The organism is Occallatibacter sp., from assembly GCF_036502485.1.
Taxonomy (GTDB): Bacteria; Acidobacteriota; Terriglobia; order Terriglobales; family Acidobacteriaceae; genus Telmatobacter.
The window spans coordinates 1-46,095 of the sequence record NZ_DASXYM010000149.1; the positions used below are offsets into that span (position 1 = coordinate 1).

At 61.4% G+C, this 46,095-nt stretch carries 39 protein-coding genes; 18 read left to right on the forward strand and 21 right to left on the reverse strand.

Annotated elements, in window-relative coordinates:
- The coding region (locus VGL22_RS18885) for a hypothetical protein (RefSeq protein ID WP_465268507.1) at positions 1-375 on the forward strand (375 nt) is incomplete at its 5' end.
- A gap of 171 nt (positions 376-546) precedes the next feature.
- Here the strand turns inward: VGL22_RS18885 and VGL22_RS18890 are convergent.
- Complete coding sequence (locus tag VGL22_RS18890; protein WP_465268508.1) at positions 547-3,024, reverse strand: ABC transporter permease; 2,478 nt, start codon at positions 3,022-3,024, stop codon at positions 547-549.
- Positions 3,025-3,321: 297 nt separating this feature from the next.
- Between VGL22_RS18890 and VGL22_RS18895 the strand changes: the two genes are divergently transcribed.
- The 8 genes from VGL22_RS18895 (at position 3,322) to VGL22_RS18930 (ending at position 11,410) form a co-directional block, all read left to right on the forward strand.
- Positions 3,322-3,717 (forward strand): hypothetical protein, encoded by a 396-nt coding sequence (locus tag VGL22_RS18895; RefSeq protein ID WP_465268509.1) that lies wholly within the window; start codon positions 3,322-3,324, stop codon positions 3,715-3,717.
- The gene (locus tag VGL22_RS18900; protein ID WP_465268510.1) at positions 3,714-6,026 is read left to right on the forward strand and encodes a glycoside hydrolase family 5 protein; all 2,313 of its coding nucleotides are present in this window, start codon (positions 3,714-3,716) and stop codon (positions 6,024-6,026) included. Before VGL22_RS18895 ends, VGL22_RS18900 begins: the two co-directional genes overlap by 4 nt.
- Positions 6,027-6,176: 150 nt before the next feature.
- On the forward strand, positions 6,177-6,731 hold the full coding sequence (locus VGL22_RS18905) for a shikimate kinase (protein ID WP_465268511.1): 555 nt from the start codon (positions 6,177-6,179) through the stop codon (positions 6,729-6,731).
- 210 nt (positions 6,732-6,941) lie between these two features.
- Positions 6,942-7,889, forward strand: coding sequence for a heme o synthase (cyoE, locus tag VGL22_RS18910; RefSeq protein WP_465268512.1), 948 nt, complete (start codon positions 6,942-6,944; stop codon positions 7,887-7,889).
- Between the two features lie 3 nt (positions 7,890-7,892).
- Positions 7,893-8,456: a DUF420 domain-containing protein gene (locus tag VGL22_RS18915; RefSeq protein WP_465268513.1), complete on the forward strand. Its 564-nt coding sequence runs from the start codon at positions 7,893-7,895 to the stop codon at positions 8,454-8,456.
- 4 nt (positions 8,457-8,460) lie between these two features.
- A complete protein-coding gene (locus VGL22_RS18920) occupies positions 8,461-8,739 on the forward strand; it encodes a phage holin family protein (protein WP_465268514.1) in 279 nt (92 codons plus the stop codon).
- A gap of 127 nt (positions 8,740-8,866) precedes the next feature.
- On the forward strand, positions 8,867-10,108 hold the full coding sequence (locus tag VGL22_RS18925) for an acyltransferase family protein (protein ID WP_465268515.1): 1,242 nt from the start codon (positions 8,867-8,869) through the stop codon (positions 10,106-10,108).
- Positions 10,109-10,297: 189 nt separating this feature from the next.
- Positions 10,298-11,410: a carboxypeptidase-like regulatory domain-containing protein gene (locus tag VGL22_RS18930; protein ID WP_465268516.1), complete on the forward strand. Its 1,113-nt coding sequence runs from the start codon at positions 10,298-10,300 to the stop codon at positions 11,408-11,410.
- Between the two features lies 1 nt (position 11,411).
- Here VGL22_RS18930 and VGL22_RS18935 read toward each other — a convergent pair whose 3' ends face one another.
- The gene (locus tag VGL22_RS18935) at positions 11,412-12,020 is read right to left on the reverse strand and encodes a DUF2231 domain-containing protein (RefSeq protein WP_465268517.1); all 609 of its coding nucleotides are present in this window, start codon (positions 12,018-12,020) and stop codon (positions 11,412-11,414) included.
- Positions 12,021-12,193: 173 nt separating this feature from the next.
- On the opposite strand from VGL22_RS18935, the gene VGL22_RS18940 reads away from it, so the two are divergent.
- Complete coding sequence (locus VGL22_RS18940) at positions 12,194-13,141, forward strand: SIR2 family protein (RefSeq protein WP_465268518.1); 948 nt, start codon at positions 12,194-12,196, stop codon at positions 13,139-13,141.
- A gap of 9 nt (positions 13,142-13,150) precedes the next feature.
- Positions 13,151-13,684, forward strand: coding sequence for an LPS assembly lipoprotein LptE (gene lptE / locus VGL22_RS18945; RefSeq protein WP_465268519.1), 534 nt, complete (start codon positions 13,151-13,153; stop codon positions 13,682-13,684).
- Between the two features lie 34 nt (positions 13,685-13,718).
- Here the strand turns inward: lptE and VGL22_RS18950 are convergent, their stop codons facing one another.
- The 4 genes from VGL22_RS18950 to VGL22_RS18965 all read right to left on the reverse strand — a co-directional run bounded on the left by VGL22_RS18950 (position 13,719) and on the right by VGL22_RS18965 (position 18,626).
- Entirely contained in the window at positions 13,719-16,115 is a 2,397-nt protein-coding gene (locus tag VGL22_RS18950) for an ABC transporter permease (RefSeq protein WP_465268520.1), read from the reverse strand.
- 76 nt (positions 16,116-16,191) lie between these two features.
- Positions 16,192-16,839 (reverse strand): Crp/Fnr family transcriptional regulator, encoded by a 648-nt coding sequence (locus VGL22_RS18955; RefSeq protein WP_465268521.1) that lies wholly within the window; start codon positions 16,837-16,839, stop codon positions 16,192-16,194.
- A 200-nt stretch (positions 16,840-17,039) separates the two neighbouring features.
- Positions 17,040-17,651: a Crp/Fnr family transcriptional regulator gene (locus VGL22_RS18960; RefSeq protein ID WP_465268522.1), complete on the reverse strand. Its 612-nt coding sequence runs from the start codon at positions 17,649-17,651 to the stop codon at positions 17,040-17,042.
- Positions 17,652-17,726: 75 nt separating this feature from the next.
- The gene (locus VGL22_RS18965; RefSeq protein ID WP_465268523.1) at positions 17,727-18,626 is read right to left on the reverse strand and encodes a universal stress protein; all 900 of its coding nucleotides are present in this window, start codon (positions 18,624-18,626) and stop codon (positions 17,727-17,729) included.
- Between the two features lie 177 nt (positions 18,627-18,803).
- Here VGL22_RS18965 and VGL22_RS18970 point away from each other — a divergent pair, with 177 nt between their 5' ends.
- Positions 18,804-19,718 (forward strand): glycoside hydrolase family 3 C-terminal domain-containing protein, encoded by a 915-nt coding sequence (locus VGL22_RS18970; protein ID WP_465268524.1) that lies wholly within the window; start codon positions 18,804-18,806, stop codon positions 19,716-19,718.
- A 407-nt stretch (positions 19,719-20,125) separates the two neighbouring features.
- On the opposite strand, the gene VGL22_RS18975 is transcribed toward VGL22_RS18970, so the two are convergent.
- Entirely contained in the window at positions 20,126-20,965 is an 840-nt protein-coding gene (locus tag VGL22_RS18975; RefSeq protein WP_465268525.1) for a class I SAM-dependent methyltransferase, read from the reverse strand.
- A gap of 52 nt (positions 20,966-21,017) precedes the next feature.
- On the opposite strand from VGL22_RS18975, the gene VGL22_RS18980 reads away from it, so the two are divergent.
- The gene (locus VGL22_RS18980) at positions 21,018-21,437 is read left to right on the forward strand and encodes an EamA family transporter (protein ID WP_465268526.1); all 420 of its coding nucleotides are present in this window, start codon (positions 21,018-21,020) and stop codon (positions 21,435-21,437) included.
- Between the two features lie 47 nt (positions 21,438-21,484).
- Here the strand turns inward: VGL22_RS18980 and phoU are convergent, their stop codons facing one another.
- Complete coding sequence (gene phoU / locus VGL22_RS18985; protein WP_465268527.1) at positions 21,485-22,156, reverse strand: phosphate signaling complex protein PhoU; 672 nt, start codon at positions 22,154-22,156, stop codon at positions 21,485-21,487.
- A gap of 133 nt (positions 22,157-22,289) precedes the next feature.
- On the opposite strand from phoU, the gene VGL22_RS18990 reads away from it, so the two are divergent.
- Entirely contained in the window at positions 22,290-22,910 is a 621-nt protein-coding gene (locus VGL22_RS18990) for a flavin reductase family protein (RefSeq protein ID WP_465268528.1), read from the forward strand.
- A gap of 4 nt (positions 22,911-22,914) precedes the next feature.
- Here the strand turns inward: VGL22_RS18990 and VGL22_RS18995 are convergent, their stop codons facing one another.
- From VGL22_RS18995 to VGL22_RS19050, 12 genes are all read right to left on the reverse strand, one after another.
- The gene (locus tag VGL22_RS18995) at positions 22,915-26,337 is read right to left on the reverse strand and encodes a GumC family protein (protein WP_465268529.1); all 3,423 of its coding nucleotides are present in this window, start codon (positions 26,335-26,337) and stop codon (positions 22,915-22,917) included.
- Entirely contained in the window at positions 26,334-27,353 is a 1,020-nt protein-coding gene (locus VGL22_RS19000; protein WP_465268530.1) for a polysaccharide biosynthesis/export family protein, read from the reverse strand. The genes VGL22_RS18995 and VGL22_RS19000 overlap by 4 nt, the downstream gene beginning before the upstream one ends.
- Before the next feature lie 234 nt (positions 27,354-27,587).
- On the reverse strand, positions 27,588-29,420 hold the full coding sequence (locus tag VGL22_RS19005) for a hypothetical protein (RefSeq protein WP_465268531.1): 1,833 nt from the start codon (positions 29,418-29,420) through the stop codon (positions 27,588-27,590).
- A 35-nt stretch (positions 29,421-29,455) separates the two neighbouring features.
- Positions 29,456-30,655, reverse strand: a complete 1,200-nt coding sequence (locus VGL22_RS19010; protein ID WP_465268532.1) for a glycosyltransferase family 4 protein — start codon at positions 30,653-30,655, stop codon at positions 29,456-29,458.
- Positions 30,656-30,732: 77 nt separating this feature from the next.
- The gene (locus VGL22_RS19015) at positions 30,733-32,316 is read right to left on the reverse strand and encodes a lipopolysaccharide biosynthesis protein (protein ID WP_465268533.1); all 1,584 of its coding nucleotides are present in this window, start codon (positions 32,314-32,316) and stop codon (positions 30,733-30,735) included.
- 25 nt (positions 32,317-32,341) lie between these two features.
- Positions 32,342-33,727 carry an O-antigen ligase family protein gene (locus VGL22_RS19020; protein ID WP_465268534.1) on the reverse strand — a complete coding sequence of 462 codons (1,386 nt, stop codon included), beginning with the start codon at positions 33,725-33,727 and terminating at the stop codon, positions 32,342-32,344.
- Between the two features lie 27 nt (positions 33,728-33,754).
- Positions 33,755-34,675, reverse strand: coding sequence for a hypothetical protein (locus VGL22_RS19025; RefSeq protein ID WP_465268535.1), 921 nt, complete (start codon positions 34,673-34,675; stop codon positions 33,755-33,757).
- A 35-nt stretch (positions 34,676-34,710) separates the two neighbouring features.
- A complete protein-coding gene (locus VGL22_RS19030; protein ID WP_465268536.1) occupies positions 34,711-36,456 on the reverse strand; it encodes a ChbG/HpnK family deacetylase in 1,746 nt (581 codons plus the stop codon).
- A gap of 5 nt (positions 36,457-36,461) precedes the next feature.
- Positions 36,462-37,421: a glycosyltransferase family 2 protein gene (locus VGL22_RS19035; RefSeq protein ID WP_465268537.1), complete on the reverse strand. Its 960-nt coding sequence runs from the start codon at positions 37,419-37,421 to the stop codon at positions 36,462-36,464.
- Between the two features lie 2 nt (positions 37,422-37,423).
- Positions 37,424-39,151 (reverse strand): DegT/DnrJ/EryC1/StrS family aminotransferase, encoded by a 1,728-nt coding sequence (locus tag VGL22_RS19040; protein ID WP_465268538.1) that lies wholly within the window; start codon positions 39,149-39,151, stop codon positions 37,424-37,426.
- A complete protein-coding gene (locus tag VGL22_RS19045; protein ID WP_465268539.1) occupies positions 39,148-40,146 on the reverse strand; it encodes a Gfo/Idh/MocA family protein in 999 nt (332 codons plus the stop codon). Before VGL22_RS19045 ends, VGL22_RS19040 begins: the two co-directional genes overlap by 4 nt.
- A gap of 121 nt (positions 40,147-40,267) precedes the next feature.
- Positions 40,268-41,422, reverse strand: a complete 1,155-nt coding sequence (locus VGL22_RS19050) for a sugar transferase (protein WP_465268540.1) — start codon at positions 41,420-41,422, stop codon at positions 40,268-40,270.
- A 464-nt stretch (positions 41,423-41,886) separates the two neighbouring features.
- Here VGL22_RS19050 and VGL22_RS19055 point away from each other — a divergent pair, with 464 nt between their 5' ends.
- From VGL22_RS19055 to VGL22_RS19070, 4 genes are all read left to right on the forward strand, one after another.
- Entirely contained in the window at positions 41,887-42,462 is a 576-nt protein-coding gene (locus VGL22_RS19055; protein ID WP_465268541.1) for a YceI family protein, read from the forward strand.
- Between the two features lie 80 nt (positions 42,463-42,542).
- On the forward strand, positions 42,543-43,094 hold the full coding sequence (locus VGL22_RS19060) for a MarR family winged helix-turn-helix transcriptional regulator (protein ID WP_465268542.1): 552 nt from the start codon (positions 42,543-42,545) through the stop codon (positions 43,092-43,094).
- Between the two features lie 167 nt (positions 43,095-43,261).
- The gene (locus VGL22_RS19065) at positions 43,262-43,582 is read left to right on the forward strand and encodes a PilZ domain-containing protein (RefSeq protein WP_465268545.1); all 321 of its coding nucleotides are present in this window, start codon (positions 43,262-43,264) and stop codon (positions 43,580-43,582) included.
- A 30-nt stretch (positions 43,583-43,612) separates the two neighbouring features.
- Positions 43,613-44,359, forward strand: a complete 747-nt coding sequence (locus tag VGL22_RS19070; RefSeq protein WP_465268543.1) for a response regulator transcription factor — start codon at positions 43,613-43,615, stop codon at positions 44,357-44,359.
- A 52-nt stretch (positions 44,360-44,411) separates the two neighbouring features.
- Here the strand turns inward: VGL22_RS19070 and VGL22_RS19075 are convergent, their stop codons facing one another.
- The gene (locus tag VGL22_RS19075; protein ID WP_465268544.1) at positions 44,412-45,578 is read right to left on the reverse strand and encodes a hypothetical protein; all 1,167 of its coding nucleotides are present in this window, start codon (positions 45,576-45,578) and stop codon (positions 44,412-44,414) included.
- Between the last annotated feature and the right edge of the window lie 517 nt (positions 45,579-46,095).

The following is a 46,095-nucleotide window of genomic DNA, read 5'->3' on the forward strand; positions in this document are numbered from 1 at the left end:
GTAACCGTGCTCGCGCTGCCTTCCGCATGTACGGCGGGGCACTTTACCGTCACCGTGCTCGGCGCCGCGGGGACCTCAACGGCTGCTGCTTTCCTGGGAGCCACCACTGATCCCACGGGCAACTCGAACGAAGGGGGAGCTCTGAGCTGCGTCATCACCGCGAATAACGGCGCCCCCGTCTCGTGCAGCTCCCCTTCAACGTCCAGCCTGCCTGCCGGAAACTATGTGAACTTCGTGGTGGAACAGTTCACCCATTCGTCGGACTTTTCCGGCGCCCGCGCCTTCATGAGCTTCATCTGCGAGAATCCGGCCGCTTCTTCGGCCGCAGTGCGAGCTGCAAGCCAGTCCGTCAGGAGGACCGACCTCATACCGTAACCAGACACGCTGTCGCCCCCTCGTTTGAGCGGGCGGCAGCGATGCCTGCTTCACTGCGCTCAGCAGGGGCCGGTCGGGATGAGAGCACCTCGAGGTCGCTGCCTCGCGGGTTGGTTGAAGCGGCGCCGGCAGGGAATCTGCCGGTACCCCTATCTCGTTCTCTGAAGCCCCTTACTCCGACCGCAGCGCCGTCACCGGGTTCACCACCGATGCGTTCCGCGAGGGGAGATAACACGCCACCCACGCGACAGCCAGAATGCACGCTGTCGCGGCGGCATACGTCCCAGGATCCACGGGGCTCACCTTGAACAGGATCGACGACATCAGCCGCAGCGCAGCGGCCGAGATCACCAGGCCCGCGGCGACGCCGATCCCCGCAAGCAGCAGCCCCTGCCGCACAAACATGGCGGTAAGCTGCTCCCGCTGCGCGCCCAGCGCCATGCGAATACCGATCTCCCGCGTCCGCTGCGAGACCGCGTACGAGATCACGCCATAGATGCCCACAATGCCGAGGAGCAGCGCCATTCCGCCGGCCACGCACAAGATCACCAGCGTGAATGAAGTCCTCGCCATCGATTTGCGATACAGCTCGCTCACCGTCGTCGTTCCTGCCAGCGGCAGGTCGCCATTAATGGACCACACCGCCCGCTGCACTTCGCTCAGAAAGGCAGCCGATCCCGCACGCGGCGAACGAATCACAAAGGTCACGCCCCGCCGAATCATCTCCTTGTCTCCGTTCATATTGTTCTGGAACAGAGGCCAATAGATGGCCGACACCGCCGGCTTGTCCACGCCGTCATCGTAGATCGGCTTGACCACGCCGATAATCTCCCGCCATTCTTCCGTGTCGCTCTCGCGTACCCGCTTGCCCAGCGCAGATGGGGCGCTGCCCCAATACTCCTTCGCGAAATTCTCGCTGATGATGGCGACGTTGCGTTTGCCGAACTCGTCGTCCCAGGTCATATCCCGGCCTGCCGCCAGCGGCGACCCAATGGTCGAGAAGAACCCCGGGCCGATAAACCGGAATCGCCGCAGAGGCGGCAGTTCGCCTTGCTTATACGTGTGATCCTGCGCGGCCACCGGATTGAAGTTCTCGTTCCCATCCATGGGGACGCCCGTCGAGACCGCGACCGATTGCACTCCCGGCAGCTCCGCAATCTTGTTCTGGATCGACTGCTCCATGCGCAGCACGCGCTGACCCTCGGCGTTGGGAATCTGCGTGTCGGGAATGTAGATGTGAAACGACAGCAGGCTCTGCGGATCGCTGAACCCCGGCGATACCTGCACCAGCGCGCGGAAGGTCCGGATCATCAGGCCCGAACAGATCAGCAGCACCAGCGCCAGCGCCACCTGCACCACAACCAGCGTCTTGCGCGCGCGATGCCGTTCCCGGCTGGCGCTCAGCGCGCGGCCGCCTTCGCGCAGTCCTGTGCTGAGGTGCAGTCCGGAATACTTCAGCACCGGGATGATGCCGATCACCACCGTCACAAACAGCGCCAGCCCCACCGTAAACAGCAGCACATCGACACCGATGCCGATGTCGTGAAGGCGCGGCAGACCTGCCGGCGCAGCGGCCACCAGGATCCGCAGCCCCCCATACGCCAGGCCCAGGCCAGCCACGCTCCCCATCACGCTCAGCACCAGGCTTTCAAACAGCAGCCCCACGGTGATGTGTTTACGGCTGGCGCCCAGAGCGGAGCGAATCGACAGCTCCTGCCTGCGGCCTTCCGCCCGCACCAGCAGCAGGTTAGCTACATTCGCACACGCCACCAGCAGCACCACAACAATGGAACCCATCAGCACCCACAGCACGTTTCCCACGTCGCCGATAACCACCTTCTTCAGCGGCTTCAGCAGCGGCTGGAAATGCGCGGATTCAAACACAGCCTCGCTGAACCCCGGCGGCGAAGGGAAGCTATGCAGGGAGATGGGAATCATGCGCCCCACATCGGCGCTGGCCTGTTCAAGGGTGACCCCCGGCTTGAGCCGTGCCACACCGTTGAAACTGAAATCGCCCAGCATTGTCTTGCTGCGATCGAGCTGGATCGGCACATACAGCGCAGCTTCGTAGTCATCCAGAAATTGAAAATCGCGCGGCAGCACGCCGATAATCTCATGGGCGCTGCCATCGATTGTCATGCTCTGCCCAATCACGCCCTTCGATCCGCCAAACCGCCCCTGCCAATACGCATAGGACAGAATCACGGTCCGGGCGGCGTTCGGTTGATCGTCCTGCCTCGAGAACAGCCGCCCCAGCACAGGCTTGGCGCCGAAGATGGGCAGTGTCCCGTCCGAAACATCCATGCCCTCCACGTGCTCGGGCTGCCCGATTCCAGTCACACTCAGTGAGTCGCCGCGGTAGCAGCCGATGTCCTGGAACGTGGTGCTCTGCTCGCGATAAGTGAAGTACATGAATGCGCCCAGGTTCACTTCCGGCAGGTTCACCCCCGGCGCGGTATGCCACACCCCGATCAGCTGCTCCGGGTGGGGATAGCTCAGGGGCTTCAGCAGCACGCCGTTCACTACGCTGAACACCACCGTATTGGCGCCAATGCCGATCGCCAGCGTTACCAGGGTGATGGCCGTAAACAGAGGAGCCCGCCCCAGACGGCGGAAGACCTGCTTGAATTGATCGTCGAAAAACGCCACGGCGAACCTCCTCTGGTTTTTTGAGCTGGAATCGACCCTGGGCTCCGCTCAACCGGAGCGGGTGAACAGGTATACGCAGCCGGGGCTCCTCTGGTTCGCGCCCGCTGCTCCGCGCAGTGCAGGCCGCTCTCCGACGTGATGCGCAATACATACCGGGCCGCACTCTCGAGAGCCTAATAGGACGTTCTTGCGATAGCATGCTTGCAACTCCGAATCATCAACAGGACACCGGCTCTACAGAAGTGTCTGCCTTGCGAAATCTTCAGGACCAGTGAACGCCAATTTCAGGAATTGACCGTGAAAAAGACCCTTGGACTTCTCTCTCTGCGACTCGCCGGCGCATTTGCCCTTTTCGTCACCGCGTGCGGCGGCAGCGGCAGCAGCAGCACGCCGCCTCCCAGCAATCCAGTGGCGCCCACCGTCACGGTGACCCCCTCCGCGGGCAGCTTCACCACTGCGCAAACGGCCTCTGTCAAAGTGGCTGTCAGCGGAACCAAAGGTACGGCCACCGGCACCGTGACGCTCACCAGCGGCAGCTATTCCTCCAGCGCGACGGCGCTCAGCGCGGGCAGCGCCACGATCCAGGTGGCCGCCGGCGTATTGGCCGCGGGGACCGACACCCTCACCGCAAGCTACGCGCCGGACTCCTCTGCATCGAGCAGTTACACCAGAGTCCCGGCGCCGCCAGTGTGACCGTCACCAAGGCTACGCCGACCGTTACCGTGACCCCTTCCGCCGCCAGCATCACGCCCGCCGGCAGCCTCACCGTAACCGTGAAGGTGAGTGGAGGCAGCGGCGCGCCCACGGCAACCGGCAAAGTCACCCTGACCACCGGCACGTACACATCCGCAGACACGGCGCTCGCCTCGGGTAGCGCCACGATCACGGTTCCAGCCGGATCGCTTTCTCCTGGCAATAACACGCTGGCAGCCACCTATATCCCTGACGCCGCCGGCTCTGCGATTTACGGCGGCGGCGCGGGAACCGCATCCGTGGCGGTCGCCACCATCACGCCAACGTTGAAGCTGACCCCGGCCGCTCCCAGCATCGACACCGAAACCGCGCTCGCGGTGACGGTCGCCGTCGATGGCGGCGCCGGGAACCCCACGCCCACCGGGTCTGTCGCGCTGACCGTCGGCGCCTACACGCCGGCTCCGGCAACGCTCTCCGCCGGCAAAGCGGTCATCACAGTGCCGGCCGGCACTCTCTCCGCTGGTACTCATACGCTCAGCGCAACCTATACGCCCGACGGGGCAAGCACCTCGAGCTATGTTGCCGCCACCCTGACCGCCGACGTCATCGTCTCAAAAGCCATTCCTGCGATTACGGTCACGCCGGCTTCATTCTCTGTGCGCAGCGACCAGGACCTCAAGGTTACGGTCGCCGTTGCAGGGCCCGCAGGCGCCCCCGGCCCAACCGGCTCCGTCATCCTGAACCAGGGCAAGTATCATTCCGCCTCAACGGTGCTCGCCGCCGGCAGCGCCACGGTCACGATACCCGCAGGGACGCTGGCCGCGGGTACCATCACTCTCTCCGCCGACTACACCGTCGATTCAGCCAGCGCCCCCATTTACACGTCGGCCACCGGCAGTTCGGCCGCCCTCACCGTGGTCGCGGTGGCCGTCATCACTGTGAATCAGGGCGTAAGCGGTCCAAAGATCACCGACAAACTACTGGGCATGAACGTGGCCGACTGGTACGACCCGACCGATCCCGCCATCATCCCGGCCTTCCAGGCGGCAGGCATCAAGTCCATCCGCTGGCCGGGCGGCTCGTGGTCTGACGATTACCACTGGAAGACCAACTCCATGTGCACCGGCACGCCCCTGGCGCCCGGCGGCTGGGCACATCCCAACGGCGTTTACCAGAACATCATCAACGACCTCGAAATCCCTGGCGGCTTCGATGTCGCCCTCACCGCCAACTATGGGACGGACTCTACCTGCACCAAGGGCGGCGATCCGACCGAAGCCGCCGACTGGCACACCTACGCAGAAGCCCACGGCGGCAAGGTCAGCCACATGACTGTGGGCAATGAGAACTATGGGAGTTGGGAGACGGACCTTCACGCCAAGCCCAATGATCCAACCACCTATGCCGACGCTGCCGCCAACGGCTATTACCCCGGCATCAAGGCAGTCGACAAGAACGTGCTGGTCGGGGTAGTCGCTAACCCGGGCAATAATCCCGATTGGGACACCATCGTGCTCTCCAAGGCGAAATACGATTTCGTCGAGTTCCATTACTATCCGCAGGGGCCTGGGCAGGAAAGCGACACCTACCTCACCGAAAAGGCGGCGCAGGACCTGACGGCGCAGATTGAGAAGCTCAAGGCGGAGTTGAAGACCGCGGCAAAACCGGACACACCAATTTATGTGGGCGAGATCGGGTCGGTTTACACCAATCCCGGCAAACAAAGCTGGTCTATCACCCAGGGGCTCTACGCCGGGCAGGCGCTGGGCGAAATGATGAATGAAGGGGTCTCTCGCCTGACCTGGTGGATCGGGTTCGGGAACTGCAATGGCGGCAGCGGAAACTTAGATCCGTCTCTCTACGGGTGGCAGACGTTCGGCGCCTACAACGTGTTTTCCGACGGCGCCAACGACGGCGCCTGTCCCAACGCCGGGCCCGATGGAAGCATGTCCCCCACCGCCCGCGCTTTCCAGTTGTTCAGCAATGTGATTGTGGAAGGCGAGAGCGTGCTGCCCGCCACGGTGGGCGCCGGCAATCCCACGGTGCGCGCCTATGCAGCCACGCATAGCGGCGGCACCGCACTTGTGCTCTTCAACCTGGATGGAAGCGCCAGCGCCCAGGTGAACGTCAAACTATCCACGCAATCCTCCAGCACCGGCGTGAAGGTGATCACCTACAGCAAGGCGATCTACGACACCTCCAGGAACAACAAGTGGGATCCCCCCACGACCACGGACATGGGCGCGCAAAGTCTGCCTCTCAGCCTCACGCTCGCCCCGTGGAGCATGAACGTGGTCCTCATCAAGTAACCGCCCCATCGGGAGGGGGACGCGCACCGCGTTTCCCCTCTGCGATCAACACGCGCTCACCCTCCGGGAGCAAAGCTTCCCGCGTCGCGCGGGCCCGGAGGGACATGCAGACGATATTCTGTGGCCATGACTGGACCTGATTCTGTGGCCATGACTGGACCTGCGGGAACGAAGGGCGTGTTCGCGGCGCCGGTGCGGCGCATTGTGCTCACGGGGTTCATGGGATCGGGAAAAAGCACGGTAGGGCCGCTCGTCGCAGCGCGGCTGGGATGGCGTTTTCTGGATGCGGACGATGTGATCGTGGCCGCGGCGCACATGCCCATCAGCCAGTTCTTTGCCGAGCACGGCGAGCCTGCGTTCCGCGAGACTGAACGGCAGACCATCGCCCGGCTGGCCGGCGAGGATGGGTTGGTACTGGCCCTGGGCGGAGGAGCGATCGAGGATGCTGGCACCCGCAGACTGCTGCTGACGCTGGAATGCACCCTGCTCGTCCACCTGGAGGTGGCGCTTGAGACCACCCTCACCCGCTGCGGCAGCGCCGACCCCACCCGGCCAGTGCTGGCGGATCGGGCTAACCTGGCAACCCGTTATGAGCGACGCCTGCCCCTCTACCGCGAGGCGCATCTATCGATAGCCGCGGACAGCCTGACGCCCGACGAGGTAGCGGCTGCCATCGTAAAGGCCGTAAGCGGCCTGGCTTCATAGTCGGCCTTTTGCCCCGCGGCTTCGGATCGCCTCACAAGCAGTTCAGGACCCGGCTTGTTATGATGAAGGAAGCTGCGCGACAGCGCAGACGGCCCCGAACGGCATGGGGCACTTCCCACCGAGGTATTTCTTCTCGCCAGAATGGCGCCCCAGACAGCAATCCCGGTCAATATGGGCCCCGCTCCGAGTGGCCCGGCGGCGGCTGGCTCGATGCCGAGCGCGCAGGAACACCACCATCTCGCGGTCCCGCAGCCGGGCGTAACGGCGCGACTGATCTCGGATCTGCGCGAGTTCTTCAAGGTCCGGGTAACCGGGCTGGTAGTGGTTACGGGCTGGGCGGGGTTCTACCTGGGGTCGATGCAGTCAGGCATTTCGACGCTGCAGCGTGGACTGCTCGACACCCTCATCGGGATCGGGCTGGTCTCCGCCGGAGCGGGCGCTCTGAACCAGTGCCTGGAGCGGCGCACGGACGCGAAGATGAAGCGCACCGCGGATCGGCCGCTGGCCGCGGGCCGGTATCCACTGGCCCTGGGAGTGGCAGCCGGACTGGGCGCGCTGGCGCTGGGCGGCGGCTGGCTGCTGCTGCATACCAACCTGCTTACGGTGGCCCTGGCGCTCCTGACGGCCTTCACCTACGTGGCGGTGTATACCCCGCTGAAACGCGTGACAACCCTGGCGACCTTCATTGGCGCATTTCCCGGCGCCATGGGGCCCATGCTGGGCTGGACGGCGGCGCGCGGGCGCATCGAGTGGCCGGCCGCGGCGCTTTTTGCAATTCTGTTTGTGTGGCAGTTCCCGCACTTCATGGCTATCGCCTGGATGTACCGGGATGACTACGCCAAGGCCGGGATCAAAATGCTGCCGGTGGTGCAGCCGGACGGATGGTCGACGTTCATCGAAGCGCTGTTCTACGCCGTGCTGATGATTCCGGTGAGCCTGGCGCCGTGGCGTCTGGGCGTAGCCGGCTTGACGTACGCCGTGGTTGCCGGCGCGCTGGGAGTGCTTTATCTCGCCTACACCATTCGGTTCGGTGGCATCCTGCGCACCACGGACGCGGCTCGTAGCCGCATGCTGGCGCGGGATCTGCTGAAGGTAAGCGTGATTTATCTGCCGCTGCTTATGACCACCCTGATGCTGTGCGCAATCGGAAAGCACTAGATCATGACCACCATTGCACAGACCTCGAAGCGTCCCGGAGCCGCGACCGGCGGCGTCCTGGCGATCATCGCCGTAAGCCTGGCAGCCACGCTGTTCCTGTTCTGGCTGATTTATGTGCATCCAGCCGCCGACCAGGGCGGCACGCGCATGGCTTTTCTTCCGGCCATGAATGCCGTGCTGAACGGCGCCAGCGCCACCGCGCTGCTCATCGGGTTCCTGTTCATCCGGTCACGCAAGATCGACGCGCATCGGCGATCGATGATCACGGCGTTTGGATTTTCCACGCTGTTCCTGATCGGGTACATCGCGCACCACGCGCTGCATGGAGATGTGCGCTACCCCCTGCACGCAGCCTATCGCGGACCTTACCTCTCGTTGCTGACCAGCCACATTGTGTTATCCGCGCTGGCGCTGCCCATGATCCTGATCACGTTTTTTCTGTCGCTGACGCGGCGCTTCCCGCAGCACCGCAAGCTGGCGCGGTGGACGTTTCCGATCTGGCTGTACGTGTCGGTCACCGGCGTGATCACCTACGTCATGCTGCGCCTCGCCATGAGCGGGAGTTAGCAGAATGCCAATGGTGGAGCGCGCGCCAATCAAGTCGAGCCAGATGACCGATGGGACCCCTGAACTGCTGCGCTGGGGCGGGTCGACTGTGGGTGCCGGCGTGCTGGCCCTTCTGCTGTTGGTGACATTGTTCGGGGGCGTGACGCGCACGGGCGCCCACTCCACCCCCGGATGGCTGGCGCTCCTTGTCGCGCTGATGTGCATTCCGTTCGGAGGGCTCTTGCTGCTGCTGGGAATTGCCAAGTGGCTGCGCAACCGCTCTCTTCCGCGCGACAAGCGCTGACAGGTGAGCTGCGCAGTCGCGCAGCGGCACGCGCCTTTCATTCGCCCTTGTCCCACCTGAGGTTCCTCGCATATGGTAGTTGCCACGCGCGCATCCGCCCACATGCCGCGTTGAGGAGTCCCCCAGGATGTCTGTTGCCGGCGCCCAACCCGCAGGCGTGCTGCAAGCCAGCCGCATCAATTCCACAGTCTCTGCGCCCCCGCTGGTCCGCAACATCGCCGTGGATGCCTACCGCGGACTGGTCATGCTGCTGATGATGGGCGAAGTCCTGCGTTTCGCCGCAATCGCGCGCGCCTTTCCGGCCAGCACCTTCTGGAGCATCCTCGCCTGGAACCAGACCCACGTGGAGTGGGCCGGCATGAGCCTCCATGACACCATTCAGCCGGGCTTCACCTTCCTCGCCGGCGTTGCTCTTCCCTACTCCATCCGCAGCCGCATGCGCAAAGGCGAAAGCTTCCCGCACATGCTCTTCCACACCATCCTGCGCAGCTTCATTCTTATCGCGCTGGGCATCTTCCTCCGGTCCACCGCGGGCCCCACCACCTACTTCACGTTTGAAGACACGCTCACCCAGATCGGCCTCGGTTATACCTTCGCGTTTCTTCTCGCATTCGCAAAGCCGCGCTGGCAGTGGATCGCCACCGGAGCCATTCTCTTCGCCTATTGGCTCGCGTGGTCGCTCTATCCGGCGCCCGGCGCAAACTTCAACTGGGCCGCTGCGGGCGTCTCCCCTGAATGGCATGAGCACCTCTACTCCGGCTTTGCAGCGCACTGGAACAAGAACAGCAACCTCGGCCAGGCCTTCGACGTGTGGTTCCTCAATCTGTTTCCGCGCACCAGTCCCTTCCGCTTCAACGAGGGCGGCTATCTTACCCTCAGCTTCATCCCCACCCTTGGAACCATGCTGCTCGGCCTCATCGCCGGCCGCTGGTTCACTGAGGCGGCTCCCAGGATCCCGCTGCGCAAATTCCTCATCGCCGCGGCCTCCATGATCGCCCTCGGGTGCCTCTTCCACTTCACCGGGATCTGCCCCATCGTCAAGCGCATCTGGACACCTTCCTGGACGCTCTTCTCCGGCGGGGTCTGCTTCCTCTTCCTCGCCGCGTTCTCGTGGATCATCGATGTGAAGGGTAATCGCCGCATCGCCCTTCCGCTCGTGGTCGTCGGCATGAACTCCATCGCCGCATATCTCATGGCACACCTCTGGGAAGAGTTCATCCAGAACACCTTCCGCATCCACCTTGGGCCGCCCGTGCTCAACCTCTTCGGCACCGCCTTCGAACCGCTATTCCTGGGCGCGCTCACACTTCTCGCGTATTGGCTCCTCCTCTTCTGGATGTACCGGCGAAAGATATTCCTCCGCATCTGACCGTGCAGCAGAACATCCGGCAAACCGTCACGCGCGATGCCCCTGGCTCCGCAAATGTTGCCTTCTAGCCGCCGCAGCGTGGCGTGCGGGCGCGCAGAATGAAGCAAACTTCATCCACACTCGCAGATACCTTGACCAATACATCCCGTCCAAGCTCTGAGCCATCCTTCCCTATGGAGGTCTTATCGCTTGCGGATCAACGCCCGACAGATTCACTGGGCCATTCTTATTGGATTGGTACTTCTTTTCGCTTCGCCTCAGCGCAGCTTCGCACAGGTGCACCAGCCGTCTGTCGACAATCTGAACGCTCTTCCCGATGCTCCGCAGCCGCAACAGGCGGTGGCGCAGCAACCCGTTCCCAACCCACAGCCGGCCGCAACCGCTACACTCTCCGGCACAGTTCTCGACACCAACGGCACCGTCATCCAGGGCGCGCGCGTCGTCTTGAACCCCAAATCCGGTGGGCAAGCTCGGACGATCCAAACCGGAGGCGATGGTCAGTTCGTCTTCCGTACATTGCCGGCCGGCTCTTACACGCTCACCGTCACCGGACAAGGCTTGTCCACCTACAGTTCCCCGCAGATCGACCTCGAGCCCGGCGCAGTGCTCATCCTGCCTACCATTACGCTTTCCATCCAGGCAACCAGCACCAGCGTCACCGTCACAGCGGATAATGACCAACTCGCGGAAGAGCAGGTTCAGATTGCCGTCCAGCAGCGCGTTCTCAGCGTGATTCCCAACTTCTACACCACGTACGACTGGAACGCACCCCCCATGCAGGCAAAGCAGAAGTTCAAGCTCAGCGTGCACGCCATGTTTGACCCCACCGCGTTTGTCATCATTGCCGGAGTTGCCGGCGCCGAGCAGTACAAAGACGTCTATCCGGGCTTTGGCCGCGGCTGGGAGGGCTATGGCAAGCGCTATGGCGCGACCTTCGCCAATCACGTCAGTGACCAGTTCTTCGCGCATGCGCTTTATGCGTCCATCTTCCACCAGGACCCACGCTACTTCTACAAAGGCAAAGGCAGTGTCTCCTCGCGCGCCCTTTACGCCATGTCCGCCGCGGTCATCGCGCGCGGCGACGATGGCCGCTGGAAGCCGAACTACTCCAGCGTGCTGGGCAAGCTCACCTCGGGCGCGTTGTCCAACCTGTATTTTCCGGAATCGGACCGCGGCGCAAACCTTGTGTTCTTCAACGCGATGACGGAGATCGGCTCCGACGCGGTTGAAAACCTCCTTGAGGAATTCCTCCTCAAGAACCTCACCTCGCACGCGCCCAAAGGAGCACAGGGCGGACCATAAATCAGATTCCCGTTCCGCCCTCTTCCGGTTGCCGGGTAGCACTGCCGCGATCCATTCCGATCTTGTGCTCGTAGACTAGATTGCCGCCCAGGTGGGCGGATAGAAACACGACGGCAAAGCCAATGCCGGCCAGGGCGCGCCCGTTGTTGCGGTTCCGCTTGCGCACCAACGCGGATGCCGTAAACAAAGCTGTCGCGCCGATGTTAAGCAGCGCATGGACTGCGCCTACGCGGCGGGGTCGCGGCTGGTCGATGTACGCCCAGTCCGCCATTCCCGTTGCGGCCGCCGCCAGTGCGCCCAGTAGCCCAAGCCACAACGTCGCATCCGCAGCCCGATCGATGCCCGTGCCCGGGTACATCGCTGCCATCGAATCCAGCGTGACCGTCGCCGCCCAGGCGCCCACCGGCACATCGGTAATGGCCGCGTGCAGCGGCTCGTGCAGCCACTCCCCTTGCAGGAACGACCGCACCCCGTCACCCGCCGGGCCCAGCAGCTCAAATGCCGAGTGGATCGCTCCCTGCGCGGTTTGTTCCACCTCCGGACGAATCCAGTCCTGGCGCTCTGCCCAGCGCGCCACCGGATCCCGGCTCACTGCAATCTCATCGCCCATGCTTACTCCGCTACTCGTCTTGTTCTCGCTGCCGGTCCTTCGATTTCTGCTTGGATGCGATTCGTCGCGCATCGGCTAATCGGAACCATCCAAGCCACGCAACGGCTGTTTGCCGCTCCCGCATCCTATCCGGTTGCGATGCTGTAGCCTCCGCGCACCGCACAAATTCGCCGATGGCCCGCAAATCCGCACACACGTCTCACCACCCCGCCCTCCAGCATGAGTTGCTTCCGCTGGTCGAGGCGGCTGCGAAACGCCGCCTCATCCTCTTCGTCGGAGGAGGGGTTTCGCAGAACCTCGGCCTGCCCGACTTCAGGACCCTCGTTGAGCACATGGCATCCGCCCTCGGCCTGCGCGGCAAATATGCGGTGGGTGAATACTCCGTCATCGCCGAGGCCCTTCACATCAAGCACGCCCAACTCGGCGCCCTGCGCAGTTGGATGGACACCACCTGGCACCCGCCCACCATCGACATCGCCAAATCCGACCTGCACAACATCATCGTCGACCTCGAATTCCCCACCATCTACACCACGAATTACGATCGCTGGCTGGAGCGCAGCTTTGAAGCGCGCCGCATGCCCTTCCACAAGATCACCAACGCCGCAGACTTGACCGTCCCCGCGGACGATCGCACGGAAATCATCAAATTCCACGGCGACTTTCAGGACGACGACTCGCTCGTGCTCACCGAAAGCAGCTATTTCCAGCGCATGCTTTTCGAGACTCCGCTCGACATCCGGCTGCGATCCGACTCCCTGGCACGCCCGCTGCTCTTCGTCGGCTACAGCCTGCACGACATCAACACTCGTTATCTGCTCTTCCGTCTTCAGGAGCTTTGGAAGAACTCTCCGCATGCCGACCGACGGCCGAGTTCCTACATCCTGATGACAGAACGCGATGAGGCGCAGGAGATCGTGCTGAAGCATCGGGGCGTGTTGCCCATCCCCCTCGAAGGCCCCAGCCCCGGAGCCGCCACTACCCAGTTCCTGCGCAACCTGCTCAAGGACGTCGAGCGCCTGCGGAAGGGGCGCAATCGGGCGCAGGTTCGATCGCGCGTTAACGCCGCTGCGCATCCAGTGAAGAAGCGCAACAGCGCCGCTCGCCGATCATCCGATTAAGATGAAGGCATGCGCACATCGTTCCCGGCATCGTGCCTCGCGTGTTGCCTCTTAGTCGGGCTGGTCTTCACCGGCTGCGGCTATCACTCGCTGGGCGCAGCCACTCATCTCCCGCCGGACGTGCACACACTCGCCATTCCTCAGTTCGCCACGCGTTCTGAGGCCTACCACACCGACACCGCCATGACCCAGGCCGTGATCCGCGAATTTGTCGCGCGCACGCGCCTGCACGTGACCCCCTCCGACAGCGGAGATTCCGATGCAGTCCTCCACGGCACCATCCTCGAGCAGACCGTCACTCCCCTCACCTACAACACCAACACGCAGCAGTCTTCAAGCTTCCTCATCACCCTCGTTGTGGCAGTCACGCTGAGTTCGCATGATGGCCGCGTGCTCTACCAGAACAAGAACTACGTCTTCCGTCAGCAGTATCAGTCCACCACGGATCTCGCCACCTTCATCGACGAAAGCCCCGCTGCTGAAGAACGCCTCAGCCGCGACTTCGCACGCGCCCTGGTAGCCGACGTGATCGAAAGCCTCTGATACAAGCCGCGCATGCGCGATGAACCAGGCGCGCTTATTCGTAGCGAATGGCCTTCACCGGATCAAGCGCGGCAGCACGACGCGCCGGCAGCCAGCAGGCAAACACTCCCACGCTCACCAGAACCGCGGCCACTGACAGGAAGACCGCCGGGTCCGCCGTAGAGATACCCAATGGCAGCGCGGCCAGCAGGCGCACGGCAGGGATCGCCAGCCCCAGCCCCAGGGCGAGCCCCGCGCCAATCTGCCACAGGCCGCGTTTCATCACCAGCATCAGTATGTTGCGCACGCTGGCGCCCAGCGCCATGCGCACGCCGATCTCCTGCGTACGCCGGCTTCCCGCATTGGCAATCACCGCATAGATGCCCACCGACGCCATCACCAGGCCGATCAGGGCGAAGGCTCCGAACAGTTTGCCGAAGACGCGCAGGAACCATGTCTGGTGTTCGAGCGCCGCGCTCAGTGAAGAAACGTCTCGCAGGGGCAGTTCGGCGTCAAGGCTCTGCACCGCCCCGCGGATCGCCGCCGCAGGATCGCCGGAGGACACCACCGCGACCGTCATTCCGTCCCAGCCCTCCTGCCGATAGGGCGTAAAGATCAGCGGCTTGGGATCGTTCGACATGCGCTCCTGAATCATGTTCTCCGCGATGCCCACCACCGCGATCCATTCCGTGGGCTTGTTCTGATCGTCGAACAGGCGGAAGCGCCTGCCCACTGGATCCTGCCCCGGCCAGAAGTGCGCCGCGGCCTCGCGCGTAAGAATCGCGGACGCGTGTTTTGGCGCGCCGTCGTTGGCATTGAAGTCGCGCCCTTCCAGCAGCGGAAGATGAATCGCCTCGAAATAGCCCGGCGACTGCGCGATATACGACACCCACGGCCGCCGCGAAGCTTCCCCGACCGGCGCGTGTTCCACCTCGATCTGCTTGCGCGCCGCACCAAATCCGGGTGGATTCGACACCAGCGCTACATGACTGACGCCGGGAATAGCCTTCAGCCGCGGCAGCAGTTGATCATAGAACCGAAGCCGGGCGTCCGTGTCTTTGTAGCGCAGATCAGGCAGGCTGATGCGCGCTGTGGTCAACTGCGCAGCCGGGATCGCTGGATTAATCGTCAGGCTGGCGAGCAGGCTGTGGACAAAGATGCCGGCTCCGCTCAGAAGCACCAGCGTGAGCGCAAACTGCAACACCACCAGAATCCCCGTAAGCCAGCCTTCTCCCTTCCTGCCGGCGCTGCGGGCGCCATCCTTCAGCACGTCATTGAGATTGATCCGTGAAGCGCGCAGCGCGGGCGCGGTACCAAACAGCAATCCGCTCAGGATGCACAACGCCGCGAAGTAACCAAACACGCTCCAGTCCATGGTGAACGCAATCCACGACGGCCGGATGTCCCCGGTGGAGAGATCGAACCAGTGCACTCCCAACAGCGCCAGCCCCATCCCCGCCACTCCGCCCAGCACGCTCAGCATCACGCTTTCAATCAGAAGCTGGCGCACCACGCGCCACCGCGAAGCCCCCAGCGCCGTGCGGATCGACAGTTCGCGGCTGCGCGTCAGCGCGCGGCTCAGCATCATGTTGGCCACATCGGCGCAGGCAATCAGAAGCACAAAGCCCACCGCGGCCAGCATCAGCAGGAAAATCACGCGAATCTCGCCGCCGTTGTAGCGATCATGAAACGTGAGCACGCTCGCTCCCATGTCCTTATCGACCGGGTACTGAGCGGCGAGCCGGTGGGCAATGCCGTCGAACTCCGCCGACGCCTGCTGCAGGCTGACGCCCCGCTTCAGAATGCCGTAGCCCATCATGTGGCGCTCTTCGCGCTTCTGAAGCTCCGCCGTCGGCACCAGCGGAACCCACATGTCCACGCCGCTGGCAAACCTGAACCCCTTCGGCATCACCCCCACAATCGTGGCCGGCTGGCCGTTCACGCGCACCGCTCGGCCAATGACGTTCGCAGCGCCGCCATAGCGGTCCTTCCAGATGCCGTAACCGATCACGACCACCGGATCGGCTCCCGGCTTTTCATCGCCTGCAACAAAGCCGCGCCCCAGGATCGCAGTAGTGTGCAACATGGAGAACATCCCCGCCGTCGCGCGCTGCAAATGATAGGACTGCGGCGGATTGCCGCTTTCGCTCAGAACGCCTTCTTCGTCAATACCGCCCTCGAACGCCTCGAAGGACGAGGACTGCGCACGATAATCCATGAAGTCGGGCAGCGACATGCGCTCGAATCCATGGCTCGCCGCCGCATTGCTGCTGAGGACTGAAACCAGCCGCGCTCCGCCCGGCACCGGTACAGGCTTGAACAACACAGCATTGATCAGCGTGAACACCATGGTGTTGAGCCCGATCCCAAGCGCAAGCGTGACCACCACGGCAGCCGAGAACCACCGGTGTGACAAGACCATTCGCAAGGCGAAGCGCAGGTCGTTTCTCATGATGTCTCCCTACGGGAAGACGATCGGGCAGGTTCCGCCGTTAACGCGGAGAGATGATTTTTTGGTAGAAGTGTGATCAGGCCGTCAGGCGTTCGAGCTGATCCGGCTTTGTGATCGTCAGGCTGGCGCCGCGGATCTGGATCCACTGGTCGCGGCGGAACTGGTTCAGCAGCCGCGTGACCGTCTCCCGCGAGGTGCCCGCCATGTTGGCGATCTCCTCATGGGTCAACGCCATGGTGAAGCGGATCTCCGCGCGTCCATTGGAAGCCGCACGTCCCCAATCGAGCAGCAGCCGTGCCAGCCGCCCCGCAGCCGAGCCCGACAGCGCCAGTCGCTTGGCGTCATGAAACACTGTCATGTATTCGCCGGAGAGCGATTGGGCCGCGTTCATGCTCGCAATCCCGTGCCTGCCCAGAAAGTCGACGAACTCCTGCTTGCGCATGGTCTTCACCTGGCAGGGTTCAATAGCTTCCGCGGTCACTTCATAGGGAACGTTGGCAAGCACCGCGCTCAGTCCCATCATGTCCCCGGGACCGGCAATCTTGAGGATCATCGTTTTGCCGTCGCGCGATGTAGATGAGATCTTGACCTGGCCAAAGCAGATGATGAAAACGTTGCGTGCCTGATCACCTTCGTTGAAGAGCTTTGCGCCGCGCGCATGGCTCATCATGATCCCAATCCCATCGAAGTCGGTGAGTGCCTCCGGCGTGAGATTGCAGAACATGCGAAGGTGACGATGCTCACAATTCAAACAATCTTCCGGCGGGTGATGAGTGTGGAACGAAGCCATAAGTTTTCCGGTGACTGTCTGGAGTATATCTCAATTGAGATAAGTCGAGCGCGTTCTGGAGCATGAAACCTCGTGAAACGCAAGTCGAGTGTCGAACCTCACAGTTGCGCTGTAAGCGCCTCGAACCTCAACAGTTAATTCAGCTCAAGACGGCTGCGCCGGGTGCGCAGGCCGCGCGTGATGCTGCAAGCGTGGTAAGCACGCGACACCTCGCGCGCCAGTTCTTCCAGCAATTGCATGCGCAGCGGCGGATAACTGTCGAACGCCTTCTGTAATGCGTCCTGCGGAAACAGCAGAAGCGATCCTGTGCCCTGCGCCACCAGCGAATAGGTATGCTGCTTGTCTCCCAGCGCCGCCGCCAGTTCAACCAGGTCGCCGGGCCGCGCTCCCCCCAGGGTCACACGCGTGTCGAGCCGTTCCGTACGCCGTTGCAGCTGCCCCTGGATCACAAGGTACAGTCCGGCACACGCAGAACCCTGGCGGAAAATCACTTCGCCGAAGTCGAACGTAACCGTCTGCGCCGCAGCCGTCAACAGGGTGTTCGCAGCAGCAGGACACGCCAGCAGCTCCGAAACCGGGTGCGCTGCCACAGCCTGCAATTCCCTCGACTTCGCTTCAGCACGCATCAGTCCGTCTCCCTTGCCATGGACCCGCTCTTCTCCCCGGCCGTAGATTGCAGCCGCATTCCACCTGTCCGGAAGTCCCCGGTTCTTCTTGCCGCCGACTTCAAACGCGTCAGGTTTCATGGCGCAGCACCACTGCTGGTGTCAACATGCGGTCCCCAAAATACGGCCCTTGCCGCCGCAAGCCGGCATGATCCCCTAGCCGATTTCAACAGCCAGCGGCTCTGCCGGCTGCCTGGGCCCCGTCACTTCCGCCGCGGGAATGCACAACACCGGCGCACGCGAACTTGCCAGAAATGCAAACGCGGTCCCATGCGGACCAGGTGAGCCGCTCTTGCGCTTCACCGCGGTCACCAGAATGCTCGGCCCATACTGCAGCACAGTTCGCGGAATGGCATCTTCCGGCGGCCCGTCTTTCACGATGCACCGCACCGGAAACTCATCCGTCTCCACAATCCCGAAATCCGCCAGCGTCGTCGCTCCCGGATTCAGGAAGGCGCAAGCCTCAGCCGAAGTCCGCGCGTGCACCACCAGCAGCGTCCTTTTGAACTTGGCCGCCAGCGAGCGCGCAGCCTCAATCGCCCCGGCCGACACGTCGTTGTGATCAATTGCCAGCATCACCGGGCCGCCCGGCACCGGCCGGTTCTCGCCCGCGTTCCAGTCGGCAGCCACGGCCAACACCGGGCAGCACGACATGCGCACCACTTCTTCCGCAATCGCGCCCACCGCCAGTGGTCCGGCCCCGCTCTGCCCCCGCGTACCGATGACGATCAGTCCCGCGTCATATTGCGCCGCCACTTCCACCAGCATCTGCGCAACCGCGCACTGGCGCACTTCGGAGTGGCTGTGAATCCCTTCGCGAATCAGTTCAGCGGCCATCCCATCGAGCACGGTGCGGGCCCTTTCCGGCACCCGTCGCAGAATCTCGCCGGGCACCGCCTCCACCGCCGCATACTCCATGGGGTCCAGGCCATGCGCCAGGACAATGCGGGCTCCGTAGGCGCCAGCCAATTTGCGCGCGTATTCCAGCGCCGCCTCTGACCTGCCCTCCAGATCGGTAGCGACCACGATGGTCTTCATCTTCTCGGCAAAACTCATATCTGCCTCCCGCCCCACAGAACCCGATGCGCTACTCCTCGGCCATTGTTAACCGAGTGTGCGCGTCCGCTGCGATGGCGGGCAGTGACAGCATTCACCGCCCCCTGTGATCAAAATCACCTTTTCCATGCAAATTGTTCCCGTTGTGGGCCTTCGAGCCCTTAGCGGCCCGTCGGCGTGTGTACACTGCCGCCGGAATGCGTTAGGCTGGCGCGTTATGAAAATGCGCTCTCGCCTGCCGTCATCGCTTCGGTTGGCTACAGCGCCGGCACCGAGAGCGAAGGCGCCGACCGTACCTTCACGCTCCCCTGGGGCCAGGACGCGCTGCTTGAGGCCGTTATCGCCGCCAATCCGCACACCATCGGGGCCCTCACCGCGGGCGGCGCGGTTGACACCCGCCGCTGGCTCGACAAAGTGCCGGCTTTGGTGCACAACTTCTATCCGGGCCAGGAAGGCGGGACTGCAATCGCGGAGGTTCTGTTCGGCAAGCAAAATCCTGAAGGCCATCTGCCGGTGAGCTTCGACAAGACCTGGGAGGACAACCCGTCGTACCCGTACTACTACCCGATCAAGGGCGCTGATACGGTGCTGCACGTTCCTGCATCGGACCGCCCGGCGACCGACCTCGCCATCGGTCACGTCAAGTACGGCGACAAGCTGATGGTCGGATACCGCTACTGGACCACCAGCGGCAAGCACCCGCTGTTCCCATTCGGCTTCGGGCTTAGCTACACCACCTTCAGCTTCGCCAATCTCCAGGCGCCCTCGCTGGCGCAGCCAAACGTCTCCGACGTGAAGGTCGGCTTTGACGTGACCAATACGGGCACCGCCGCCGGGGCTGAGATAGCCCAGCTCTACGTCTCCGATCCGTCCACCAAAGCGCAGCGTCCGGAACGCGAACTGAAGGGATTCCAGAAAGTCCGCCTCAACCCCGGCGAGACGAAGCATGTCACCCTCAGCCTCGATTCCCGCGCCTTCAGCTACTGGGATGAAGCGGCCCACAAGTGGACCTTCGATCCCGGCAAGTTCGTCCTCCGCGTCGGCGACTCGAGCGAGGACACCCCCCTCTCCCACGACATCGACCTCAAATAGCCATCAACCTCCGGCAACTCCGGCCAGTGCCCTGCGCGACAGGCCGGAGTTCAGATCGAGGACTGGGCCCCACGCACCTGTGACGGCCAACACAGCGGGTTCCCGTGCTTTTGCGCCACAATGGCCGAATGCTGTACATCGGGAATTCCTGTGCCCGCACAAGATCCAGCTTCTCTCTCCGCCTCCTCAAAACTCAAATGTTGACCAGAAAATTACCGAATTACGTTAATTTTTTTCCACAGAGGGGCTTGACAAGAAATTCGAGCTTTCTCAATAAATGTGTAGGCTACAGCGACCTTGGCTTCCAAATGCTCTCCACATCAGACGTAATCTCTCACATAATGGAACGATTGAAAATATATATCAAAAATACGAAAACACGGATTGTTTACTACCTAGTTAATATGCTAAAGCCAGACTGCCGCCACCACTCCGATCCGAACAGGAGAGAGCTTCAGCCCGTCTGACCGATCGTTAAAGTACAGCTCGTTGAGCCCCTCGTGGTCCACCTGCTCCACCGCGCCAAACCCGGCGGACCGCAGCTCCGCCTCCATCTGCTCCGAAGTGAAGAAGAGCTGGAACGGCTCCCCCGCGGCAGCCACTCGCTCCGCCAGCCGGTCGAAGATGGCGCGTCGCTCCGCCGTCAGCGTCTCCGGAGGCACGCTGTAGTCGAACACCAGGCCCGTGCCCTTCGGCAGGCTGGCGATTCCCGCAAGCGTCGACCGGAACCCATCCTCCGTGAGGTACGGCACCACCCCCAGCCAGCTGAAGAAGGCGGGGACCGTCCGGTCGAACCCGCTCTCCCCCAGGCTCTCCAGCAGCGTCCTGTGTTCGAGATCGAGCGGCACGAAGCTGAGACTGGCAGGCGTATCGATACGCGCAGCGGCAAGCATCTCGCGCTTCCATTCCTGCGTGGCCGGGAAGTCCACCTCGAAGACCCGCAGCGCGGAAAAAGGATTGCGGTAAGCAAACGTGTCGAGCCCCGCGCCCAGCACAACGTACTGCCGCACCCCCGCCGCCACCGCCTCGGCCAGGCGATCTTCAGCAAACCGGCTGCGCGCCGCCAGATAAGCCCGGAAGTCACGGCCCACCTTGTGCGAAGCGCGCTCCAGATCGCGCGGGTAGTCCGCTCCGATCAGCCGAACCGCGATGGGATCATCGAGCACCGGCGGCGGATCCATCACCTGGTGCGCGGCGCGGCGGATAGCCACGCGTAATGCCGTTCGACTCGCCTTCCCATGTTGCATCTCATCGCAGGATAAAAGACGAGGCGCCGGCGGCGCTCTCGTACGATGAGATATGACCTGGATTGTGTGGGCGCTGCTCTCCGCGCTGTTTGCCGCCGCCACCGCCCTGCTGGCCAAGGTGGGCGTTGCGCATGTGGATTCCAACCTGGCCACAGCCGTCCGCACCACCGTTGTGGTCGTCTTCGCCTGGGGCATCGCTTTGGCCCTCGGCAAGCACGGTGAGCTGCGCAGCCTGGATCGGAGAACCCTGCTGTTCCTGACTCTCTCCGGCCTGGCGACCGGGCTCTCGTGGATCTGCTATTTTCGCGCCCTGCAGCTTGGTCCTGCCTCGCGGGTGGCGCCGCTGGACAAGCTCAGCGTGCCGCTTGTCATGGTCTTCGCATGGCTGCTTCTGGGCGAAAAACTCACCGCGCCCGCCATTCTCGGGGGCGTCATGATCACCGCGGGCGCAATTGTGATGGTGCTGGGCTAAGCAACCGCGGCGCCCTTGGTGAATCGCGCCGCGAGGCTGCCGTGAAACTAATCCATCGCCAGGCTGAGCTGATGGCGAACGTCCGCCCCGCGAATCCAGAAGATCACGTCGGTGGCGATGTTTGAAGCGTGGTCGGCAATGCGCTCCAGCGATCGCGCGACGAACAGGCCGTTCATGGCCTGCTGCGTGTGAGCTGGATCCTGCTGAATAAGGTCCAGGAGATCAGAGTGGGCGCGACGATTGATCCGGTCCACCTCATCGTCCATCTCGCGCACATGATCGGCCAAGCGCGCATCGCCCTCCAGCAAAGACTGAATCGCCGACCGGATCATGCGGGTGGTGCACTCGCCCATGGCGGCGAAGTCTACCGGGAGTTCCACGGTTTCTACCTGGATGGCGTCACGGGTGCGACGCGCGATGCCCAGCGACTGATCGCCAATACGCTCCAGGTCGCCATTGATTTTGATGACGGCCAGAATAAAGCGAAGGTCGATAGCCATCGGCTGTTCTTTGGCGAGGAGTTCGTAGGCCATCTCGTCCAGTTCGCGCTGGGCCGTGTTGATGGCCGTCTCGTTCTGACGAACGTACTGGCAGAGGCCCTGATCGCGTTGCAGATAAGCATCCACCGCCGACTCCACGGCCTGCTGCGCGAGCGCCGCCATGGCAAGAAGCTTGTCCTTCAGTTCGGCGAGTTGTTGCTGAAAATGGATGCGCGGCACGAGAAAGTCCCCTTCCTACTGATTCTGCATCATGCTATGTTACACGCCTGCAAAAATCAGCGCTCTGCACCACTTGTGTTAGACGCCGCGCCAATGCTCTAGCATTTAGAAGAGGAAGGAAATAGATTCCCCCATGCTGAGCATCGACCCCGCCAGCCATCCCTCGCGTCAGATCTACAAACTGATGACAGGCATCATCGTGCCCCGCCCCATAGCGCTCGTCTCCACAGTCGATGCGGCCGGGGCGCCCAACCTTGCGCCCTTCAGCTTCTTCTCCGGAGTGGGCTCCGTGCCGCCCACGCTGCTGTTCTGCCCTTCCCTCCACGCTAAAGATGTGGATCCCGCACTCCGCAAGGACACCCTTGCGAACGTGGAGGCCACCGGCGAGTTCGTCGTCAACGTCGTCGATGAAAGCATTGCGAGCGCAGCCAACATCACCGCCGCCGAAGTTGCGCCCGAGGTGGATGAATTCGCGCTGGCGGGACTCACGCCCATCGCCAGCGACTTGGTGCGCGCCCCGCGCGTAGCCGAGTCGCCGGCGCAGATGGAATGTAAGCTGCAGCAGGTCATCTACACCACCCGCCAGCCCGGCGGTGGCGTTATCGTCCTGGGCGAAATCGTGCGCTTTCACGTCCGCGAAAATCTCATCAATGACTTCCGCGTCGATCCCGATGGTCTCGATGCCGTGGGTCGCATGGCAGGGAATACGTGGGTACGTACGCGCGATCGACTCGATCTGACCCGTCCGAAGTAGCGCTTTAGTGACGCTTGCGATACTGGCCGCGCACCGAGGGTAGGGTCTCCACGTCGTCAGCAATCTCCCAACGGCTGACACGAGGCGACTTGCCTGGCCGCGAGGCGGGGCGCTCAGCTGGTTCAACAACAACCATGGGCGGAATGATCTCAGGCTTGGCGGTCACTTCTCTGACCCGACTGCCTGAAGCTGTCACGTCGCCGCTGGGCTGTGCGAACACCGCGCGTTCCACCGGCCGCGCAACGGATGGCTCCGCCGCGTGCTCAGCCATCTCCGGTTCCTGGTGTGTCTTGCGTATTTCCGCTTCCTTGTGCAGTTGCTTGATGCCAAGCGAAGTCATGAGGGTTCGCAAGCCACCCAATCTGGATGCCGCATTGTAAGCAGCCGCGTCGGGCTCGCCTTCCCTGGTTGCGAGTGCGAGTACCGGCTCCTCCGTGGGCGTGGGCTTCGCCGGGTACGCAACCGGAGCCTGCTGAATGTGCTGCGGTACCGGCGCGACGGGCGCGACCGGCTTCACTTCAGCAAACTCAGTCATGCGGGCCGCAGCAGAAGCAGCCAGATTCTCGAATCGTTTGGCGGGGCTCGCCGGCACCAATCCAGTTGCGGAAACGCGCCTTGCAGGAACTTCGACTACGGTCTCCTCCACAGGAGGACCGACCGGCTGACGCACGGCGGCCGCTGGAGGGGATGCAGGGATCGACCTTGCCTCAGCCGCGCGCTTGTAAGAAGGCGGAGCATCGGGCAGACGTGTTTCGGCTGGAGGCGTTTCGAGAGGCACCTCCTGGTAGGCCGGGTATGTACGCGCCGGCACGCGCCCGCGCAGCGGACGGGAGATGAGTTCCCGCGCGCGCACTCGAGCAGGAGAAGGCTCGGACTTCCTGGCTTCGACCACCGCGGCCATCTGCGCAACCGGCTCTAACGATGTACGCGCCAACTCCGGATTCGGGGCAGGAACAGCAGCCATTTCCGCCAATCTGCTGATGCCGGCACTCTCGTGTGCTTCTTCGCAAAGGGTGACGGGCTGCTCAACTGGCGTCTCCACCTTTGCAGCGGTTGCCGCCTCAGGCAAATCCGCAACCGCGGCAGGCGCCGCAGGTTGAGGTATCGGCGCGGCGGCGATTTTCTCGACGACATCCACTGAGACGGGGTGCGCAGGAACTTCGGGCAGCGCTTCCACCTGGACCGGAAGCGCTTCCGTTTCGGGCTGTTCCGAGACAATGCTCGACGGCAGTTCCACCTTCACTGGCAGAGCGGGCGCCGGAACGCTCTCGACGGGCGCGGGTGCGGCAACGGGCCGATCAGAGATCTGATCAGCGGTTCGGTCAGGGGTCCGAGCAGGCTTCCGGTCAGGCTTCCTGTCAAGCGGCCTCGCCTGCGCACGCAAATGGTCTTCTACCGCATGCACCGACTGAAGGAATGCAGGATTTGCGTTCTTCAGGGAGATTCGGTTCAGCACGAAGCCCACCGAGGATACCTCGAGCCGCTGCAGCGTCTGAGCTGCTTCGCGAAGCTGCGCCTTGGTGGTTACGCCTGACTGGATCACCACGATGGCCGAATCCACAAAGCGGGCCAGATACTCGGTCTCACCGGAAACAAGCAACGGAGCCGTGTCGGTGATCACGACGCTGTCTTCGTCCGCCTCATCATGCATCTGCCGCAGAAGGGCAGTCGAGCGCCGTCCCCGCGGAGCGTGAACCAGATCAGTGATGCCTCCAGCTGCCTCCCCGCCCTGTGGTGCCTGGGGAGCCCCGGCTGCATCCACCAAAACGGTTTGGCGCCCCATGGCCTCAAGCATGTTGCTCACGCGAGTGGAAACCGTACTGACGCCGGCGCCTGCGGCCACTCCGGTAAAAATGCAACTGGTCAGCAGCCCCTGCTGGTGAGCGTGTTCCACCGCGGCCGCCACGCGGAGCATGTACTCCTCCGCGACCCCTGCGCCCACCTGCTGCAGGTCCGGCAACTGCGCCATGGGGGCAAAGCCGAGTACCCGTTCCACATCCTGCGCGCTGTAAACCCGGTGATCCAAGTTGTGGGCCACCAGCGCCGCTCCGAAGGCCAGAACCAGCCCCGCGACAATCAGCATCAGGCCATTGCGCACAATCTTGGCGCGCGCAGCATGCAAGGGGGGCAGCGCAGCAGAAGCCAGATACACGGCGCCCGGCGAGTTGTTCTCAATGGTCAGGTTGCGGTATTGCTCATCCACCACCGCATAGCGGTTCTGCAGCCGCTGCACGTCGGAGCCAAGCTCATTCAAACGCTGCATGCGCGGAGCAGCCGTTCCGGCTGCGCTTGTGAGCTGGGCCAACTGCCCATTCAGCCGAGCCTCAACCGAGGCGGTGCGCTCCAGGTCATTCTTCAGCCTCTGCTGGATTTCCGACGCGGCCTTCCTCCGTAACTCGGTCGACATCGTCTCAAGCGAGGTGTTGATCTTCGCCAACTCCTCCGCGTCCTGCTTATACTGCGGATGGTTGGGCGTGAGATTGGACATCTGGGAAATGAGATCGGAACGACGTTTGTTGAGCGCCGTCTTCATGCTCACCAGCCCGGGGTCCGCCGACACCAGTTGCTCAGCCTCCGCATCGATCGGTCCTGACGACGCCTTGCCGCCACCGAGTGCGGTCAACTTGGCCGCTGCTTCATCGCTGGAGGTCCGAGCCTTCACCAGCTCGGCTCGCGTCTGGGTGATCTGGTCATCAATCGGATCCGGGCTGCCGCTCACCGCCGCTACCCCGAGTTTGCGGCTCAGCCCTTCCTGTTCAGATCGGTCGCCGGCCAGATCCTTGAGAATGCGCTCGCGCTCTTCGCGTAGTAATTCAATCCGCTGCGGATCCCCGGCGCGCTGTTCCCGTGTAGCGCTGTCTATGTAGCTCGACGCAACCGCATTCGCAATCAGCGCCGCCTCCTGCGCGCTGCCCGCCGTCGACTCGATCTGCACTTCGTAAGCCGTGCCCACCCGAGTCACTTCCACGGCGCTGCCCAGACGGTCGGCCGCGGCCTGCGCGCTCTCCTTCGATCCTTGCCAACCGGGAATGCGCTTGATTGCGCCCGACAGAACATCGGGACGGGTTACGTCATGAACTTGTTGCTGAATGTACGACTCATAAGTATTGGCGTCGTAGGGCCACTGCTGTCCCGGACCGCTCTCGATCACTTTGTGCGGCGAAGGCTGTACATACACCAGTGTTTGAGCCTTGTAGGTGCTCCAGCGCTTCGTCATGTAGCCGAGAGAAAGAACCAGCGCCGCGACGACAATGCCCACCGCCAGCTTGCGATGCATCTGCAGGCTGCGTTTGAAGTCCAGGTGGAAAAAGACTTCCTGGGGACCTGCTGCGGGCATGCGGCGAACCGTGTTGGCCGCGCTCTGCGGACCCGGCAGACCGGCGCGGAGGTCTTCAGTGAAATCAGGTTTTTCGCGGAGGCTTTTCATAGCGCTCCGTTGACGGCGGCCAGAGTCGCCAGGGTGGTTATCGGGCTCAGGCGCTCAAGGAAGTAAGTGGCGCGATAGAAGCCGCTCACCGGCACATAAATGATGTCGCCGGGATGAAGCGTGACCTCAAGCGACTTGGCGGGGTTGAGAAGGTCTTTGAACGCGATGCTGCGGGACGTTCCATTTTTGCTGTCGACGACCTGCACGTGCGGGCTGCCGCCGGCCTTCTCTGTGATTCCGCCGGCCATGGCCAGGATGCTGCTCAGGGTCGAGTTGCTGGCCAGTTCCACGGCGCCCGGATGGTTGACCTCACCCATCACGGAAACGAACCGATCGGACGGATCGGGCACGTAGACCACATCATCGCGCCGCAGCCGCAAATCCGCCAGGGGATTGCCGGAGTCAATGAGCTGCCGCAACTGCACCCACATCACCTGGTCGCTGCCCCGATAGATAGCGCACTGATCCGGGATTTGCGGCCGCTTCAGCGGCCCCACCAGCGGGAGACCGCCACGCGTGATTGCCTCAAGGAGTTTGGGGGCGCCTTCAAACACAACCGGCCCCGGATGGTCGACCGCGCCCAGCACCAGAACCCGGTTGGCCGTATACTTCGTCACGGTGACCAGCACACTCAGGTTTGAGTAATAGGCGCTGAGCGCTGTTTCAATCTTCTTCGCCGCGCCGCTGCGCGAGTCACCCGCCAGCATTACCTCGCCTGCCAGGGGGAGCGTGACACGCCCGTCAGGACCGACCACCAGTTTGGCCTGCAGTTCAGGGCGACCAGAGAAATCGACCTGGATTTCGTCGCCGCGGCCGAGTTGGTACTCCTCGTCAGCCGCCGGTTCAAACTTGCGGAGGGCCTCAATGGGATTGGGCTTCAACTGCGGATCCGGGCTCTCTGAGGCCTGAGCTGCGGACGCACCCGGCCGGGCAGGCCCTTGCGCCTGCATGGGGCAGGAACTCATCGCGACTGCAACGAGCACTCCGAGACACGACCTGAAGAGGATGCCTTTCATTCGTTCTTTGCTACCTGCACCCGCCCGCCATTCCCGGAAATCCCGCCCAACCCCGGGGTTCGAAATTATGCGCTGTTCCGGCGAAAAGAAGACCTCCGCTTGTCTCGCGGACTAATGGTTCTCACAAGAGTAAGGAACGATTGGAGAAAGCTGTATCCCACAAACGGGGCGCACGGGGGTACACCGGTTAGTAACCTCGGGTAATCAGTTGGGAATTTGGATTTCCTAAGTAGCCTACTTCCGTGTGCTCTTCGCACCGGCCGGATAACAACGCGCAGCACTAAAGGTCAGCGGACTGCCTGCGCCGCCGTCAGATCCGCCCATGATCTTCTGATAGCAGGTTTCGGCCGGAATCCCGAACGCGTGCCCGCGCGGTCCTGGGCCGCCGGTCACGTCAGGGCCGATGGCTGGAAAAGGCAGATCGCCCCACCACGCCGGCTTGGTTGACAGGTAAAAAGAGGCCGGAAGCGCGTGGGAAATACCCGGAAGCCATGAAACTGCGCCTCCTATATTGTTGTAATTGCCATGAATCCGGTCGGTTGCCGAGTTCTTTGCCGCGTGGCATGGCGGGATGCCGCCGCCGCAACCGTCGCCAGTTCCGTCATCATTGGCGCTTCCGTAACCGAATGTCAGTCCGACAGCCGTCTCATACGCCCGTTTTTGCGGGTATTCAAGCATTGGCGTCTGCAGAACGGCCGCAGATTTCCTTTTGAGCGTCTGCATCTGCGCACTGCCGATCACGTTTCCAATCAGATTGTTGCGGGTGCTGAGGTACGAAAGCTGGACGGCCCGGGCCGCCTGGAAGCCATAATGTCCATCCGGCGCCGTGCAGTCGACGGCCCCTCGGCCCAGCAACGGTGTGCACACGCGGTTTGTACCAATCACCCAGTTTCGGAACGCCGTCGTGTTGCTGGAGCTGCCCCAGACCGAGTCCTCATAGATTTCGGTGAGCATGTTTCCTTCGAGCAGGTTGAACTGGGGATGCGCTCCGTGAGAATTCACTCCGCCGATCACCACATTAGGGGCGTCGCTGTCGAACTCGCCCGTCGTGTAGTTGTAGGCGATCACGTTTCCGGCCGCACCCCACTGCGGCATCACCGCCGTATGCGTGCGCTCAATGATGTTGTTTTCAAACAGAGAGGCGCTGGTCTTCAACCCAAGCTCAATGTCCGAACCGTGGGCGCCGGGCACATGCTCGCAGGCGTTGGAGAAGTAGCTGTCGCGGACTTCGTCACGATACCCCCACCATAGAGTGACGTGGTCGCCATCGGCGTAATTTGACTCCACTCCGCGCACCCAGCACCACGCGCACATGTCGAGGAGGAAATTAGTACCGTAGCCGGAATTGTTGGCGCGCACCTGCAGGTCTTCGACGCCGGCGTATCTTGCTGCCATCTGGAACGGCATCGCGGCCGGCTCATGCCTATAGGCCGAATACAAAGCCGGCGCAATCGTTACCTTGTTCCCATTGACCGCTGTGACGGCGACAATCTGCCCGCGGGCCATGCTGCCATCCCTGGTCCAGCCCCCGTCGCACCAGTTGCAATTGCCGCCGCTACCGGCTGAGGCCACATAAGCCGGATCGTTACGCTCGGTAATCGCCAGGAAGGTTCCCGCGAGGATTCCTTCCGCCGAACCCAGCTCTATCTGCGTGGACCCCGCCGTTGCGCCTCCCCGGATCACGCGTGGCCTGAAAGGCACATCGCCCCTGCCCATTGCCACGACGGCGTCGCCCGAACCTGTGGCGTTGAGGATGGTCTGGTCCGCACCGGCTCCGCGAAGGGTGACGTTGGACGGTACACGGATAGTTCCGGAAATGGCAAAGGTTCCAGCGTTCAACAGAACCGCCTGGCCCGCAGGACAGGCAGTCAACGCAGCGTTGATCTGTTCAACGGTACTTTCGGGCTTCAGGGTGGCGCAGGTCACGGGACGAACTGGGATTGCTCCCACACCGGCAGTGGTCCAGTCGATTCCGCGGTCCGGCGAGAGAAAGGGCTGCCACGTCTGCGCCTGCGCAGCCATGCAGGCAAACATGGAACACGCCGTCATTCTGATTAGCGCTTTCATATCGATCCATTCTCGAACTGCAGCAGAAACAAAACCTATCGCACACCCGCAAGTACAGCGGGCGCGGTCTGACTCACCAGCCGGTCCACCAGCGCGAAATACTCTTCCTGCTTCACGGCCCAGTTGTTCTTTACGATAAAGGCAGCGCTTCTCGAGCGCAGATCGTCTACCTGCTGGCTCTGGTTCATGAGGCCCAGGATCTTTCCGGCCATATCAGCGGCATTGCCGGAATCAAAAAACTCCACCAAGCCGGCACCAAAATAGAACTCGTCAATGCGCGTGCGCGACGCCAGCACGGGCACACCCATCGCCATGAACTCCATGATTTTGGTGCTGAATGCGATGTCGCCGAAGCCTTCCTTCCGCTTTGGAACCACGCCAAGATCGATGGTAGTCATAATATCGGCGACCTTTTCCAGCGGGATTAGCCCGGTAAGCGAAACGCGGTCCTCAAGTTCCCGCTCGACGATGAGTTTTTTCAGGTTGTCGCGCTCCGGTCCATCGCCGATGATCAGGAACTTCAACTTCGGCGCCTGGTCGCGCAGCAACCCAACAGCTTCCACGGCGATATCTACACCTTGGTGGCGGCTGAGGGTGCCCGGATAGCAGATCACGAAGTCATCGCCCGTGCGTACCCGCGGCGCCGTGCGCGCGAAGATGCGCGTGTCCGGATAATTGAGGATGACGGTGCACTTGTCAGGCAGCACGGAGCGGCGCTTCAGAACCGTCTCCTCCACCAGATGGTTCACCACGATGACATGATCCACAAACGCGATTGAAAGCTTCTCAATCAGCGCCAGCAGGCGAAACACAACTGAGCGCTCCCCTATACGGAATTTGCTGGCGTAGAACTCCGGCACCACTTCGTGCATGTCGTGAATCACGCGTGCTCCGCGCATGCGCTGGAAGACGGTCGCGAACACCTCGAAGTCGGGCAGGTTGTGGACGTGAATCAAATCGTACGGCTGGCGAAACGCCCGCTTGAAGAGGAACCAGGCCGAACGGAAGAAGAAGAGAAGAATCTTGAGCAGATAACTGAACGGCCCCTTTTCGTCGCGCACCCGGCTCTGAACCCGGAACACCCGCACGCCGTTGATCACCTGAACGGGGGGCTGGCCCGCGTGGCCCACGGCAATCGCATCCACCTGGTCACCACGCCGGGCCAGTGCCTCGGCATAGCGCCGCACGCGATTGTCGGCGTCGTAGAACGAGTAGGCGAGCATGCATACTCTCATTACCGAAGTTCCCTCAAGAGGCGACGCAAGGTGCAATTCTCCTGTTACCAAAGAAGAACAGACTTAGGAGCAGTGGCCTATTCCACTGACGGGACAGCGTGTGCCTCTTCAGTGCTATGAGCCGCCACCGGCGTCGCGCGACGGTGGCCCCGCAGTTCGCCCATCAGGGACATCATGGTCCTCAGCGGTGCGGGCCCGCGATGGAGAATGAGCACGGCGAGGATGTAAAGAAGGACGAACAACACCGTCACGCACGTAATGCGCAGCGCCGCCCCGCCGGTGCCTTCCCAAGCTCGAACCCATTGATTGTGTATCAGCAGAGCATAAGTCGCTGCGCTCGCTACGATTGATGCCACTGTATAGCGCCAGATGGAGCGAATGACCGGCATCACCCCGAAGCCGATGGGCCTGCCCGCATACCAGATGCCAGGCAGCGTCAGGACCCAGAACGACACGCTCCACGCAACCGCAACTCCTTGGGGCCCCCAGGGCAGTCCGGCAAGAAACATAGCGCAGGTGACGACCCACTCGACGACGCCCCACTTGAGCCAGCGGTCTGCGTGCCCCAGCGAAACATGGATCCACCCGTGAACGCCGTAAACCATCATGATCCCAATGGCAGGCGCAAAGAAGGTGAAGATCCAGCCGGCCGTACCCCAGTTCGGTCCCAGCAGCACGCGAATGATGTCTTTGCCGACCAGCGTAAAGTCGCCGGCAATCCCCATACCCACGAACGCCAGCATCCCCATGGCGCCCAGCAGATAACGGGTCCACTGCGCGCGATCTTCACGCACCCGGCTCAAAGCCGAGACGGCCACATTGGCGTTCGCTGAGACCAGTTGCGTCATCGACAGGGCAAAAAGGTCGTAAGCCTTCTTGTAGAACCCCAGCGGATTAGCGCCGAAGCGCCACCCCACCAGAAGATTGTCGAAGTTGCGGACGAAGTAGTTGATGCTGTAGCGAACGCTGATGTGGCGTGCGAAGTTCAGCGTGTCGCGCGTCTGTGCAGCGGTGGGCCGGCCGGGCATCCAGGGACAAAGGATCCACACGCCAATGGCCGTGCTGAGCGACATGGCGAGTTGCCCAGCGACCAGAGCCCAGTAGCCCCACCCTGCCATGCCCAGAACGATGGAGGTGACGACGCCTGCCGCGCGGGCTATGATGTCGTTCATCGCCAGCATGGGAAACCGCATCGCCCGACGCAGGAGAGCTGCGTGCACGGTGGGCCCAACAGTGAGCAGGATTTGGCCGGATAAGGCCCAGGTGATGCGGGTGACGGTCTGCTCGTCGTAAAACCGCGCAATGAGCGGCGCCGCCAAAACGAACCCTCCGGTGAGCGCCAGCGCGATTGCAATGCTGATCCAAAAGAGATTGTTCGCGAGTGACTCGGTTATGTCGCTACGCTGCAGAATCGCATCGATGAAGCCGTTGTTGGGAGCATTCGCGAGCAGCATCGCAAATGTGAGGACCATGGCCACCAAACCGAAGTCGCGCGGAGCCAGAATGCGCCCCAGCACCACAGTGGCCGCCACCTGGATGGCCAGAGACATGATGCCGGAGAAAACATTCATGCCCGCGCCACGCACTGCCAGGGAGCGCAGCGCTGTGCCCCCGCCCGGAACTGACGGCGCAAATGCGCCAGTGGCGTCAAACGGCTTCAATATTTCCTCACAAACAAACGGGCGACTAGCCCAGGATTCGAACCTCTTTTGCGCGTCGAGTTCCCTGCAATGTAGAAGGTGCGTTTACCCTGGTCTCGACGGCAGGAGCGATTGGCATAGCCGTTATGGCGAGCAAAAAGCCGAACCAATCCGGGCTGAGCATGCGGAACCCAGCTTCAGTGAAGGCATACACCACCGCAGCGGTAAGTAGGGTGACTCGCAGCCTGCCCGCTTGCGGATCTCGGCGAAAAAGTGACACGCCATTGAAGTATCCGGTCACGATCAGCGTGCCCAGCAGGGCCACCCCCAACCACCCGAGATTGAGGTAGAGCTCAAGATAACCATCATGGGCCTGCTGAATTCCCCGCTGGCTCATGGACCAGACGGACTCCATGCGGTTGCCCATCCAGAAGCTTTCAAATCCTGCTCCGATGAGCGGATTGATCGGCTGTGCGAGAACTGCTTTCCAGATCATGGTGCGGCCGGTGAGCGTCGGATTGCGCCCGAGTTCCTCAAGGATGCCGGCGCCAGAGCTAAGAAAGAGCGCAAAACCCGCCGCTCCGATCGCGGCCAGGACCGCTCCTACGAGGGCCGGCGGCCGGCGCTGCACCCAAATGAGCCACGATGCTGCCATTACCCCGCCGGCCAGCATCAACGATGAAAATGACGTCATGGAGTCAGCCCGGATAACAAGCGCCACAGCCAGAACCAGAGCGATCCCTTGCGCAATCAGATGCCGCGCCCGGTTTGCCATGCGTCGATCCTGGTGGGCGCCAATGAACGACCAGAGCGCGCCCAAGCCGCACGCCATGCACGTCACGCCCAGCAGGTTCTTGAAGGTTGTTACACCGGTGTACATGGTGACGTGTTCAGTCGGGTCGTAAGTAGTCCCAAGTTCCGGATATGCGTAGATGAACAGCACCGACATCGGCAGCAGCACGAAACCTATGCGCGTGTAAAGCCGGCTGATCGCGTACTCCGGGTCCGGATCCGTAACGATCAGCAGAACCATTACCATCTCGCCGGCAGCCTTGAACCATCGCTTGAACCCGACCATTGGATCGTCGGACCACATCAGGCTCAGCGCGCAATAGAAAAAGAACAGAATTACTGGCAGATTCACCTGCAGAAACTGCTTTACGCGCGGCGCCCGGCGGTTGAGAACCCACAGCCCGGCCAGGATCAGCGCTCCGTAGGCGGCAGCGTCGATCGGGCTGCTCTCGGTGTACCGGTTCATGAAGTCGGAACCGCGGTCCGGCTGCAACCAGAAAGAAACCGGCCGCGAGCAGATGATGCCGAACCAGATGATGGGAATCCATAACGCCCACGAAACGCGTTTCTCCTCGTGCCGGTCCATGCGGAATAGCCAGTAGATGAACGCGACAGTGATGGCGGTGGCGATGTACTTCATGCTGGGTCGGGAGGTGCTTTCTGCAGTCTACGGTTGAGCGCCGGTGTTGGCCGGCAGCGACGAGCTTTTAGGGGCGTGCCATTTCTTCTTCAGTTCTCTGAGCCGTTCGGCAACAGGTTCAGGGATTCTGTCACGCAGCCGGTTGTGAAGTCCGAGACGCAATGCGGCATGTCCCCAAAGCGTGAGCGGAACGTAGTACCGGGGGACGTCCACACGCCGGAAGCCGCAGTTCGTCTTGAAGTCGCTGATGCCGTCGCGCTCGCGCTTGCCGTGGACAAACCGGAAGTAGACAAGATTAGGGATGCCGCGCGCGGCGCACACGCGGACGGCCTCTGCGATGAGCGCATTGTTGGGAGCCTTGTCCCGCTGGTTGATCAGCGAGAGGATGTTCATCATACCGGCCTGCGTCTTCTGCTCGTCCATGACCAGTTTGATGAACCCGATGAGTTCATCTCCCAGATACGCGCCGAGGAATATCGAGTGTTCGAGGAATGTCGCTTCCTCGCGATATATGGTTTCGAAGTCTTTGCCGAAGTGCGGAAACGGTCTGCCTTGGCGGATACGCGTTTCGTTGTAGATCTTTTGGATGCCGCGGACCAACTCGTCGTTGAAGGGCGCTTCGCGCAGAACTACACCCTTCTTCTCCGCCAGCCTCATCTGATTTCGCGCTTTGCTGTCGAGTTGCTTAGTCCACCAGTGTTCGAAGCTGGACACGGGAATGAGGGCCAGATTATCCCACTCCATGTGGTACTTGAAGCTTGGAGCGGGATCAGCGGCGCCTTGGATAAAGGTGAAGAGATCAGGCCCATTGGGCAAGCCGCGAAGGGCTGCGATCACCCGCTCTGGATCGGACAGAAAATGGTAAAACTCCGCCTCCAGCTTCGCCGTGCGCAACCGGCGCCCAAGGATTCGTATATCGCTGCCCGCGACCTCAATCAACTGCTTCATCAAATCCCGACCATTCCCATAAGAAGTCTGTGCCCCTACTCGCTCACGTACTCGTCGTGAAAGGGCCTGATCTTAACCAATGAAAGCAGCTTGCCCGCGTGATCACAGAGCTTCACCAGCAGAGTCATGAACCGGTGCTGGCCTGCGGCGAGCGCAATCGGTAGGGCCAGCGTGTAGAAAGGCACCGCCACAAGAGACTTGACGACGCTTTTTGCATTACAGTCCGCGCGCAGCGCGGCATGAGACCCGTGCAGCAGCGCCTTGCGAACGAAGTACATACGCTTCCATCGCGCCGGCGGTAGCTCTTCCCAGACCACCGCGTCGGAAGACCAGACGAACTTGCTCCCATCCTCGATTTTGCGGCGAAAAAAATCCTGGTCCTCTCCAGCCGCCAGCTCGATCCGGAAGGGGGCTTCCTCGCCGGCGAACACATTCGCCTTTACCAGTGCGTTCCCGGTACGCGCACCGCGCCATGCTACCGGCAAGCCGGTAGGGTGCACGGCGCGATCGTACAGGGTGCTCCGTTTGAGCCACCTCGGCGCGTCGTCGTCCAAATAGCGCTTTACCGGTCCCAGCACACCGTCAACCTGGTATTGCGCACACGTCTCGAGGAGGCGTACGAGCCAATCCTGCTCGGGAAACTCGTCATCGTCGATGAGCGCGAAGTAGTCTCCGTCGGCGTTCGCCATGACGCGATTGCGCGCCGCCGCGATTCCCTGTTGCGGCTCTACGCAGTACTTCACCGGCACGTGCATGGTTCGCTGCGCCTGTTTGACCACCGTTTCGGCCGATCGCGCCTGATCGTTATCCGCCACCACAACTGAGAACGTGAATGCGTTTTTCGTGTTCTGCCGGTCTATGGCACGCAGCAGCCGTTCTAATTCCCGCGGTCGCTTATAGGTGCAGATGCACACGGCGATGTGCGGGGTCTTCTCTTGATCGACCTTGAGTTCCACGAACGCCTGCGCGGGCATTGCGTCCTCGCTGCGCAGCCGATAGCCGCGCGTGACGTCGACCTGAAATCCCAGGCGCCCGAGTCCGTCACTCATCAAGAACTGGTACTCTGCATCCCGTTCCGGGTGGCATTCAATCTCAACGTCTGCATGTAGCGCGAGTTGCAGGATCCGGCGTAGACGCTCATCCGCAGTCGGCGCAAGGTCAAAGAAGTAATCGGTGATACGGTGCCGTTGTCCGAGTTGGCGATCCTGCAAAGCGCGGACCTTTCGGTTCAGCCAGCTCTTCTCTCCACGCGCAAAAGAGAAATTGCGCCGCACCGTGCTTCCCGCTGGCAGCAGTTTCTGACCGCGCACATTTGCGCATAAATGGATGTGATGGTGCCCGTCGATGTGACGCGGCCTCCGTCCATAGAGGCGCTCGAACTCCGCCAGTTGTGCGTTTACCACATACTCAAACGAAGGCGCCAGCAAAGAATTCGGAAGCAGCATGCCGCGGCGTCCTCTGCGTAGGAAGGCCACGAGCTTCTGATGATGCGCGTGAAGGGTGGCGGGGACCTGTGCACCACTGAACGGCTCCGTCAGGTTAAGGTGCAGACCGGCATCCACGCTATGTGCATGCGCCAGGCTGGCTGCCCGTTCTGAGTCTTCCATGAAGACCATCGCGCTGGCCGAGGAGATGGACCCGGCGCGAACGCAATCAAGTATGCGATCTGTCGCAACGCGCCGCAAACCCCAGTCATCTGCATTCACGATGACCTGTGCGCACGGTTTCACTATGACCGCGGCCATGGTGGTGTGAGCCGGATTGTGGGCATTCGCCTCCATGCACTTCACCCTGCGGTTTGCGCGCTGTGACGCGGTCGCTCGCCTGCGCTTGTCTCACGATTGGAGCCTGTGTTGCCCTGGAGGAATTTCCAAAGATGTGCCCTCTGCTCCTTGCGCCGAAAGGCCCTCAGTTCCGCCGGCACCGGGCGATGCACACCTGAGCACGCCGCCCAGATGTAGCCGGCAAGAATCGCGACTCCCCGCAGCACATAAGGCCGCTTGGTCGTCTGGTACACTCCTCGACAAAGTTCCCAAAGCGCGCCGTTCCCGATCATCCAGTCACGTTTGCCAAGAATAAATCGCGATTGGATGGGACTATTTTCCGCTGTTCCAATCACGCGGTGATGGAACGCGATCCTCTCCGAAAACGAGTGCGTCTTCCATCCCTTGCTGCGCGCCGTCAGCGTGGCAATCGTATCGATGGCGCCCCCTTTCGACAGCGCATAGCCGCCGATCTGTTCCCAGCACGTCCGTCGAAATACCTGGCATGCGCCGGAGACGTGAGTAGTGCTCACGAACCGGTAGTCATACGTCTCATTGGACGTGTCTCTGTACGGAGTACCGACAATCCCCAGCCGTCGATCCGATGCGAGCTCGCCCAGGAGATACTCGAAATGATCCGGCTCAAATGTCATGTCAGCATCGGTGCAGGCGATCACCTCATAGGGCGTTCCCTGCATGCGCTGCACGCCCGCGCGGACCGCAAGCGCCTTGCCCGCGAAGTGCCGCTCAGCGCGCTCCGGCATGCGCAGCAGTTCAATCCACCGGTGCCGCGCAGAATACCGGCCCACAACTTCATCCGTGCCGTCTGTGGACCCATCGCTCACAATGACCCACTTCAAGGGCCTCACTGTTTGGGCAACGAGAGAACGGATGGTGGACTCGATGAATTGCGCCTCGTTACGCGCCGCAGTTACCAGCACGTACTCCGGTAGAGCGGGAGCGGTGTACGTAGCATTCGGCATCGCTATACCTTCACGGCGGACCTGCCGACAGCGGCAAAGTCCAATTGGTCGCACATGTCGCCCGGAGCAAAGAACGCATGTATCTCGCGGGCGACACGCGCCTGCTGCCCTGACGTGAGTTGCGGGAACATGGGAAGCGACAGGATTTCTGCGGCCGCCTTCTCCGTAACCGGGAAAGAACCTTTACCGTACCCCATATGCGCATACGCCTTCTGCAGATGCAGGGGGATCGGATAATGAATGCCAGTGCTGATACCTGCCTGCTTCAGATGCTCAATCATCGCATCGCGCTCAGGTACGCGCACAACATAGAGGTGAAACACGCCGCGGCAATTGGCGGGCTCATACGGAAGCACCATCGCCCCTCCCTCTTCAAGCAGCGCGCTGTACTTCGCCGCGCGCTCGCGTCGCAATGCGTTCCAGCCTTCCAAACGCGGCAGCTTTGCGCTTAGAAACGCGCATTGCATCGCGTCGAGACGCCCGTTATAACCCTCAATGTCGTGGTAGTACTTTTTGGCCTGTCCGTGATCGCGCAGCAGCCGCATGGTCTTGGCAATGGCGGCATCATTGGTGGTCGCCGCACCGCCTTCACCCAACGCGCCCAGGTTCTTGCCTGGATAGAAACTAAAAGCAGCCGCCGCGCCCATCGATCCCGCACGCATCCATGTGCCGCGCTCTGCCGAGAAGTATTCCGCGCCATGCGCCTGGCAGGCGTCTTCCACCACCGTCAATCCAAATCGATCCGCCAGCGCGAGAATCGCATCCATATCGGCCATCTGACCGTACAGGTGCACCGGTACAACCGCCTTCACCGGCCGCCCGCTGCGCAGGCTCACGACTCGGCCGTTCGCATCGCGCGTGCACTGCACTGCGAGATAAGACTCGAGCGCTTCGGCAGACAGATTGCAGGTTCGCTCGTCGACATCCACAAACTCCGGCAGCGCGCCAGCCTGCGAGATTGCTTCGGTCGTGGCGATGAATGTGTTCGGCACTGTCACCACCACATCACCCGGACCGACTCCAACTGCCATCAGCGCGAAACGGAGAGCATCCGTGCCGCTGTTCACTGCAACTGATTCGCTTGTCTGGCAGAACTCCGCAAACGATTTCTCGAACTCCGCTACGGGCGAACCACCTACAAATGATGCCGTCTGCAGGCAATGGCGAAACGCCGTCACCAGTTCCTGTTCCATCTCCACATGCGGGGTTATTAGGTCGAGGAATGGAATTGGAGCATTCGCGTCATTTTCAGCAGCCTTCATCCTCCGGGTCATGCGCGCCGGATTGCCCGCCACAATTGCATGTGCCGGCACATCGCGCGTCACCGTGCTTCCCGCCCCCACAATCGCGCCCTCTCCCACTGTCACGCTGGAGAGGATCGTCGCACCTGATCCGATGGACGCGCCTTTGCAGATGCGCGTATGCTCCACCTTCCAGTCCGCCTCGGTCTGCATGCTTCCATCGGGGTTTGTCGCCCGGGGATAGCGGTCGTTAATGAACATCACACCGTGGCCGATGAAGACGTTATCCTCGATCTCCACGCCCTCGCATAGAAAGCTGTGGCTAGAGATTTTGCAGTTCTTCCCGACCGCAGCGTTCTTCTGGATTTCGACAAAGGCGCCAATCTTCGTTCCGTCGCCAATCGCGCAGCCGTATAAATTGATGAATTTGGAGAGGTTAACACCCTCGCCCAGCCGTACGTCGTCTGCAATGCAGTTGTAGGAGTTCATAGTCTCACCAGGGCTCCCCGCTTGCTCAGCGACTCACTCGCCGCTTCAAGCATTCTGACTACTCGCAACCCCGCGCGCCCATCGTTGATTGGGTCTTGGCCCGTGGTGATGCAGTGATTGAAATATTTCAGCTCCTGCTGAAGTGCTTCTACCTGCTCCAGCCTTGGCGCGTACATGTCGCCTGACCGGTAGTTCACCAGCAGGTTGTATACGCCTTCCTGCGTTGTAGTCTCCACACCGCGGTCATATACCCTGACCTTCTCATCGGCAACCAGGTCATTCCATACCACCATTCGCTTCTCGCCGCCAATGAGCGTCATGCGCACCTTCACCGGCGAGAGCCAGTTCACGTTGATATGGGCGATCGTCTTGCCCGGAAAGTAGAGGGTCATGTACGCCACGTCTTCGAAATCGTTCAGGTGTTTTTCACCCGTGGCCACCACCGCTTCAGGATCTTCTTTGATGATGTAATCCATGATGGACAGATCATGCGGCGCCAGATCCCACAGCACGTTCACGTCGTGCTGCAGCAGGCCCAGGTTCACGCGTGTCGAATCGTAGTAGTACAGCTTTCCCAGCGCGCCTTCGTCTACCAACTGGCTGATCTTTTTCACAGCGCCGGTAAACAGAAAGGTGTGATCCACCATGATCTTTAGATTGCGGCTCTCAGCCAGTTGTATAAGCTCTTCGCCTTGTGCGGCGCTGCTCGTAAATGGCTTTTCGACGAATACGTGCTTGCCGTTCAGCAGAGCCGCTTTGGTGAGTTCATAATGTGTCCACACAGGGGAAATCACTGCCACAGCATCGATTTTGGTGGACTTGACGACGTCCTGCGGATCGGCGGTCACGTGAATGGACGGATAAGCGCGTTGCGCGCGCTGCCGCGCTGCCGCGCTCAGATCCGCAATCATCAACACCTGAGATCCCTCCAGCGTCGTGAGGTTCCTCACCACGTTCGGTCCCCAGTAGCCATAGCCGATTACGCCAAAGTTCAATCAACCCACCGCACTTTCAAGGGAATATTTATGGGCAGTATATGCCTCTGATCGGGCCGGCAAATAAGGTTAGGCGAAACTCGCGCCACACGCTGAAGAGAAACGAAAGCGCGGCCGGCTATCAACAGGCTCCTGCGCCGCGGATGACAGCCAGCGGGGTTCGAAGCAGGATCCATATGTCCAGCCACAAAGACCAGGTATTCGCGTAGCGAAGGTCCAGCCGCACCATATCGTCGAACTTGACAAGGCTTCGGCCGGTCACCTGCCACAGTCCCGTTATGCCCGGCTTCGCCTCAAGAATTCGTCTGCGATGCCAGGTTTGATAGGCTGCAAGCTCATAAGGAATGGCGGGGCGCGGACCGACCAGCGACATCTCACCCAGAAACACGTTGAGGATCTGCGGCAGTTCGTCCAGGCTGGTGCGTCGTAAGAGCTTGCCCAGCGGAGTAATCCGCCGGTCGTTCGTCAGCTTGTACACGCCCTGCCCCGCTCCCGTTGCGCCATTCTTTTGCGCCTGGTCAGCAATCAGTTTCGTCACGTACTCCTTGTGAACGCTGTGATCGTTGTTCACGTACATGGAGCGGAACTTCAGAACCGTGAACAGCTTCCCGTATTGCCCCACACGCTGCTGCTTGAAGAGCACCGGCCCTTTTGAGGTGAGCTTGATGGCAACGGCGATTGCCAGGAACAATGGCGACAAGATCAGAAGGCTGACACCGCTCACCAGCAGATCAACCGCGCGCTTCAACACCAGCAAAGACTGCTTGCGCCGCGAAGGATTCATCAGGTCCGGATACAAGGTGACACTCGTCGGTCCATCCGCCCCGTTATGGTCCCATTCGTCCGGGAAAAAATGGAACGAGAGGCTCACCTGATCGAACTGATCATACGTAAGCTCGTTCCTGAGCAGGTTGCTGACGCGGTTCAGAACCGTGGTGAGAATCAGGTTCCTGTCGTTTGCCACCAGGCCCGTGAACATAACCCCGATCACCGCGTCCTCTTTGTACCACCCAATCACATCCGTCTCGCGGCTGCAGGCGCGCAGCACTTCAAGCATGCTCTCGAGGGCATTGCGGTTCTCCCTGGCTTCCAACTGATCCCCGACTTCGACCAGCATCAGCAGAAATTGCTCTTTCGAGCGCTCACTCCGTTTCCGCTCCACCGCAATCATTCGCTTGAACGAGCCTTCAGACAGCGTCTCGCGCAAGTCGTCCAGCAGAGGTTCCGCCAACGGGCTGTTGTGTTTGGGAATGCTTTCAACGCGCAGTGATCTCACAGACTTCTCCCGCAATTTCACACAAGGGCCCAGATGCTTCACGATGGCCGACTTGGTTCGAGGATGTCCGCACTGCGCCGTCGAGTAGACGCCGCCTCCGAACCTTGTTCCCCTCCCGAGCCTTCTGCCAGTCCAACAAGGGGCCTGATGTTCCTGGTAAGCTGCGTCGATCATAGGTACGGGGCAAAATCGCCTCAATCACACGTTCGTGCTAAGCACCCCGGCAAAAAGAACCAGCCCCTCCGCGTTGCGGCGTGCATGTTCAGCCCGAACGGCAGGGCTCTAGGATTTCCGCCAGAACCGCGCCGGAGAGTACCTGTTGCAACAACTACCGCGAGATGGCATGCTTGTGGGCAGAGCTTTACTTCCTCTCCGCCCACAGGTTTGCATTCAGGATGTCAGGCAAACTGTGCGGCGCGCACTCCCATTGGCTGGCCGATGGCCCGTTGCCGAAAGGATTTCTCATGCATCGTCTCGCAGTCGCAGTCGCAGTTCTCTCCGTCGCCGCGCCTTTTGCAGCGGCGCAAACGTCCACTTGGAACATCGATCCGGCTCACAGCAGCGTAGATTTCACGGTCAAGCACCTCGCCCTATCCAACGTTCACGGCCACTTCGGCGGCCTCAAGGGCTCCCTTACGCTGAACGAGTCCGATATCACCAAGTCCACCGTTGCGGTGACCATCGACACAACCACCATCGATACCGGGGTGCAGATGCGTGACAACGACCTGAAGAGTCCGAACTATTTCGACGTGAGCCAATTTCCCACGGCGACTTTCACCAGCACCACGGTTAGCGGGTCGGCCGGACACCTCACGGTGAACGGCAATCTGACGCTGCACGGTGTTAGCCGGCCGGTCACCCTTGATGTGGACGGCCCCAATGGTCCAATCAACGGCATGGACAAAAAGCCTCATGCGGGCTATAGCGCCAGCACCAAACTTAAGCGGAAGGACTTCGGCATCGGCGCCAAGACCCCCGATAACGTGGTCAGTGACGAGATCACGTTGACCATCGACCTGGACGTCGCGAAGCAGTAGCACACACCCCAAAACCGGCGATCGTCAATATCCCGACGCGGTAGACCGTCGATCGCCGAAGGGTCCCGCGGGAGTTCCATTTGTCTAAGCTGAAGGCTGAAATCTCGCAGGAGACGCCGTTTTCCGGTCCGCACGAGGAGGTACTGCTCAACCTGATCCGCACCACGGATTGCCTCCAGCGTGCCCTGCAGCAAACAACCCGCCGCTGGAAAATCACCTCCACGCAGTACAACGTTCTTCGTATTCTGCGTGGCGCGCATCCGGCCGGGTTGCCCTGCTCCATGATTGGCGACCGCATGCTCACGGCGGACCCGGACGTCACGCGGCTGGTGTCGCGGCTCAAAGCGGCGGAACTGGTTCGGCAGGAGCGCGACAAGAAGGACCGGCGGGTCGTTCTCACGCACATCTCGCAGAAAGGACTGGAGTTGCTTGGCGAGATGGATGAGGCGGTTTCGCGCTTCCCGGCTGAGATGCTGAGCCATCTTGGAGACACTGACCTGCGCAGCCTGATCACCCTTCTGGAGCGCGCGCGGGCACAATGCGACAGCCGACTTTCGCCCACTTGCAATGGCACCGTACACCCTGGACCCGTGACCTGCGATGGCGCTCCGAAGGCTTCTGAACGCGAGTAGATCCAGCTCAGAAGCCCGGCAACCCTGGTTACCATTTAGGGAACTATTGTGTCCTAGGATTTACCCCTTAAATCCGATACAGTTGCCTTGTCGGGCGTTGTCTCCCTGATTCGAGAGTTTGGATGCATAAGTCTTCTAAGTCCGGCGTCGCGGTTTTTCCGAAGAAGATGCCTGAGAACCCGCCTGGGCAAGAAGTCCGATGCGCTGTCCGCTTCCCCTTATCGCTGCCCGTTGTAGTTCAGTCGTCCCGCAGAGAACACACAGCTCTGACATGCAATGTGTCGGCGAGCGGTGTTCTGTTCCAGATGGAAGCCCCATTGCGCGTGGGTGAGCGAATTGCTTTCTCGCTCCGCATGCCGGGTGGTGTCCTGGGTACTTCCCATGATGTTCTGGTGGATTGTACCGGACGTGTGGTACGCTGCTCGAAGAGCCAAGCCCAGACTCAAGTTGCCGCCACGATAGACGAGTATCGATTCGTGGAGCAATAACCATATTTCCTGGGCCAGGTCATAGTCGGTATGGACTTTCTTGAAGATAACCCTGAAGTCGAACCTGTCGACGGCACGGAGAAACCCGGCACCGTCCGCATTATTCTTGCGGATTCGCAGGCAATTTACCGTGTCGGCATCCGCAAGATTTTTGCGCTTGAGGATGATATTCGGGTAGTGGCTCAGGCCGACTCACTCGAGAACCTGAAGGCCGCTATTGAGCGCTTCCCCAGCGACGTTGTCCTGGTTGAAGGCGCTCTTTTGGGACCGACAGCTGGCGCCGTTAACGAACTGATCAAGGTCGCGCCCAAGGTCAAGCTCATTGTGCAGGCGGCAGCCGCCAATGAGAGTGGCACGGTGGAGCTCTATCGCCGCGGCGTGCGCGGCATCATCTCCCGCTCTATCTCGCCCGACCTGCTGGTGCGCTGCGTGCGTCGCATCGCCGCCGGCGAGACCTGGATCGACAACCAGAGCGTGAACTGGGTCATTGAGGCATATCGCGCCCAAGCCGCATCGCTCGTCAATCCTAAGACGCAGCCCCGGCTCTCCCCCAAGGAGATGGCCATCATCACCTGCATCACACAAGGCAAGCGTAACAAAGAGATCGCTTTCCAGCTTGGCACCACTGAACAGGTGATTAAGAACTATCTGCGCAAGATTTACGACAAACTGGGCGTGAGCGACCGGCTTGAACTGGCACTCTACTGCCTGCACAATAAGATCATCCAAGGCGACGTGGATGAAGAAATGATGGAGCAGAAACTGGTCCGCCGATAGACTTCATAGGTAAAACTCTCAGACGCGATCCATTGTGATCGCGTTTTTTGCTTTATGTGCCCGCTTTCGGATAGAAAGCCGCCGAACCGCCCACCCACTCCTGGTCTTTGTTATGATCCACCCCCATCATCTTGCCGCGACCCAGCCGTACCAGCGGCAGAACCGGACGCAGCGTGCCGCGGTCCGGCCACAGGTAGAGAATACGAATCTCGGCCTGTGTCATCCCGAAAGGCGTCTCAATCGTGGGCTCAAACCGCATTCGCTGCTGCAGCAGGTATCCAGCGCGCTCCTCCTTCGGAATGGCTTCCAGTTGCGCCTGGGTGGGCTCAAATTGAATTCCTTTGCCGGCGAACGAAAAGAGAGGCTTCAGCAGCAACTCCGAATACGCCGCATCGGGGCCCGCGGCGTCAACCTTCACGCCTGCCGCTTTCAACCGCTCGCGGCCCGGCCCGAGCAAAAACTCATCGAGAAACACCGCCGGAGGGACCACCCGGTTCCATCTTCCTGTGCGCGTGAGCCACGGCAGCGAGAACTTGCTTATCAGGAAATACCAGTTGGGATGGCCCGCCCACTGCACATCCCACTTCTTCGTCAGGTCGAAGGGCAACTTGATGTTCCGCGCCACCAGTTCATCGGCGATCGCCCGGTTGTAGATGCGATGGATTACGATTCGCTTGCCCTGAGGATTGCGATAGTACAGCGTGTCGCCCTCCGGCTCCAGGGAACGGATGTCGACTACCGCAATACCGAGTTTCCTGGCAGTCACTTCGAAGTCCGACCGCGTCTTCTGATGTTGAGGATCAATCTCCGTCAGCACCACGTGGATCGGGTCTTGCCCTCCCAGCACGGTCCTCGAAAGCAATTCCCAAAACCCGTCCCGGTCAAGCCCATCCAGATACCAGCCGAGATTTTCATCCAGGCCGTAAGCCTGCAGATACGTCCGGTTCAGCACTGCCTGATAGGCATAAACAGATGGGAAGGCCTGAATCTCAACCAGGCGAGGCGAGAGTTCGCCCGAGCTGTCCCGAACGAATGCGAAGTCGGCTGTAAGGAAGTGCGGATGGCGACACTCGCCCGGCAATCGGTAACCCTCGGGAATCGCCTTGCGGGCTTCCTCCAGATATACGGGGTCACTAATCAGTTCGCATGCCATGCCGGCACCCAGCTTCGCCATGTGCTCGAGAGTGCGCTTTTCCAGGAAGATGGGGGTCTCGGCCACGCGGAATTCAACCCTGCACCCGCACCGGTCCTCCAGCATCTGAAGGAAGGCGGCATATCGATGGGCGGAATAAGTTTGATTGAATCGCTCTCGTTGCTCTTGAATCACCAAGCCCCCCCAGCGCTCGTCAGTCGAGAGCGCACCAACACGACTCAGCTTACCCGGTCAACGCTGCGCAATGGAACTCCTGTATCATCGCCACGCCCAGTGGTTTAGTCGGGAAGTATGTGACGAAAAATCTTGCGCTCCGTAAGTGTCCAAAGATTTTCAGCAAAGTTACCTTTGTTGTACCAGTCATCCCTCGTGTGGGTTACTCTTTTCGTACAAAGTCTCTTTAGGAGTCGGCTAACATCATGAAACTCAGCTCTATTGCCTTACGTTCAGTACTTGTTACTGTAGCCCTGATTCTTGCGCATCACGCCTACGCAGCGGGTTCCATCACTTTTCGGCCCATTCCGTCGGGGCCCACCGTTGCAGGCCCGATGACACCTTGGCCGATCCCGCCGGGACCCACCGT

Excerpts from the sequence above, each read along its gene's own strand:
- VGL22_RS19000 (WP_465268530.1), bottom strand. The coding sequence starts at position 27,353 with ATGAAAGGCATCCTCTTCAGGTCGTGTCTCGGAGTGCTCGTTGCAGTC.
- VGL22_RS18990 (WP_465268528.1), top strand. The coding sequence starts at position 22,290 with ATGCTGAGCATCGACCCCGCCAGCCATCCCTCGCGTCAGATCTACAAA.
- VGL22_RS19030 (WP_465268536.1), bottom strand. The coding sequence starts at position 36,456 with ATGGAGGCGAATGCCCACAATCCGGCTCACACCACCATGGCCGCGGTC.
- VGL22_RS18940 (WP_465268518.1), top strand. The coding sequence starts at position 12,194 with ATGGCCCGCAAATCCGCACACACGTCTCACCACCCCGCCCTCCAGCAT.
- VGL22_RS19070 (WP_465268543.1), top strand. The coding sequence starts at position 43,613 with ATGGACTTTCTTGAAGATAACCCTGAAGTCGAACCTGTCGACGGCACG.
- VGL22_RS18935 (WP_465268517.1), bottom strand. The coding sequence starts at position 12,020 with ATGGGCGATGAGATTGCAGTGAGCCGGGATCCGGTGGCGCGCTGGGCA.
- VGL22_RS19005 (WP_465268531.1), bottom strand. The coding sequence starts at position 29,420 with ATGAAAGCGCTAATCAGAATGACGGCGTGTTCCATGTTTGCCTGCATG.
- VGL22_RS18950 (WP_465268520.1), bottom strand. The coding sequence starts at position 16,115 with ATGAGAAACGACCTGCGCTTCGCCTTGCGAATGGTCTTGTCACACCGG.
- VGL22_RS18920 (WP_465268514.1), top strand. The coding sequence starts at position 8,461 with ATGCCAATGGTGGAGCGCGCGCCAATCAAGTCGAGCCAGATGACCGAT.
- VGL22_RS19065 (WP_465268545.1), top strand. The coding sequence starts at position 43,262 with ATGCCTGAGAACCCGCCTGGGCAAGAAGTCCGATGCGCTGTCCGCTTC.
- VGL22_RS19055 (WP_465268541.1), top strand. The coding sequence starts at position 41,887 with ATGCATCGTCTCGCAGTCGCAGTCGCAGTTCTCTCCGTCGCCGCGCCT.
- VGL22_RS18975 (WP_465268525.1), bottom strand. The coding sequence starts at position 20,965 with ATGCAACATGGGAAGGCGAGTCGAACGGCATTACGCGTGGCTATCCGC.
- VGL22_RS19025 (WP_465268535.1), bottom strand. The coding sequence starts at position 34,675 with ATGAAGCAGTTGATTGAGGTCGCGGGCAGCGATATACGAATCCTTGGG.
- VGL22_RS18960 (WP_465268522.1), bottom strand. The coding sequence starts at position 17,651 with ATGAAACCTGACGCGTTTGAAGTCGGCGGCAAGAAGAACCGGGGACTT.
- VGL22_RS19040 (WP_465268538.1), bottom strand. The coding sequence starts at position 39,151 with ATGAACTCCTACAACTGCATTGCAGACGACGTACGGCTGGGCGAGGGT.
- lptE (WP_465268519.1), top strand. The coding sequence starts at position 13,151 with ATGCGCACATCGTTCCCGGCATCGTGCCTCGCGTGTTGCCTCTTAGTC.
- VGL22_RS19035 (WP_465268537.1), bottom strand. The coding sequence starts at position 37,421 with ATGCCGAATGCTACGTACACCGCTCCCGCTCTACCGGAGTACGTGCTG.
- VGL22_RS18955 (WP_465268521.1), bottom strand. The coding sequence starts at position 16,839 with ATGTTCTGCAATCTCACGCCGGAGGCACTCACCGACTTCGATGGGATT.
- cyoE (WP_465268512.1), top strand. The coding sequence starts at position 6,942 with ATGCCGAGCGCGCAGGAACACCACCATCTCGCGGTCCCGCAGCCGGGC.
- VGL22_RS19020 (WP_465268534.1), bottom strand. The coding sequence starts at position 33,727 with ATGAAGTACATCGCCACCGCCATCACTGTCGCGTTCATCTACTGGCTA.
- VGL22_RS18915 (WP_465268513.1), top strand. The coding sequence starts at position 7,893 with ATGACCACCATTGCACAGACCTCGAAGCGTCCCGGAGCCGCGACCGGC.
- VGL22_RS18905 (WP_465268511.1), top strand. The coding sequence starts at position 6,177 with ATGACTGGACCTGCGGGAACGAAGGGCGTGTTCGCGGCGCCGGTGCGG.
- VGL22_RS18965 (WP_465268523.1), bottom strand. The coding sequence starts at position 18,626 with ATGAGTTTTGCCGAGAAGATGAAGACCATCGTGGTCGCTACCGATCTG.
- VGL22_RS18925 (WP_465268515.1), top strand. The coding sequence starts at position 8,867 with ATGTCTGTTGCCGGCGCCCAACCCGCAGGCGTGCTGCAAGCCAGCCGC.
- VGL22_RS18995 (WP_465268529.1), bottom strand. The coding sequence starts at position 26,337 with ATGAAAAGCCTCCGCGAAAAACCTGATTTCACTGAAGACCTCCGCGCC.
- VGL22_RS18980 (WP_465268526.1), top strand. The coding sequence starts at position 21,018 with ATGACCTGGATTGTGTGGGCGCTGCTCTCCGCGCTGTTTGCCGCCGCC.
- VGL22_RS19010 (WP_465268532.1), bottom strand. The coding sequence starts at position 30,655 with ATGAGAGTATGCATGCTCGCCTACTCGTTCTACGACGCCGACAATCGC.